Annotated in this window: 37 protein-coding genes and 1 pseudogene; 20 read left to right on the top strand and 18 right to left on the bottom strand. The window is 68.1% G+C overall.

What is annotated here, in order from left to right:
* The 3 genes from IEY95_RS48935 to IEY95_RS14315 all read left to right on the top strand — a co-directional run.
* A partial coding sequence (locus IEY95_RS48935; protein ID WP_229702920.1) for a xanthine dehydrogenase family protein molybdopterin-binding subunit occupies positions 1-1,036 on the top strand: 1,036 nt, incomplete at its 5' end.
* A 467-nt stretch (positions 1,037-1,503) separates the two neighbouring features.
* A complete protein-coding gene (locus IEY95_RS14310) occupies positions 1,504-2,685 on the top strand; it encodes an XdhC family protein (RefSeq protein WP_189186354.1) in 1,182 nt (393 codons plus the stop codon).
* A 237-nt stretch (positions 2,686-2,922) separates the two neighbouring features.
* The gene (locus IEY95_RS14315) at positions 2,923-3,393 is read left to right on the top strand and encodes a Dps family protein (RefSeq protein WP_189186355.1); all 471 of its coding nucleotides are present in this window, start codon (positions 2,923-2,925) and stop codon (positions 3,391-3,393) included.
* 96 nt (positions 3,394-3,489) lie between these two features.
* Here the strand turns inward: IEY95_RS14315 and IEY95_RS14320 are convergent, their stop codons facing one another.
* The gene (locus tag IEY95_RS14320) at positions 3,490-3,981 is read right to left on the bottom strand and encodes a MarR family winged helix-turn-helix transcriptional regulator (RefSeq protein WP_189186356.1); all 492 of its coding nucleotides are present in this window, start codon (positions 3,979-3,981) and stop codon (positions 3,490-3,492) included.
* Between the two features lie 559 nt (positions 3,982-4,540).
* Between IEY95_RS14320 and IEY95_RS14325 the strand changes: the two genes are divergently transcribed.
* Positions 4,541-5,206 carry a hemerythrin domain-containing protein gene (locus IEY95_RS14325; RefSeq protein ID WP_189186357.1) on the top strand — a complete coding sequence of 222 codons (666 nt, stop codon included), beginning with the start codon at positions 4,541-4,543 and terminating at the stop codon, positions 5,204-5,206.
* A 37-nt stretch (positions 5,207-5,243) separates the two neighbouring features.
* Here the strand turns inward: IEY95_RS14325 and IEY95_RS14330 are convergent, their stop codons facing one another.
* The 4 genes from IEY95_RS14330 to IEY95_RS14345 all read right to left on the bottom strand — a co-directional run bounded on the left by IEY95_RS14330 (position 5,244) and on the right by IEY95_RS14345 (position 8,739).
* Positions 5,244-5,651: an integrase core domain-containing protein gene (locus IEY95_RS14330; RefSeq protein WP_189186358.1), complete on the bottom strand. Its 408-nt coding sequence runs from the start codon at positions 5,649-5,651 to the stop codon at positions 5,244-5,246.
* Between the two features lie 802 nt (positions 5,652-6,453).
* Positions 6,454-6,936: a nuclear transport factor 2 family protein gene (locus tag IEY95_RS14335; protein ID WP_189186359.1), complete on the bottom strand. Its 483-nt coding sequence runs from the start codon at positions 6,934-6,936 to the stop codon at positions 6,454-6,456.
* A gap of 301 nt (positions 6,937-7,237) precedes the next feature.
* Positions 7,238-7,831: a cupin domain-containing protein gene (locus tag IEY95_RS14340; protein WP_189186360.1), complete on the bottom strand. Its 594-nt coding sequence runs from the start codon at positions 7,829-7,831 to the stop codon at positions 7,238-7,240.
* Between the two features lie 209 nt (positions 7,832-8,040).
* The gene (locus tag IEY95_RS14345) at positions 8,041-8,739 is read right to left on the bottom strand and encodes an SDR family oxidoreductase (RefSeq protein WP_189186361.1); all 699 of its coding nucleotides are present in this window, start codon (positions 8,737-8,739) and stop codon (positions 8,041-8,043) included.
* 97 nt (positions 8,740-8,836) lie between these two features.
* Here IEY95_RS14345 and IEY95_RS14350 point away from each other — a divergent pair, with 97 nt between their 5' ends.
* The gene (locus IEY95_RS14350) at positions 8,837-9,160 is read left to right on the top strand and encodes a hypothetical protein (RefSeq protein ID WP_189186362.1); all 324 of its coding nucleotides are present in this window, start codon (positions 8,837-8,839) and stop codon (positions 9,158-9,160) included.
* 151 nt (positions 9,161-9,311) lie between these two features.
* Here the strand turns inward: IEY95_RS14350 and IEY95_RS14355 are convergent, their stop codons facing one another.
* Positions 9,312-9,785 carry a MarR family winged helix-turn-helix transcriptional regulator gene (locus IEY95_RS14355; protein WP_189186363.1) on the bottom strand — a complete coding sequence of 158 codons (474 nt, stop codon included), beginning with the start codon at positions 9,783-9,785 and terminating at the stop codon, positions 9,312-9,314.
* Between the two features lie 824 nt (positions 9,786-10,609).
* Between IEY95_RS14355 and wrbA the strand changes: the two genes are divergently transcribed.
* The gene (gene wrbA / locus IEY95_RS14360) at positions 10,610-11,230 is read left to right on the top strand and encodes an NAD(P)H:quinone oxidoreductase (protein ID WP_189186364.1); all 621 of its coding nucleotides are present in this window, start codon (positions 10,610-10,612) and stop codon (positions 11,228-11,230) included.
* An 86-nt stretch (positions 11,231-11,316) separates the two neighbouring features.
* On the opposite strand, the pseudogene IEY95_RS50625 reads toward wrbA, so the two are convergent.
* A pseudogene (locus tag IEY95_RS50625) lies at positions 11,317-11,565 on the bottom strand (ISAzo13 family transposase); the annotation flags it as partial.
* A 40-nt stretch (positions 11,566-11,605) separates the two neighbouring features.
* Between IEY95_RS50625 and IEY95_RS14370 the strand changes: the two are divergent.
* From IEY95_RS14370 to IEY95_RS14395, 6 genes are all read left to right on the top strand, one after another.
* On the top strand, positions 11,606-12,439 hold the full coding sequence (locus IEY95_RS14370; protein ID WP_189186365.1) for an oxidoreductase: 834 nt from the start codon (positions 11,606-11,608) through the stop codon (positions 12,437-12,439).
* 204 nt (positions 12,440-12,643) lie between these two features.
* A complete protein-coding gene (locus IEY95_RS14375; protein ID WP_189186366.1) occupies positions 12,644-13,471 on the top strand; it encodes an SDR family NAD(P)-dependent oxidoreductase in 828 nt (275 codons plus the stop codon).
* Between the two features lie 717 nt (positions 13,472-14,188).
* Positions 14,189-15,610, top strand: coding sequence for an aldehyde dehydrogenase family protein (locus tag IEY95_RS14380; protein ID WP_189186367.1), 1,422 nt, complete (start codon positions 14,189-14,191; stop codon positions 15,608-15,610).
* Between the two features lie 37 nt (positions 15,611-15,647).
* Complete coding sequence (locus IEY95_RS14385) at positions 15,648-16,925, top strand: MFS transporter (protein ID WP_189186368.1); 1,278 nt, start codon at positions 15,648-15,650, stop codon at positions 16,923-16,925.
* 82 nt (positions 16,926-17,007) lie between these two features.
* Positions 17,008-17,856: an oxidoreductase gene (locus tag IEY95_RS14390; RefSeq protein ID WP_189186369.1), complete on the top strand. Its 849-nt coding sequence runs from the start codon at positions 17,008-17,010 to the stop codon at positions 17,854-17,856.
* A gap of 43 nt (positions 17,857-17,899) precedes the next feature.
* Positions 17,900-18,820 (top strand): helix-turn-helix domain-containing protein, encoded by a 921-nt coding sequence (locus tag IEY95_RS14395; protein ID WP_229702922.1) that lies wholly within the window; start codon positions 17,900-17,902, stop codon positions 18,818-18,820.
* Positions 18,821-18,959: 139 nt separating this feature from the next.
* On the opposite strand, the gene IEY95_RS14400 is transcribed toward IEY95_RS14395, so the two are convergent.
* The 5 genes from IEY95_RS14400 to IEY95_RS14420 all read right to left on the bottom strand — a co-directional run bounded on the left by IEY95_RS14400 (position 18,960) and on the right by IEY95_RS14420 (position 24,440).
* Complete coding sequence (locus IEY95_RS14400) at positions 18,960-20,141, bottom strand: amidohydrolase family protein (protein ID WP_229702925.1); 1,182 nt, start codon at positions 20,139-20,141, stop codon at positions 18,960-18,962.
* 386 nt (positions 20,142-20,527) lie between these two features.
* On the bottom strand, positions 20,528-21,745 hold the full coding sequence (locus IEY95_RS14405; protein ID WP_189186371.1) for an acyl-CoA dehydrogenase family protein: 1,218 nt from the start codon (positions 21,743-21,745) through the stop codon (positions 20,528-20,530).
* A 209-nt stretch (positions 21,746-21,954) separates the two neighbouring features.
* Positions 21,955-22,602: an alpha/beta hydrolase gene (locus IEY95_RS14410; protein WP_189186372.1), complete on the bottom strand. Its 648-nt coding sequence runs from the start codon at positions 22,600-22,602 to the stop codon at positions 21,955-21,957.
* A 173-nt stretch (positions 22,603-22,775) separates the two neighbouring features.
* Positions 22,776-23,183 (bottom strand): RNA polymerase sigma factor, encoded by a 408-nt coding sequence (locus IEY95_RS50630; protein WP_189186517.1) that lies wholly within the window; start codon positions 23,181-23,183, stop codon positions 22,776-22,778.
* 150 nt (positions 23,184-23,333) lie between these two features.
* Positions 23,334-24,440: a low temperature requirement protein A gene (locus tag IEY95_RS14420; protein WP_189186373.1), complete on the bottom strand. Its 1,107-nt coding sequence runs from the start codon at positions 24,438-24,440 to the stop codon at positions 23,334-23,336.
* Positions 24,441-25,326: 886 nt separating this feature from the next.
* Between IEY95_RS14420 and IEY95_RS14425 the strand changes: the two genes are divergently transcribed.
* The 3 genes from IEY95_RS14425 to IEY95_RS14435 are packed head-to-tail and all read left to right on the top strand — an operon-like array spanning position 25,327 to position 29,044.
* Entirely contained in the window at positions 25,327-25,845 is a 519-nt protein-coding gene (locus IEY95_RS14425) for a (2Fe-2S)-binding protein (protein ID WP_189186374.1), read from the top strand.
* 2 nt (positions 25,846-25,847) lie between these two features.
* Positions 25,848-26,837 (top strand): FAD binding domain-containing protein, encoded by a 990-nt coding sequence (locus IEY95_RS14430; RefSeq protein ID WP_189186375.1) that lies wholly within the window; start codon positions 25,848-25,850, stop codon positions 26,835-26,837.
* A complete protein-coding gene (locus tag IEY95_RS14435; RefSeq protein WP_189186376.1) occupies positions 26,834-29,044 on the top strand; it encodes a xanthine dehydrogenase family protein molybdopterin-binding subunit in 2,211 nt (736 codons plus the stop codon). Before IEY95_RS14430 ends, IEY95_RS14435 begins: the two co-directional genes overlap by 4 nt.
* A gap of 32 nt (positions 29,045-29,076) precedes the next feature.
* On the opposite strand, the gene IEY95_RS14440 is transcribed toward IEY95_RS14435, so the two are convergent.
* On the bottom strand, positions 29,077-30,030 hold the full coding sequence (locus IEY95_RS14440; protein ID WP_189186377.1) for an AraC family transcriptional regulator: 954 nt from the start codon (positions 30,028-30,030) through the stop codon (positions 29,077-29,079).
* 162 nt (positions 30,031-30,192) lie between these two features.
* On the opposite strand from IEY95_RS14440, the gene IEY95_RS14445 reads away from it, so the two are divergent.
* Positions 30,193-31,146 carry an SDR family NAD(P)-dependent oxidoreductase gene (locus IEY95_RS14445; RefSeq protein ID WP_229702927.1) on the top strand — a complete coding sequence of 318 codons (954 nt, stop codon included), beginning with the start codon at positions 30,193-30,195 and terminating at the stop codon, positions 31,144-31,146.
* Positions 31,147-31,163: 17 nt separating this feature from the next.
* Here the strand turns inward: IEY95_RS14445 and IEY95_RS14450 are convergent, their stop codons facing one another.
* From IEY95_RS14450 to IEY95_RS14460, 3 genes are all read right to left on the bottom strand, one after another.
* A complete protein-coding gene (locus IEY95_RS14450) occupies positions 31,164-31,802 on the bottom strand; it encodes a TetR/AcrR family transcriptional regulator (protein ID WP_189186378.1) in 639 nt (212 codons plus the stop codon).
* Between the two features lie 362 nt (positions 31,803-32,164).
* On the bottom strand, positions 32,165-33,871 hold the full coding sequence (locus IEY95_RS14455) for an IclR family transcriptional regulator domain-containing protein (protein ID WP_189186379.1): 1,707 nt from the start codon (positions 33,869-33,871) through the stop codon (positions 32,165-32,167).
* A 137-nt stretch (positions 33,872-34,008) separates the two neighbouring features.
* Positions 34,009-35,286, bottom strand: coding sequence for a M6 family metalloprotease domain-containing protein (locus IEY95_RS14460; protein ID WP_189186380.1), 1,278 nt, complete (start codon positions 35,284-35,286; stop codon positions 34,009-34,011).
* A 327-nt stretch (positions 35,287-35,613) separates the two neighbouring features.
* Here IEY95_RS14460 and IEY95_RS14465 point away from each other — a divergent pair, with 327 nt between their 5' ends.
* Positions 35,614-36,258, top strand: a complete 645-nt coding sequence (locus IEY95_RS14465) for a TetR/AcrR family transcriptional regulator (RefSeq protein ID WP_189186381.1) — start codon at positions 35,614-35,616, stop codon at positions 36,256-36,258.
* A gap of 142 nt (positions 36,259-36,400) precedes the next feature.
* Positions 36,401-37,948, top strand: coding sequence for an MFS transporter (locus IEY95_RS14470; RefSeq protein ID WP_189186382.1), 1,548 nt, complete (start codon positions 36,401-36,403; stop codon positions 37,946-37,948).
* A 371-nt stretch (positions 37,949-38,319) separates the two neighbouring features.
* On the opposite strand, the gene IEY95_RS14475 is transcribed toward IEY95_RS14470, so the two are convergent.
* Positions 38,320-38,823, bottom strand: a complete 504-nt coding sequence (locus IEY95_RS14475; RefSeq protein ID WP_189186383.1) for a MarR family winged helix-turn-helix transcriptional regulator — start codon at positions 38,821-38,823, stop codon at positions 38,320-38,322.
* 157 nt (positions 38,824-38,980) lie between these two features.
* Between IEY95_RS14475 and IEY95_RS14480 the strand changes: the two genes are divergently transcribed.
* Positions 38,981-39,748: a dioxygenase family protein gene (locus IEY95_RS14480; protein WP_189186519.1), complete on the top strand. Its 768-nt coding sequence runs from the start codon at positions 38,981-38,983 to the stop codon at positions 39,746-39,748.
* 44 nt (positions 39,749-39,792) lie between these two features.
* Here IEY95_RS14480 and IEY95_RS14485 read toward each other — a convergent pair whose 3' ends face one another.
* Positions 39,793-40,320: a GNAT family N-acetyltransferase gene (locus IEY95_RS14485; protein ID WP_189186384.1), complete on the bottom strand. Its 528-nt coding sequence runs from the start codon at positions 40,318-40,320 to the stop codon at positions 39,793-39,795.
* Between the two features lie 169 nt (positions 40,321-40,489).
* On the opposite strand from IEY95_RS14485, the gene IEY95_RS14490 reads away from it, so the two are divergent.
* Complete coding sequence (locus tag IEY95_RS14490; RefSeq protein ID WP_189186385.1) at positions 40,490-41,488, top strand: sigma-70 family RNA polymerase sigma factor; 999 nt, start codon at positions 40,490-40,492, stop codon at positions 41,486-41,488.
* Positions 41,489-41,614 lie beyond the last annotated feature (126 nt).

A 41,614-nucleotide genomic window follows, 5' to 3' on the forward strand; every position in this document is an offset into this window, starting at 1 on the left:
CAAGGCGCTGAGAGAGTGCTACGTCCGGGGCGCCGAGCGCTTCGGATGGTCGCGGCGCACGCCGGAGCCGGGCTCGATGCGGGACGGCCGCTGGCTCGTCGGCTACGGCCTGGCCGGTGTCTCCTACCCCTTCTACCAGGTGCCGTGCCAGGCCCGCGCCTCCATGCGGCGTGACGGTTCCGCCTATGTGCGCAGCGCCGCCACGGACATCGGTACCGGCACCTACACCGTCATGACGCAGTTGGCGGCCGAGCTCCTCGGCCTGGATGTCGCCCAGGTGCGTTTCGACCTCGGCGACTCCGACATGCCGTACTCGCCGCAGGCCGGCGGATCCGGCTTGACCGGCGCCCTGGCCAACGCCGTCCACACCGCCTGCCGCCGCCTGGTGCAGGAGTTCCTGGACGTGGTGGCCAACGACGCCGAGTCACCGTTGCGCGGGGCCATGCTCGATGACGTGACCGTCACCGACGGCCGCATCCACCGCATCGGCGACGTGCGGCAGGGCGAGTCGTACGCGGACGTTCTGAGCCGGCACGGCCTGGAGGAACTCAGCGCCGACGGCCGCAGCACGCCCCCGGAGTCGGGCGAGTTGGGGATGGCCACGGCGGGCGCCTTCGGCGCGAAGTTCGTCGAGGTACGCATCGACCCCGATCTGGGACTGCTGAGGGTGGCCCGGGTGGTGTCCGCGATCGACGGCGGGCGGATCCTCAACGAGAAGACCGCCACCAGCCAGATCATCGGCGGCACGGTGGGCGGCATCAGCCAGGCGATGTTCGAGGAGACCGCCACCGACCAGGTCACCGGGCGGATCGCCAACGCCACCTTCGGCGACTACCTCATGCCGGTCAACGCGGACGTGCCTGACATGGAGGTGCTCTTCGTCGGCGGTCCCGACCGGGCAACCGCCGTCGGAACGAAGGGAGTCGGAGAGGTCGGGCTGGTCGGCCTCGCCGCGGCCATCGGCAACGCCGTTCACCACGCCACCGGACGGCGTATCCGTTCGCTGCCGATCACCATCGATCAGCTCATGCTCTGAGCGACGTCATCCTCTGAGTGACGGGGAACCGCCGCACAGGGGGGAGCGGCAGTCGAGCCGTTCCCCCCGGGGCACGCAGGACCCGCGTGCTGCGTGCCCTGCACCGTTCGACACCGCATGACGACCCACCCTGAGCCCAGCGTCGTCACCACACTGACCGGAGACCCTGGTGAGCGCGCGCGTGATGACGGTTGTGCTGATGGCGCCCAGCGGAATCGGGCAGACCGCCGCCGACCTGCTGGCCCCGCTTGTCAGCCGCCTACAGCCCCACGATCACGTATGCGCGGGCCGAGCCCGCCCGGTGGCGCACGCTCGGTGGCTGTTTCGAGCCGGCGTCCCTGCGGCAGCCACGGGACAACGGCAGCCCGGCCTGCGCCAGTTGGCATCCGGGAGTCACCAGCAACCGGTCTGCTGCGCGTCAGGGTCGACATCGACGGCAGCGGCGCGACAGTTTGAAGGAGAAAGACATGCTGGATATTGCTGGAGACCTCCACCGGTGGGTCGAGCAAGGGCACGACTTCGCCGTGGCCACGGTCGTCTCCGTCAGCGGGAGCGCACCCCGGGGACCCGGCGCCGCTCTGGCCGTGAACGGTGAGGGAACAGCCGTGGGCTCGGTCTCCGGTGGTTGCGTGGAGGGCGCCGTGTACGAGCTGTGCCGGCAGGCTCTGACAGATGGCCGGCCGGTACTGGAACGCTTCGGCTACAGCGACGAGACGGCCTTCGCCGTCGGTCTGACCTGCGGAGGCATCATCGACATCCTCGTCACGCCGGTGCGTGCCGGTGATCGGGCACGGGACCTGTTCACCGCTGCCGTGTCCGCCGCCCTGGGCGGCGAGACGGTCGCTCTGGCCCGCGTCGTCGACGGACCTGCCGAGCTGACGAGCCAGGCCCTGGTGGTCAGGTCCGACGGATCTTTCGAGGGAGTCCTGGGCGACGACACCCGGCTCACCCGCACGGCGGCCGCGCAGACGCGAGCCATGCTCGACGTCGGGCGTACCGGCACACTGGTGGTGGGCCGGGACGGGGGCGCCTGCCACCAGCCGGTCACCCTGCTGGTGGAGTCCAGCGCCCCGCCGCCGCGGCTGATCGTCTTCGGCGCGATCGACTTCGCGGCGGCCCTGGTACGGCTGGGCAAGTTCCTCGGCTATCACGTCACCGTGTGCGACGCGCGACCTGTGTTCGCCACCCAGGCTCGCTTCCCGGAAGCGGACGACGTGGTCGTCGACTGGCCGCACCGCTATCTGGAAGCCACCGAGGTCGATCAACGCACGGTGCTGTGCGTGCTCACACATGACGCCAAGTTCGACGTACCGCTGCTGGAGCGCGCGCTGAAGCTACCGGTCGCCTACGTGGGGGCCATGGGGTCCCGGCGGACGAACGAGGAGCGTCTGACGCGGCTGCGCGAAGCCGGTATGACCGAAGGCGAACTCGCCCGACTGCGTGCACCGATCGGTCTGAACCTGGGCGCGCACACTCCGGAGGAGACCGCCGTCTCGATCGCGGCGGAGTTCATCGCGGAGTGCCACGGCGGTACAGGCCTGCCGTTGACAGGGACCCGAACCCCCATTCACCACAACACCGTACGCGCCTCGTGGTCGCCGACTGGCCGGCAGCCGGTAGCCGCCGGCAGCGTCCGCCGGTCGGCTTGATCACGCGGCGGCAACACCGCCGGCGCTGAGATTCGCCCGCGTGAGGCCGAACCCGCGTTCGTGGCCGATGAACTCGCGCAGTGGCGATCGCCGGCGTTGTCCAACGGTTTCCATGCACCCGCCTTCAGGAGCCCTGTCCCACGCCGGGGCCGGAGTCCCGGAAGGCGGCAGGAACGTACCGCCCGTGTCCGCTCCCTCATCCCACCCACGCCTGATCCAGGCGGCATAGGAGTAATCGTGTCTGTCATCAAAAGCCCGCTGCCAGAAGCCGACCGCAAGGTCGTCGCAGATGCCCTTCAGGGTGCCTTGGTGGACCTGATCGATGTGTCGATGACGGCCAAGCAGGCTCACTGGAGCTTGTACGGTCCCCGCTTCCGCTCCATCCATCTTCAGCTTGACGAGATGGTCAGCGGCGCGCGGGCGTTCTCCGACGCGGTTGCCGAGCGGGCCGCGGCACTCGGTATCACCCCCGACGGCCGGGCAGCAACCGTAGCCACCAGCAGCAGCATTCCCGCCTACCCGGCCGGCTGGGTGAAGGACAGTGATGCGGTGGCTGCCGTCGTGGAGTCATTGGCGCTGGTCATCGCCAGGATGCGTGAGCGGGTCACCAGCACCGCCGATGCCGATCCGGTCACCCAGGACCTCATCATCGGCATCACCGCTGACCTGGAGAAGCAGCACTGGATGTTCCAGGCGGAGAACAACTGACACCCCGACCGCCGCGCCGTGCCAGGTCGACCGACATGGCGCGGCGGGCTGCGAAGAAGAAGGCAGGCTGCGAAGAAGAAGGAGGAGGGGGCACTGTCACCGCGACGGCCAGCCCATCGAGATGAGCTTCGGCATGTCGGCGATGCCAGTGGCGAGTGCCTCGCTGATTTCCTGCAGGGCGGTTCGCTGATCGAGGGTGAGTCGGTCGAGCAGCAGTGACCGAACCTGCTCGACGTGATCGTGAGCGGCTTGTCGGACCTTCTCCATGCCCTCGTCGGTGAGCTCCGCCAGCTGGCCCCGGGTGTCTGAAGGGCACGGCACCCGGCGGACCCAGCCATCGCGCACCAGGCGGTCGATCGCGTGGCTCAGCCTGCTGCGATCGAAGACACACGCGGCCGCGAGGTCGGCCATCCGCATCGTGCGCCCGGGCGCTTCCGAGAGGCGGGTGAGGATCTCGTAGTAGGCGAAGGAGATGTCTGCGTCCTGCTTCAGTTGCCGCTCCACCCGCTCGAACAGCAGCCGGCTGGCCAGCAGGAAGCTGCGCCAGGTCCGCTGTTCCTCGTCGTTCAGCCACCGGGTCTCCGCCATCGCAACCTCTCAGCAGGTAGTTGAAATTTCAGCAGCTAATGCTACCGTAGGGCCCGGTGGTGAAGCTTCGCCGCATCACGCCGGCGATGTCCACGCAAGGCGTCGGGAACTCTGTGACTGCGACCGGCAGCCGGAGCGCCCGAAAGGCCCGGCTATGTCGCCGACCGTGTCCAGGGGTGGTGAGTATCTCCGTCACGTATTGCTGCGCGGCCGGAGTCGTGACCGGGGAGCCGATTGCCTACATGCGGCGGCTGAGCGATATACCTAGGAAGTTTTTTGACAACCCGTTGATGTTCTGACGAATCACCTGGGCAAGTAAAAGGTCGGCGAGCTCCTTTTCGAGGCCGACACCAATCTGGCCTGTTCGAAAGGCGCTATTGCGTTCCGTCTGTACCAGTAAGGGTCGGCGAGCCCAGCTGATTCATGGTCGCTTACTCCTGCGGCACGCCGACTCAGTGCGAACACTGAGTGGCTTCGCCGGAATCCTTATGCACTGTGTGACAAACCCCGCGTGCAAACTCCACATGTTCCCTCCTTCTCATCCTGAAAGTAGTTGGTTATGCGCCACACCTCCGTCGACCGTGCGGACGTCCGAGATATGCTGGTTGTTCACGAAGCCTTCCGGCAGAGTTACAGCCGCATACCTGCGTTGGTGAGGGAGGTCTCACCGGGCGACGTGCGGCGGGCTGAGGTCATCGCCGATCATGCGCAGCTGATCGAGGAGTTCCTTCACCTGCACCACAAGGGCGAGGATGAGCTTCTGTGGCCCAAGCTCCTTGAGCGCGCGGGTGATCGGCTCGGCACTGCGGTCACTCTGCTGGAGAGCCAGCACGAGGAGATCGCGGCGCTGCTCACCGAATCATCCCTACGGCTGGCCGCCTGGCGCGCACAGCCTTCGAAGGCATCCGGCGAAGAACTCGCCAACTCCCTGGAACGACTGGACGCACTGCTCACCGAGCATCTCGCCATCGAGGAGAAGGACGTCCTTCCGATCGTCCCGGAATACGTGACTGCCAAGGAATGGCACCAGCTCGGGGATCATGCAATCAACGGCCTTCCCAAGAGCAAGCTGCCCATCGTGTTCGGCATGCTCGCCTCGCTCGCCGATCCTGACGTCGTCAAGCTGATGCTTTCGACGGCGCCTCTCGTTCCCCGGCTGATCATGCCTGTCCTCGGCCCGAAGGCCTACGCCCGCCACGCTCGGCGGGTCTACGGATCAGCTTGAGCTGCTCCGAGTTTCGTAGAGTCCGTTTTTGATTGGTTCAGGCGGACTGCAGGGCCGGCTCCTGGCTTCGCCAGAAGTTTCGTTCGTACTCGGCAGGCGGTACGTAGTCGAGCGCGGAGTGGAGCCGTTCCTCGTTGTGCCACGTGACCCACTGGAAGATCGCCCGTTCGACCTGGTCAACGTCCTTCCAGGGGCCCTGCATTTCGATCAGTTCGGCCTTGAAGGTGTCGTTCAATGCCTCGGCCATGGCGTCGTCATACGAGTCCGTGACGGAGCCGACGGACGCGGAGGCACCGATGTCGGTGAGCCGGTCGGTGTACCGGATGTGCCGAACGCCCGCAGCCGGCGACCCCGAAGCCGCCAAGCGCGTGTGGACGATGTCCGAGGAACTCACCGGCACCCCGTTCCCGCCGGCGCTGACGCACTCCCCGTCGTCCTGAGGCACCCAACTCAGGCGATGCGGCCCCCATTCGTACTTCGAGAGCCAAGCCGCCGTCCACGGAACGACTGGACGGTGGCCTGCCCGCGCCGCACCGTGGGGACGGGAGCGGCGCACCCGGCCGGGTGGGGTTCCCCTTGAGCGGAGGGTCATCCCGCCCGGCCGGATTCACCTCCTGCTCAGCACATCAGAGCCCGCGCGTGATGTGCCGGCCCAACACTGCACTGCGCAGCCGGAGTCCGGCGCATCCAGACGCGAATGAGGCACGAGTTGGAGGACGCGGACGGCGGTCTGCTGGTCGTGCAAGTTCGCCACGAAACCTGCCCTCGCTCGCCGCATGGTCGAACGTGCTCTGGCGGCCAGAGATTCCGTTCGGCTGGGTGACCGCCGACGCGGTCGATCAATGCCCTGACGGTGGCAGGGCATGACCTCTATGAGGCGGCTCCGGTTGTCCGCTCGGACTCGGACACCAGGGAGAGTTGATGGGTCACGTCGGACGAAGCGATGTCAGGACGTGGGACAGCAAACGAACGCTCACCGGCATCCGATCCACAGGCCACGGACACATTGGCTTACGCACCGGCCCGGAACCGAAACAGCGTCCGCGTCAGCCGAAGCCGACTCGGACGCTGCATAGCAGGCCAGAGGGATTTCGTCCGTAGGTCCTGCGGACTTGAACTCACAAGCAGTGGACAAAAGTTAATGGTCTTGTTGACGTACTTGTCCAGAGGGAGCCGACCGCGTTTACGGAATCGGGGCCCCGGGGGAGCATAGCGCCAGGAGTCTGTGATGAGGCATCAGCTTTGCGTCACGGGAGGGGCGGCAGCGTGAGCCCGACAGCCATGCCGTTATCGGGGCCGGTGGTGAATACGTAGCCCTCGCTGCTGACGTATTCGAGAACAGAACCGGAGATCTTCCAGCCATCGGATTCCTTGACGTATGTCTCGTGATAATAGGCCCGCCCACGGAACTCGCTGCCGTTGCCCGGATGAGAGAGGTGATCTCGCAGCCACCAGACGCCGCTGGCGGCGGTCGCGCTGGCGAACTCGACCTTGAACTGGTGCAGTTGATGCGAGGTGATCAAGGGCTGAAGGTTCCGGGAGACGAAGGCGACGAACTCGTCGAGCGGAAGTCTGTTCCCTGCAACCTCGAAGACGAAGTCAGACGAGAAGCACCGCTTCCACTCGTCCCACTGCTTGTGGTCCAGGAACCAGGTGTAGTCGGCTTTCAGCCGCCTGAGCGCCTCGATGTCCTCAAGTTTCTGGACGCGCGCTTCGATGGTCTCATTCATCACTTTCCTCGCTTCTCGATCATGCGAACATATTCTCCAACCTAATCGGAGGATTTTTCCGGCTGGTCTCTGGCTCCATACGTGCCGTGCGCGAGCCGCTCGGCGCCGGTCGTGGCGCGTCCCCCGCGCCGTTCCTGCCGGACCCGTCCTTCCCGGGCTGACGTCACCGGCCGGGCTCCAGGCCGGGCCGCCCCTGCCCAATCGCCGTTCCGGTACGCACCGTCAAAAGACGCTCTGTGATCACCATTGCCGAGTGGTGACAGGCGGTGTCACACGTCATGGAAGTCGGTGGCGCGGGCGCTCAGGCCCAGTCGTCCTCGCGCGGGAGGAGAGTCATGTTCATGCCGGAAATTGCCTTCTGGAGCGCGGTGTCGTTCCTCAGCCGGTTCGCCCAGTCCTGCGGATCATAATTGTCCTCGCGCATGCCGTGATCCACGAAGAATTGCTCCGATCCGGCCGGGGTGTAGAACACCATCATCTTCGAGGGCACGTCGAGGATGTTCTTGAAGCCGTGACGCGTGCCGCGGGGGATGTACACGAAGTCGCCCGCACTCGCCTCGAAGGTCTGGTCCCCGTTGATGAACCGGAACTGGCCTGACAGGATGAGGAAGGCCTCATCCTCCTGGTTGTGCGTATGCGGCACGTTGCCGAACTGCGGTGCGACGATGCCCTCCATGACGCCGAGGTTGCCATTGGTCTGAGCTCCCGTCACCTTCACGGAGAACCGTTCCTCGCCGGTCAGACGGATGATCCCCTCGTCGCTACGCACAACGAAGCCGTCGGCGGAGGTCCACACCGGGTCGTTCTTGTCCGGTACGGCTAAATTGAACGTCATGATGCAAAGCTCCAATTCCTGATGGAAACGAATAGGCCCTCGGGCGGATTTCGTCCGCACGACATCCACCATGGCGGTGGACGGCCTCGGCGGCAGGGCCGCTGCCTGGGATCGTCCTGCGACCCCCAGCTGACCTTGGCAAGGGGCGGCGTCGGCCAGCAGTCTCGCGACCCGGCACTCAGTAGCACGTAGTAGGTAGCGGCGGACGTGCAGTCGTGCAGAGGGCTCACGTTGCCGCTTGTATAGACGCCCGCGGCGCGCATAGGCGCTCAAGGTGGGGAGTGACCATCGGATTCCCCTGAATCGACGAGAAACACCACCGCGTTGGCGATGTCCGCTCGGTCTGCGACAGCGTTGAGCATCTGGGAGTTCAGCACCATCAGCGTCGGCCCCGCCTCTTTCAGGCGATGCGACTCGCTGGGTGCTCCCGTTGCGGCCGGCGGCGGTATCAGACCGGGAACGATTGCGTTGCTGCGCATCCCGAGATATCCGAACTCGGTGGCAATGGGCTTCGTCAGTTTTCGACCGCCGCCTTGCTCGTGCCGAAGGCGACCAGTGCGAGGTCGCCGCCTGCAGCCCGTATCGACGACGTGTTGCTGATCGATCCGCCGCTGTATTTGGCCATCACGGGGACGGCGTACTTGCTTCCGAGGAAGTCGCTGCCCCTGAAGGATCCAGTCGGCCCACACCAACACGGCATTGTTCCACAGCACGTCGGGCTTTCCGTAGGTGTCCTTGGCCGGCGTTACGACACCTGCCATGTCCTTCTCGACAGTGGCGTCACTGAGAAACGGCATGACGTCGAAGCCGTCGTCCGCCAGTTGTTCAGCCTTGTCGTAGACAGTCGGTGACAGGTCCATCATCACGACACCCGCACCGTCGGCCGCCGTGACCCTCTCTCCTGCCCGTCCTAAGCCGCTGGCCGCACCTGTAGTGATCACCACCTTGCCTCGCAGGCGAGCAGGCAAGATCGTCCCCCTCTGAGATGGTTGAAATTTCAGCGCCGGTCTCAACGTACCATGTTGTGCTGAAAGTTCAACTATTCCGCGCGGGCAGCATGGACGCGTGTCTTCGGCCGCAGCAGGTCGAGTCACGCAATCGACCGCGAAGTGCGCGACGGTCGGGTTCGCCGGGTTCAGTGCCCCTTGGCTCGATGGGCCAACTCGCGGAACAGCGAACAACAACGACGGTCAGGACGAGACGGGCGCGCCGTCCAGGGACGGGATCAGGGCCGAACTCGTCGGCCGGCCCACCACCCTGCCGCTGCTGCGGGACCAGGCGGCGCGCGCCAAGTCGGGCCGAGTCCTGCCGATGGAGGTCGTCGAGGCCCTGGCCGACGCGGGCGTCAGCCCGACCCGCTCGACGGGTTCATTGCGGAGACCGGACTGACCATGACGCCGTCAAGGCGTCACCCCGAGCCGAAAGCTTCAGCAACCGATGCAATCGGTCGACCGAGCTGTCTTCCGCCGCGCGTGGGGACAACGCCGACTGTCTCACCTCGCCGTTGACGCGTCGATGACAAGCCGTCACAGACGCTGCTTCAGTCCTCTGCGGGCTCGTTTTCCTCGATGCTCTCCAGCACAGCTTCGGACAGGGCTGCGAGTGTGTCCAGCTGCCGAGGGCTGACAGCGTCGAGGAACGTGCGGCGCACATCGGCGATATGCAGTGGGGCTGCCTTGTCGATGACAGCGCGCCCTTCCTCGGTCAGGGTGACGTGGCTGCCGCGGTTGTCCTCAGCACAAGGGCGCCGTTCGAGCAGCCCTCGCGAGATCATCCTTGAGATCTGATGGGTGAGGCGCGTCTTCTCCCAGCGCAAGAGCTCACGCAGCTCGAAGATCCGAAGAGAGCCGTCCGGCTGATTTGACAGGCCGCTCAGCACGGAAAAGTCCGCCAGCGAAAGGCCAGAGTCTCGAAGCAGCTGCCGGTTCAGATGGCGGCGGAGGTCTTCCTGCATGCCGAGGAAGCCGTACCAGGCACGGCGCTCACGCTCGCTCAACGCGTCGAATGCAGTCATGTCTGCAGTTTACTCATTTGGATGATGTGCCTCCCAAATTCGATAGCCGCGTGATCTTACTTCAGGCGGTGAAGACCATCCGTTGAGACACCGCCTTCGCTGGTGCCGTCAGGAGCGGAAGCACCCTTCGTGGCCCATAGGTGTGCGCATAGTGTGCCAGTTCACTCCGGGTGCGTAGCGAGAGCCGGCGACAGTTCTGTCCTGCCGCGAGCTACCCGTTGCTGCTTCCCTGACGATCGGGTGTGCGTGGGGCTGGGTGACATCTCATCCCAGCCAGGTGTCTTCACCGTCCGTCTCGGCGTGATGATGGCGTTCGTCAAGGTCTCTTGGCGGCAATCCAGCGCTCAACATCGCCTCGCAGGAGAGGACTCCGTGGCTTCGAGCCCTCGGACGCGTGCCAGTACTGCTTCGGACAGGGCTGCCAGCGCGTCGAGGTGGTGCGGAGCGATCGCGTCGGGAAAAGTGCGACGCGCCTCGAAGAGTGATGTATCACCTTGATGGGCGAGTCATGTCCGCGTGACGGACCCCTTGGGCGCCGTATGCGCTGATGTGTCACCCTCTGGTGAGGGTGGCCCCGTAGGACGTGTAGATGATGCAGTCACCGTGCTGCATTGACGGCAGATGAGCATCTTCCCAGGTCACGACAGGGTCATCATCGTGCTGGATCCCACAAGTCCCGGGCATCTGATCGCTTCAACAACGCGTTGGCTGCTCCGAAAGTGCACCTTTGCTTTTTCTAGATGGGTGACGCATCATTCATGATGTATCACCCCGGGCAGCCGCAAGCCCAACTCACCATCACCTTCAACAGTCGGAGTGCAACTGTGTCCACCCCCGTCAAGGTCGCGGTCATCTATTACTCCTCCACCGGCTTCTCCGCTGAGATCGCCAAGGAAATCGGCGAAGCCGCGCAGAAGGCGGGTGCCGAGGTCCGCCTGCTCAAGGTCGCCGAACTCGCCCCCGAGGCCGCTATCGCCTCCAATGAGGCCTGGGCCGCCCACGCCGCCGCCAGCGCCGGTATCCCGGTGGCCACCCCCGCCGACGTTGAGTGGGCGGACGCCGTGATCTTCGGCTCCCCGACCCGCTTCGGCAACGTCTCCTCGCAGCTCAAGCAGTTCATCGACATGCTCGGCGGCCTCTGGGCACAGGGCAAGTTGGCCAACAAGGTCTATAGCGGCTTCACCAGCGCTACCACTGCCCACGGCGGCCTGGAGTCCACCCTCCTTGCCCTGTACAACTCGATCCACCACTTCGGCGGCCTGATCGTCTCTCCGGGTTATACCGACCCGGGCGTCAAGTTCGTCGACGGCAACCCCTACGGCACCTCCCACGTGAGCGCGCAGGGCGAGAACCCCATCGGCGAGGCGACCCGCAACTCCGCTCGTCACCAGGCGGAGCGGGTGGTCCAGATCGCGGCCACTCTGAAGGCCGGCTTCGCCGCCTGACCGGCTCACCACGCTGTCCCCGATGATGACGTCGCGGACAGCGTGGTGCCCTGCACCACTCGCGTGTCTGGGCTCCTGTCCAGCGGACCCGTTTTCGGCTCGCCCGGACGCCGCACCCGCCCCAAAGACTCCTCACCGGCTTCGAGTTCGAACACGCCTTTGCGGACCGTCGTCTCGCTGACCGCAGCGGCCTGTGCCACGGCTCGGACACCGCCGTGCCCCAGGCTCCGGGCCTCCGCAGCCATCAACAGCCGTCGCTGCCGCTCGTCCAGATGCGGAAGCAACACCGCGAACTTCACGGCGAGTTGGTCACGCGTCTCATCCGGGATGCGCACACCACGCCACCCCTTCAATTGTTGAGAGAGGACCATCGTCATGGGACGAATCTGGTTGGTCACCGGGGCGGCTTCCGGCCTTGGCCGTGAGATCTCGCGGGCGGCCCTGGGCGCCGGTGACACGGTGGTGCTGGCCGTTCGCCGCACGGAGGGTGCCGGGGAACTCGTTTCCGCTTACCCGGAGCGCGCACAGGCGGTGGAGCTGGACGTGACGGACCCGGTGCGCATCAGCGCCGTGGTCGACGACGTGGTGAAGCAGCACGGGCGCATCGACGTGCTCGTCAATGCCGCGGGACGGGGTCATTTCGGTGCCGTCGAGGAGACGACTGAGGCCGAACTACGGTCGCTCATGGAGCTCCACTTCTTCGGCCCGGCCGCGCTGACCCGGGCAGTGCTGCCGCACCTGCGCAAACAGCGCAGCGGCGCAATCGTCCAGGTCAGCAGCCTCGCTGGGCAGACCTCGGTGCCGGGCATGTCGGCCTACTCGGCCGGCAAGTTCGGCTTGGAGGGCTTCTCGATCGCCCTCGCCCAGGAGGTGGCCCCGCTGGGCATCAAGGTGCTCATCGCCCAGCCGGGGGGCACGCGAACCAACTTCGCCGGGGCATCCCTCACCGAGTCCACCCGCATTGCCGACTACGAGGCCACAGTCGGCGCACTGTGGGCACACGTGAAGGAGTTCGACGGCAGGCAGCCCGGCAACCCCGTGAAGATCGCCTCCGCGATCCTCACCGCCCTGGCGGACGAGAAGACCCCGCTGCGGCTGCCGTTCGGCAACGACACCCTGGACCGCCTCGACGCAGATGCCCGCCAGATGCAGGCCGAGCGTGACGCCTGGGAGAAGCTCAGCCGGAGCACCGACTTCAGCGATGCATGAGGGCCCTGGGCCACGGATACGCACAGCACGACGACTGAGACGGTGGCAGGGCAGCCGGCCCTTGTCACACGGTTCGCCGAAGCGGACATGGCCGCCGCGGAACGACCGGGCGGCACCCGGCGCACAGCGCACAGCACACAAGGCGCCATGCAGGTCTCCACATCGTGATGAAATCCCGACAACCTCATATGAGGGGAGTGCTCAATGAAGCGCATGCAAGGCAAGGTGGCGATCACTACCGGTGCGGCCGGCGTCCTGGGGCTTGCAGGAGTGCGAGCCATGGCGGCCGAAGGCGCGCGCGTGGTGATGATGGACCTGTCTCCAACGGTCCACGAGCGGGCGAAGGAGCTCACGGAGCAGGGCTTCGACGTCACGCCGTACGTCGGTGACGTCAGTGTCGAGAAGGACATGGCAGGTGTCGTGGAACTCGCCAAGGACACCTACGGAAGACTCGACGTGCTGTGGAACAACGCCGGGCTTGTCAGCGCCGACTGGATACTCCAGGACACTGACGTGCTTGGCATCAGCCGCGACTACCTGATGCGGACCTTCGAGGTGGACGCGGTCAGCGTCGTACTCGGCAGCAAGTACGCCATCCCCGTGATGACCGAATCCGGCGGTGGATCGATCATCAACAGCTCATCGGTCGAGGCTGCCGGCGGAGACCTCGCGCTGTTCGCCTACGGCACGAGCAAGGCGGCGATCGAGTACATGACCAAATCGATCGCCACTTCTTTCGGACACCTCGGAATCCGCAGTAACGCTATCGCTCCGGGGCTGATACCGCCGCCTGCCCGACCGGGAGCGCCCGCCGACTCGCACCGACTGGAGGAGGCGGCACCGACAAACATGGTCCGTGATTCCCAGATGCTCAACACTGTCGTCGGAGATCCAGCTGACGTCGCCAGCGCGGTCGTGTTTCTCGCATCGGATGAGTCCAAGTTCATCACAGGTCAGGTGCTGCACGTCGACGGAGGAGTGACGGGTCACCTCCCGACACTCTCTGATCGCCGCAAGCTGACCGGGGCCTGAGCGCGCACGGACAGAGGCAGCTTCTTCGGGGCGTACTTGGGCACCGGCGGGACTCCTTCCGGACGTCGCAATCACCGACGGAAACCGCCGTCCTTGAGTTCTCGTGGTCGTTGCAACACCCCAGCTCAACGGGTGCGATGAACGTCAAGATCCGCGAGAACCGGAAGCCGCACGAGCCGTGGTGATCACTGAGCGTAGAGAACTCCGTGATCACCACGGCTCGTGCCCGCTTTCACCCGGGGGGCCTTCCCACTGCCAGTGCATGCCTACTGCCGGGCGTTCCAAGCTGCGGTTCACCGGGCGTTCCACAAGGCGGGAACGCGAGGAGGGAAGCACTGCCGCTCTCGCGGGCCAGGTCAGTGACGTGACGAGCATCCCGAAGTTCGTGAGCTGACCCGGCAAGTGCCCCTGCTTTTCGTCGAGGCACGGCACGGTCGGGGCACTGTCCCGTCGGGACTCACCGGCACGGTTCGCGACCGGTCGTTCGGGCCCTCATCGAGCCACATCGTCGGCCCTGCTCTCGATGGTTCGTCCAGCCTGCTCGGCGTGCCTGGTACTGGCTTTCCCAGGGACCGATGCCCAGGAAAAGGCCTCCCTGTATGCCAGGGCTCTCTGTCAGCACGATGGATTCCACAAGGCGCCTTCGCACACGAAAGGCCGCCCCCGCCACATGACTGCCCTTGTGGCGACGAATTGCACATCTGACGGAGACACACCATGCGTGACTACACCAAGCTGTACATCGACGGCGTCTGGCGCGAGCCCCTCGATGGCGGAGTCACCGATCTGACGGACCCTGCCACTGGCGAGGTGTCGGGCCGGGTGGCGCTCGGCGGCAGGGCCGACGTCGAGCTGGCGGTCGCCGCGGCCGGCCGGGCGTTCCCCTCGTGGTCCCGGACCACCCGCGAGGAGCGTATCGAGCTGCTGGAGCGGATCGCCGACGAGTACGAGCGGCGCGGCGAGGACATGGCCCGGGCGGTCACCGCCGAGCTGGGCTGTCCGCTGCCGCTGTCCCGAGCCATGCACGTTGCCGCCGGGCTGATCCAGTTCCGGGCCGCCGCCCAGGTGCTCAAGACGTTCGCGTTCACCGAAGACCGTGGCACCACCCACATCCGCAAGGAAGCCATCGGCGTGGCGGCTCTGATCACTCCGTGGAACTTCCCCGCCCTCCAGCCGGCCGGCAAGACCGCCTCGGCGCTGGCGGCCGGCTGCACCGTCGTCCTCAAGCCGGCCCAGCTGGCTTCGTACTCGGCTGTCGTCCTGGCCGAGATCCTGGAGGCCGCCGGGGTCCCCGCCGGTGTCTTCAACCTCGTCACCGGCCGCGGCTCGGTGATCGGAAACGCGCTTGCCTCGCACCCCGACGTCGCCGTCGTGTCCTTCACCGGCTCGGGTGAGGCCGCGCTCCAGGTGAACGCCGCCGCGGCCAAGAATGCCAAGCGCGTCGCCACCGAGCTCGGCGGCAAGTCGCCGCAGGTGATCATGCAGGATGCGGACCTGGACGTCGCGGTCGACACGGTGCTCACCTGGCTGATGGGCAACACCGGCCAGATCTGCAGCGCGCCGAGCCGGACCCTGGTGCCGCGCGAGCGGCTGGAGGAGTTCCTGTCGGTGCTGCTCCCGCGGGTGGAGGCGCTCAGGATCGGCGACCCGCGCGCGGAGGGCACCGACATGGGCCCGCTGATCTCCGGCGAGCAGTGGCGGACCGTCCAGGGCTATATCCAGTCCGGCCTGGACGAGGGGGCCCGGCTGGTCACCGGAGGCCTGGGCAAGCCGGATGGCCTGGAGAACGGGCACTTCGTCAAGCCGACGGTGTTCACCGGGGTCACCAACGACATGGCCATTGCGCAGGAGGAGATCTTCGGCCCGGTGATGTCGATCATCACCTACGACACGGTGGACGAGGCTGTCGAGATCGCCAACGACACCCGGTACGGCCTCGCCGGTTACGTCACCGGCAGGGATCTCGCGGACGCCGCAGAGGTCGCATCCCGCATCGAAGCGGGCTACGTGATCATCAACGACGCGGAGTTCGACTGGACCGCTCCCTGGGGTGGCTACAAGGAGTCGGGCAACGGTCGCGAATGGGGCCCCGACGGCATGCAGGAATACCTGGAGACCAAGGTCGTCCTCGGCCGCTGACGGCCGACGCTGGATTCCCACCGGAGATGGCAAGAACATGAACGTCGGCAAGTCGGCCGCCCTCGAGACCCGAGGGCGCCGGCACACCACCCAGCACCACCGGTCGCACCGCCCCTGGCACTTTCGAACCGTGGTCGGCGTCGTCTTCGTGGTCATGGCCGCCAGCAGCGCACCGTCTCCGCTGTATGGGCTCTACCAGCAGCAATGGCACTTCGGCACGGCCACGTCGACGATCATCTACGCCTGCTACGCCCTCGGCGCGGTCCTGACCCTCCTTCTCGCCGGAGGCCTGGCCGAGCACCTGGGCACCCAACGGACGATCGTGGTGGCACTGGCCACCATCGTCGTCAGCTTCCTCGCATTCCTCCTGGCCACGGGAGCCTGGGCGCTGTGCCTGGCTCGCCTGATCCAGGGCGTCGCGGTCGGGTTGCTCACCAGCAGCGCGGGCTCGGCACTGGCCGACCTTCACCGGGACCGCAGTCACCGGGCCGCGGCGGCGTCCAACAGCGCGGCGACCTCGACAGGCATCGCGCTGGGTGCGGTGTTCTCCGGCCTCGCCGTCCAGTTCGCTCCCGCGCCGCTGGTCACCCCGTTCGTCGTGCTGACCGTCCTGTCCCTCGGCGGTCTCGCCCTGGTGCGGGCCATTCCCGCCTGGCAGATCGTGCCGGAACGGCTAAGGCCCTGGCGCCCCCGGGGGCTGCGGATGGGTGCCGAGCCACGCGGGATCCTGCTCCGGGTGGCCCCCATGGTGATAGCCGGCTGGGCGGTCGTGGGCATGTACCTGGCACTGGGGGTCGACCTGGTCGCCGGCCTGCTGCACACCAGTGACAGGGCGATGTCCTCGCTGGTCATCCTTGTGGTGCAGGGGTGCGGCGGCATCGCTCCGATGCTGCTGCGAAGGCTGGGCGACCGGGCAGCGTCGGTGACGGGGTGCGCGCTCCTGGTGGCCGGGGTCGGGGTGTCCGTGGTCGGGTTCGACACGGCTCACGCCCTGCTGTTCTTCTCCGGTGCGGCGATCACCGGCGCGGGCTTCGGCCTGTCGTTCATGGGCTCCACAAGCACCGTGACGGCGGCGGTGATCGCCGGGGGCCACCCCCAGCTCCTGCCGGGGTTCTTCGCCCTGGCCTACCTGGCGGTGAGTGTGCCGGTGGTCGCCCTGGGCGCCGCCGCTTCCCGGTTCGGCGTCGCCGCCGCCTTCTCGGGGTTCGGGCTGCTGGTGGCTCTGCTCGCCATGGTGGCGGGCGCCAGCGCTGTCCGCCGGGGTCGGCCCGCATCCCAGCCGGGAAGGGCCGTTGCCGGCCACAGAGAGCAGTAAGTGCTGCTCCATCGCAGCGCATACGAAAATTCGCTGCATCTGGCCTGATTTTTCTAACATCGAACAAATGAGAGGTAGTGGCATGACCACTTGGTTCATCACTGGTGCGTCCCGCGGTTTCGGCCTGGAGATCGCACGCCAGGCACTGGAGCGGGGCGACAAGGTCGTGGCGACGGCCCGCAAGCCTGAGCAGGTACGGGACGCGCTCTCCCCGTACGAGGACAGCCTGCTCGCTGTCGCCCTCGACGTCACCGACGAGGCGCAGGCCCGCGAAGCCGTAGAGGCGGCCGTCGAGAAGTTCGGGACGATCGACGTCCTGGTCAACAACGCGGGCCGCGGCGTGCTGGGGGCGGTGGAGGAGACCTCCGACGCGGCGTTCCGCTCGGTCTACGACACCAACGTCTTCGGTCTGGCCAACGTCACCCGCGCCGTGCTGCCGGTCATGCGCCGGCAGCGGTCGGGCCACGTTCTCAACCTGAGCTCCATCGGAGGCTTCGCGAGCGCGGCGGGCTTCGGCGTCTACTGCTCCACCAAGTTCGCCGTGGAGGGCCTCTCCGAGGCCATGCGCACCGAACTGGCGCCGCTGGGGATCCACGTCACGATCGTGGAGCCGGGATACTTCCGCACCGACTTCCTCGACGCCACCAGCCTGCACACGGAGGGCCGGCTCATCTCCGACTACGCCGACACCGCCGGCGCCGTGCGTCAGGCCGTCCCCGGACTCAACCGTGCCCAGCCCGGTGACCCCGTCAAGGGAGCCACGGCCATCCTCGCCCTCGCCGACGCCGCCAACCCGCCGCTGCGCGCCCAGCTCGGCAGCGACTGCGCCGCGGCCATGGATCGTAAGATCGCTCAGCTTCGCGAGGAGACCGACACCTGGCGGGAACTGGCCCTGTCCACCGATCACGACGACGTGACGGTCAGCATCTGACCCGCCGTATGACGCGCAGGGGTCGAACGAGAAGGAGACTGCCGTGACAGAACTCGGTGAATTCCTGCGCGCATGCCGCGCCCGGGTCACTGCGGAGCAGATGGGGCTGCCCACGAGCGGGCACCGCCGAGTGCCAGGACTGCGGCGTGAGGAACTCGCGTCGCTGGCGGGCGTCAGCGTGGACTACATCGTGAGGCTGGAACAAGGCCGCGTGAAGTCGGCTTCGCCCGCCATCCTCACGGCCCTGGCCAGGGCGCTTGAGCTGCGCCCCGACGAGGAGGAGTACCTGCTGCGGTGCGCGGCGGAGGCGGGCATCTCCGGCCCGGCGAAGCCGGCCGCACCGAGAAACCAGCAGGTCTCGCAGGCGACACAGGTCCTTCTGGACAGCATGGTGAACGTCCCGGCGCTCGTGCTCGGCCGTCGCATGGACATCCTGGCGTGGAACAGCCTGAGCGCCGCGCTGTTCACCGACTACTCCAGGCTGCCGGCCAAGCGGCGCAACCACATATGGCTCACCTTCCTCGACCCCGAGGTCCGTGGGCTGTATGCGAACTGGGAGAGAGTCGCCCAGGAGTGTGTGGCCTATCTCCGTATGGATGCCGGCCGCTACCCGAACGATCCCGAGCTCGCGCGGCTCGTCGGGGAACTCTCCTTGAAGGACCCCGACTTCCGCCGATGGTGGTCCGACCACAGAGTGCGGTCCCAGCGGCCTGGCCGCAAGGAGTTCGTCCACGCGGTCGCCGGGGAACTGAGCCTGGACTTCCAGGTGCTGGATGTGCGGGGCTCCGCGGACCAGAGCCTGCTCGTCTACACGGCGGAACCGCACTCGCCGAGCGCACAGGCCCTGACCTTCCTGGCGGGCTGGGCTGCCACCGAACTCCCCGCCCGGTCGACGGAGCCGGCAGGACCGCCCCGCCGTCCTGAGGAAGCACCTGCGGCGAGAGAATCCAAGGACGGGGCGTAGCGCATCAGCGGGGGGACCCTGGGCCCGCACCTGGTCGGGGAGCAGAGAGTGCGACTCTCTGCTCCCCGACCTTCGTATGGGTGCAACCCGCATCACAGGGGGGCGAAGAGCAGTGCGGCGAGGGGGCCAACTCCTTTCCCTACGGCTCGACCTGCAGCATGTGAACCGCCGCCGCGGCCACCGCCCGCTGGGCGGCGACGCGGTCGACGCGCAGGGGCTCCCCGTCGGCGACCACCTGTTCGCCGGCGACCCAGACGTCGCGCACTGCTCGGGAACCTGCGGCCCACACCAGATTGGCGAGCAACTGCTCGTCGGGGACATCGAGTCCCGCGGCGAAATGCGGTCCGTCCACGCCGATGTGAATCATGTCGGCCCACGTGCCGGGGCTGAGCGTGCCGATGTCCTGGCGCCCCACCGCGGCGGCTCCGCCGCGAGTCGCCATCAGCAGCGCGTCCTTGGCGGTCAGGGCGAAGGGATCCCCGGTCGTCGCGCGGGCCAGCATCATGGCGAGCCGCATTTCCTCCCACAGGTCGAGGTCGTCGTTGCTTGCCGGACCGTCCGTGCCCAGGCCCACTGCGACGGAGCCCGCCCGCAGGGCGGTGAGCCCGGCGATGCCTGAGGCGAGCTTGGCGTTGGATCCGGGGCAGTGGGCGACTCCGGCACCGTGGTCGGCGAGAAGCCGGACGTCGTGGTCGGAGAGATGGACGGCGTGAGCCGCCAGCAGGCGCCCGTCCAGGAGTCCGACCTCAGCGAGCAGTTGGGGGACGGATCCGTGTGCGGCGCGCTGGTTCTGGTCCTCCGCCGGGGACTCGGCGACGTGGATGTGTACGAGGGCTCCCCGGGCGGCGGCCGACTCGGCCGTGGCCCGCAGGGCCTCCGCAGGGAGGGTGTAGGCGGAGTGCGGGCCGTAGCACAACTCGACACGGCCGCCGGGACCGAACCTCAGGCCGTCCTCGTCTATCCACTTGTCGATCGCGGTCAGGGCACTTTGCCATCCTGCACCGGGCAGATCGAAATAGGCGGGGGCGAGGAGTATGCGGCTGCCTGCGGTGAGTGCCGCGTTCACCACCGACTCGCCGTGCAGGTACATCTCGGCACTGGTCGTGATTCCGTGCTGAAGCATCTCGACACAGCCGAGCAGCATGCCCGCGTAGGCGTCCGCCGGACGCATGCGGGCTTCCGCGGGCCAGATGACGTCGTTCAGCCAGGACAGCAGCGGGAGGTCTCCGCCCGCGCCGCGCAGGGGTGTCATGGCGCTGTGCGCGTGTGCGTTGACGAGGCCGGGCATCAGTATTCCGGAGAGCCGAGTCACGGGCGTCATGTCGGCCGGGGGTGCGTCGGCACGAGGCCCGCAATACGTGATGTGCCCGTCGTCCTGTAAGTCGACGACACCGTCTCGGACTACCGAGCATCGCGCATCCGCGGGCAGAACGACGGGGGCATGGAAACGGCGTGCGCGTTGCATGATCACTCCACTGGATCTGGTCCGCCCCGTCTGCACAGCTGGGCTTGGTGGAGGAGACGGGGGCGTTCGAGGCACGCCCGAGCACCGGCAGGGATCGTCACTTCCAGTGGGGCCCGCAGGTCGGCCGGGCGGGAAGGTCGTCGGGTGGTGGATGCCGTACAGGCATCCCGAAGAACCGAACGGAAGGGGCACACCGTACGGAGTGCTGCGAGGTCGCCGTACGGTGTGCCCGCGGTTCGGGTTCAGAGCATCAGGCTCACGCGCTCGCTGATGCCGAGGAGGGCCTTGCCGTAGACCTCAAGGCCGACCGCCGGGACCAGGCCGGCGTGGCGCGCCGCGACGTTGGCGTCACGCCAGATGCGCTGGAGAGGGGCGGCGTCGGCGAACGAGGACGCGCCGTGCACGTTCAGGAGCGTGCTGATCGCGTCGAGTACCTGCTGTGCGGCGAAGCCGGCCCGGGCCCTGACGTGCGTACGCGCGGCATAGTCCAGGGGACCGCCGGAGGCGGCGGCCTGATCGACCTCGTCGACGGCTCGGTAGGTGTGCAGGCGGGCCGTCTCCAGCTTCAGCGCAGCCTCGGCCAGCTGTATCTGGACGCCCACCGAGTCGGCCTGCCGGCTGTGGACGGTGAACGACAACGGCTTCTGCCCGGCTCCCTTCACCACCACGTCCAGTGCCGCCTTCCCCAGTCCGAGCAGGGGTCCGACCAGGCACAGCAGCAGCATCGGCCCGAATGTCGAGGCGTACAGCGCCTCGTCCCGGGACGCGCGGGGGTAGGCCCCCTCCGCGGCCGCGGGAACCGACAGCACACGGTGCTCGGGAACGAACACGTCCTGCCCGATCAGGGTGTTGCTGGCGGTCGCTTTCATGCCCGCGGTGTGCCACGTGTCCTCGACGGTCAGCTCGGAGGCGGGGACCAGGACGAGTGCCTGGTCCACCACTGCTCCGCTGTCGTCCTTAAGCAGTGCACCGACCGCGGCCCAAGTCGCATAGGGCGCACCGGAGTTGTACGACCATTTGCCGCTGACGCGCCAGCCGCCCGGCACCCGCTCCCCCATGCCCATCGGCGCCGCTACACCGGTCACGCGCGCATCCGGATCGGCACCGAAGACCTCCTCCTGGGCCTTGTCCGGGAAGAGGCACGCCAGCCAGTTGGTCACCGCGATGATCGACCCGACCCAGGCCGCCGAACCGTCGCCTTCCCCGAGGGCCTCGGATACTTCGGTCAAGGTCCGCAGGTCGGTCTCACAACCGCCGTACCGCCGGGGGGTCAGCAGCCGGAAGACGCCCGCCTCGGCCAGGGCGTCGACGACCTCCACCGGCACGACGCGATCCGACTCGCCGCGCGCCGCCTGGTCCCGCAGCAGCGGCTGCAGAGCGACGGCCCGCGCCACCAGCTCGGCCCTGATGCCTTCCCTGGACAACGCACCGGCGTCGTCCTGGCGGCTGTTGGTGTTCACGGATGTTCTCCTTTTGTGTGGTTATCTGCTGGGCAGGGCCGCCCTTCCTTGCACGCCTGTCCAGGGCATGCGCGGACGCGACAGCCGGACGCTGCCCGGTGATCAAACTGGGGTGGTGCTGGTGTGAGGCCGAGGCCGAGGCCGAGGTCGAGGCCGGTCTCAGGCCAGGTCGAGGCCGGGCTCAGGCCGGGTCGAGGTCGAGGCCGGGCTCAGCCCAGGTCGAGTGCGACCTTCGCCAGGAGAGCCGCGAGTTCCGCCGGCTTCGACAGGAACGGCGAGTGGTCGCCCGCGATCCGGTGGACCGCGCCGGACCTTTCCGCCAGTACTTGCTGGGCTTGTGCAGGCAGTGCCTGGTCGCCCTCGCAGATGATGTACGTCGACGGGACGGTGTGCCACGCCGCCTTGGTCAGGACGTCCCAGAAGGACTTCGTGCTCTGCGGCACCAGCCGCTTGGCGGCCTCCTCGGCCTCGGACCGAGGCGCGTCACCGTAGAACATCGCGATCGGATCGTTCGGCATGGGCTCGAAATCGCCCGGCTCCGGCGGAACAGGCGCGCCGGCGAAGCCCAGGAGGCTCTCACCGACATCGAGTTGAAATGCCGTCAGATAGACGATGCGCGACACGTTCCCCGCCTCGGCGGCAGCCTGGCTGACCGGTATGCCTCCGTAGGAATGGGCGACAACCACCACTGGGCCGTCGATGAGCTCCAGCTCCCCGAGTACCGCCTGCGCGTCGTCATGCATGCCGGCCCGCCCGCCGGCGCTCGGCAGATCGATCGCCCGAGTCCGCCACCCGTCGGCCTCCAGCACCGCCGTCAGTTTCTCCCAGCACCACGCGCCGTGCCATGCCCCATGCACCAGGAGCAGAGTCGGACGGGAAACCCCACCAGTCACGAAAAGTCCACTTTCAAATCGGTCAGAAGAGCCAGGCGCTCAGCGGCCCTCATGGAAGACCCTAAAGGCGATCGGACATACTGTCCAACGTGATGTGCATATCGAGTTCGCCGAACTGCCAGGACGAGCGCTGACTACTACGCGCGCCTGCAACAGGGGCAGTTGGGCAGCCTTCTGCCACCAGGTGGCCGCGTCACCTGGCCGAGCTCGCCACACCGGCCGCGGGCTCTGCTCCTCCGATTACGCCGAGCGACATGAACTCGTCGTCGTGGAGTGGACCGCAGGAGGCCCGTCTCCGGAGCGGTTCCGAAAGCGGGCCGGGTGGTCGGCTTTGTCATCTGCTCGGGATCTCGCCTCGACCCGGCTGTCGGCATGCTTGCCCGACCTGTTCCGGCAGAGGAGGCGCGGCGCGCGAGCTCCTCCTCGGCCAGGCCTCGCAACTGCCGAGCCCGTGACAGCCGGGAACGTACGGTGCTCACCGGCACGCCCAGGGCCTCGGCCGCGTCCGCACAGGTCAGCCCTGACCAGACGCCGGCACGTGGCATCCCTGTGCCGTCGGTCACAACAACCCGTGTGGTGCCGACGGCTTGCCTTCACGCCGTCCGCTCTCGCGCGAGGCCACTTCGGCCCGCCCGTGAGCACATCCCGTCGCGGCGCTCCTGACGGTGAAGCCTGTCGTCGACGCAGTCGATGTGTCAGCCGGATTCAGAGTGCTCAAGAAGACTCGGTCCCCTTGACGCCAGGCGGTGGTCCACTGTGGCGATGGCCGTCAGGACGACCGCAACCATCGTCATGCCGATCCAGCCGGTGATGGACGCTGTCGCCCCCAGCGGCACCGCGCACATCGCCCCGATCAGGCGGTCGGCGATACGTCCGCTTCCGAGCAGGCCTCGGTAGATCGCGTGGCCCACGAGGAACACCGCTGTGCCGCAGCCCAGCCACCACCGGTTTGCGTGCCCGTCGAAGTGGTGGATGGCGTCGCTGATCCCGGCCGCGACCAGGATGATGCCGGTGAGCATCACCAGGTGCGCGCTGGTGAACGCGTAGTAGGCGAGTGTTTGGCGACGGTCCTCGGTGGCCTTCTCGAACTCCTCGTCGGCTCGCTCTTCGTCCCCGTCGAAGTACACCCACCACAGGCCCGAGGCCACGGCGATCCCCAGCGCCACGCCCAGCGCCAAGGGGGCATTCACCGCGTGGGTGGTCGATCCCTGGGCGCCGATTCCGATGGCGACCACCGACTCTCCCAGTACGACCAGCAGGAGCAGCGCATGCCGCTCCACGAAGTGATGTGGTTCGAGGACGAAGCCGCGAATGCGACCCAGCAAGGGCGAGAGGTAGAGGACCGGCACAGCGGTGGCCCAGCACACCCAGCCCCATGCTTCCGGAAGGTGCGGGGCGACGAGTATGAGGACGCCGGCAGCGGCGTTGAACGGCATGTTGCGACGAATGGCCTGCCGCGCCGACGGGGCATCGGTCGTCAGATAGACCAGACCATGGATGGCAACGACGGCCAGATACGCCGAGGGGAAGGCCCAGCCCTCGGGCGTGAAGGCGTACGGCACGTCCAGCCCCATGATGAAGAAGCCCGTCATCGCAAGCGTCAGCAGCAGGCGCACCTGCACCGCGTCAGGCCTCACCGCGTTGGTGAGCCATCCGAACCCGCTGAACATCCACCACACGATGACCATCGGGAACAGCCCCTTGAGGAGGCCCACCCACCCAGGATGGGTTCCCACCGTGTGGGTGACCTGAGTGACGAAGAAGACGAACACCAAGTCGAAGAAGAGTTCGGCCGACGTCACACGGCCCTGGGTTCTCTCTGAAATCCACAGCTGTCTGGGAACGAGAGAGATCCGGTTCCGTTCGGTTCGTCTCACGAGCGGTTCGCTTTCCCTCATCGGTACGAGCGGACAGCCGTCCGCCGAGGCACTCGGTGGCGGATCCTGCGATCGAAGGGGGTTGCAGAACGCCACAGCGCGCCTGACCCTGCTCGCCGTGGCTGAGGTCGGGGCTCCTGGCAGTTGGCGGCCCCAGATTAACGGATCGTTTCTGCGTGGGACCGGTGTGCCGACCGGTGCCCCGAACGGCGGACCGGCGACCCGGCAGCACGAGGCGTCTGAGTCACCGTCCCAGCCCCGCTCCCGGCCGAGTCGGCAGCGCCGGAGGGCGTCCACTGATCGTCGGCGGTGAGGCCGTCGGAGCGGTCGGTATCCCCGAAGGATCGGTGGCGTGCCGGCGGGTGTGGAGCGGATACTCAAGGAGAGCGAGGCGGCGGCGTGGATACGCACGGTGTGGCGGCGGCCAGAGGTCGTCGATCATCGGCCTTGCCTCGCGCTGATGAGGATGTGGTGGGAATGCGTTCGGCATGCACGACAGCGTCCTGCCGCCCGTACGCACTCGCATCCATGGTGTCCCTGACGGGATGCCCCTGATACGGGGCGCTGCATCCGCTGTCGGTCTCGGCCGGTCCCGACGGGTACTGGATTTTCTTGTACGCCGAGCGAGGAAATAGCGAAACGGGTTTCACGTGCATGGATGCACAGCAACCATTTTCCCGCAACGACATACTTGCCACAGCAAGGCGGATCGCAACTATTCCTGAGACGCGACATCTGATGCAGGGCCGGAATTGAAGAATTTCCCTTGTCCAGGCAGGAGCCCCTCCGGAGAAATCAGAATTGAGGCGCCATGAAGCATGTGGAATCCGAGGCACGGCCGGCCGGACAGGCGCGACCGGAAGTACCCCAGGTCGATGTCACCCTCAACGTGAACGGCACGCTCCACCGACTCCGGCTCGATACGCGGGTCACGCTGCTCGACGCGCTGCGTGACCATCTGGGCCTGACCGGGGCGAAGAAGGGGTGTGACCAGGGCGCGTGCGGGGCCTGCACGGTCATGGTCGACGGCAGGCGCGTGGTGTCGTGTCTCGCGCTGGCCGCCCAGTACGAGGGGCACGAGATCACCACCGTGGAGTCCCTGTCGGTCGACGGCGAGTTGCATCCCGTACAGGCAGCCTTCGCCCGGCATGACGCCTTCCAGTGCGGTTACTGCACGCCAGGGCAGATCATGTCCGCGATCTGTCTCATCGCCGAGGGACGTGCGAACTCGGAGGAAGAGATCCGCGAGTTCATGAGCGGCAACATCTGCCGCTGCGGCGCCTACCCGAACATTCGCGCGGCAATTCGCGAAGTGACAGCGGAAGGCTGACCATGCACCCCTTCGAGTATGCCCGGGCCACCGACGCCGACCAGGCCGTGGCCGTGGTCACCGCTGATCCGCACGCGTCGTTCCTCGCCGGCGGCACCACGCAGCTGGACCTCATGAAGGACGGGGTTCTCCACCCCGAACGGCTCATCGACATCACCCGCCTGCCCCTCGGCGGCATCACGCACACCGACTCGGCGATCCAGGTCGGCGCGCTCACGACCATGGAGGAGCTCGCCGCCGATCCGGTCGTCGGAGAGCGGCTGCCGTTCGTCCGGGAGGCCCTTCTGCTCGGTGCCTCGACCCAGCTGCGCAACATGGCCACCATCGGCGGCAACCTGCTGCAGCGAGCCCGGTGCCGCTACTTCAGAGACCCCACCGTCCCCGCCTGCAACAAGCGCAACCCCGGCTCGGGGTGCGCCGCCATCACGGGAATCCAGCGGATGCATGCCATCCTCGGCACCAGCGACCACTGCATCGCCCTGCACGCCTCGGACGTCGCGGTACCGCTGACAGCACTCGACGCGATCGTCCACATCCAGAGCATGGATGGTTCACGGCCGATTCCCCTGACCCAGTTCTACCTGCCGCCGGGCGACACGCCCCACATCGAGAATGTGCTGCGGCACGGTGAGTTGATCACCGCGGTCGAGATCCCGCTGCTTCCGGAAGGAGCACGGTCCCACTACCTCAAGGTCCGTGACCGTGTCTCGTACGAGTTCGCGCTGACCTCGGCCGGCGTGGCTCTCGTGATCGAAGAGGGCGTCATTCAGGAGGCGCGCGTGGCGCTGGGCGGGGTGGGCACCATCCCTTGGCGCGCCTGGGACGCGGAGGACATCCTGCAGGGGGCACACGCGAACTCCGACTCCTTCCGCAGCGCGGCGGAGGCGGCCGTCGAGGGCGCCAGGCCGCTGCCCGGAACCGCGTTCAAGGTGGAGCTGGCCAAGCGCACTCTGGTGCGCACTCTCGAGACCGTTGCAGGAGCGCTGTCATGACGACTCTCGAAGCCGGCAAGATCGTCGGTGCGGGCCTTGACCGCGTGGACGCTCCGCTGAAGGTGACCGGAACGGCCCAGTACCCCAACGACTTCTCCTTCCCCGGTATGGCGCACGCCGCCCTGGTGCGCAGCACCATCGCCGCCGGACGCATCCACAGCATCGATGTCACCGAGGCCCTGGCAGCGCCCGGTGTGCTGACCGTCATCACACATCTGACCGCGCCCAAGCTGGAACGTGGCCCGATGACCCTGCTGGGCGGATCGCCTGCGGCTCCGCTGCAGGACGATCGCATCCTGCACTACGGTCAGCACGTCGCGGTCGTGGTGGCCGAGAGCGCGGAGGAGGCCCGGCACGCCGCGAGTCTGGTACGCGTCCAGTACGAAGCGGCCGAGGCCCTGCTCGACGTGGACGATCCTCGGGCCGAGATCGTCGTCAACCCCTGGGGACTGGACACCGAGCGCGGTGACGTCGCGGCCGGGTTCGCCCAGGCGGACGTTGTCGTCGAGGGGACCTTCACCACCCCCGACAACACCAACAACCCACTTGGCCTCATGTCCACCGTCGCGTACTGGCACGGCGATTCGCTCACGGTGCACGACTCCACCCAGTGGCCGCACAATGTGCGCACCTCGCTCGCCACGGTCTTCGGGATCCCGGAGAGCGGCATCCGGGTCTTGGCCCCGTTCGTCGGGGGCGGCTTCGGCGCCGGACTGCGGATGTGGCCGCACGTGATCCTCACCGTGCTGGCGGCCCGCGAGGTCAACCGCCCGGTCAAGCTGGTACTGACCCGGCCCGAGATGTTCACCTCCGTGGGGCACCGGCCCAACAGCGTCCAGCAGATCAAGATCGGCGCCACCCGCGACGGGGACCTCGTCGCCATTGAGCATCACGGCATCTCATCCGTCGCGATGGAGGACGACGACTACGAACCGGTCTCCGTCTGTTCCGCCGTCTCCTACGCCTGCCCCAACGTCCTGACCCGCGACCGGCAGGCGCGCCTGAACATCCCCTGCCCGGGCTCCATGCGCGCGCCGGCCGAAGGCCAGGGCAACTTCGCCCTGGAGTCCGCGATCGACGAAGTCGCCTACGCCGTGGGCCTGGACCCCCTCGAGTTCCGCCTGCGCAACTATGCGGAACAGCACCCGATCCTCAACCTTCCCTGGTCGAGCAAGGCACTGCGGGAGTGCTATCTCGAAGGCGCCGAGCGGTTCGGCTGGTCGCGGCGCACGCCGGAGCCGGGCTCGATGCGGGACGGCCGCGGGCTCGTCGGCTACGGCCTGGCGGGCGTCTCCTACCCCTTCTACCAGGTACCGTGCCAGGCCCGCGCCTCCGTGCGCCGCGACGGCTCGGCGTATGTGCGCAGCGCCGCCACCGACATCGGAACCGGCACCTACACGGTCATGACCCAACTGGCGGCGGAGCTTCTGGGGCTCGACGTCACCCGGGTGCGTTTCGACCTCGGCGACTCCGACATGCCGTACGCACCCCAGGCCGGCGGATCCGGCCTCACCGGGGCCCTCGGCAACGCGGTCCACACCGCCTGCCGGCGCCTGGTGCGGGAATTCCTCGACGTGGTGCGCGACGACGCGCAATCCCCGCTGCGCGGAGCCGCCGACGATGATGTGACGGTCACCGACGGACGCATCCACCGCGTCGGTGATCCGGTGCAGGGAGAGTCCTACGTCGACATCCTGGCCCGCCACGGCCTGGAAGAACTCAGCGCCGACGGCAGAAGTACGCCGCCTCGGAGCGATGACCTGGGGATGGCCATGGCGGGCGCCTTCGGTGCGAAGTTCGTCGAAGTGCGCATCGATCCCGATCTGGGTCTGCTGCGGGTGGCACGCGTGGTCTCCGCCATCGACGGCGGCCGCATCCTCAACGAGAAGACGGCCACCAGCCAGATCGTCGGCGGCACGGTCGGCGGTATCAGCCAGGCGATGTTCGAGGAGACGGCCACCGACCAGGGCACCGGGCGCATCGCCAACGCCACCTTCGGCGACTACCTCATGCCGGTGAACGCCGACGTTCGCGACATGGACGTGATCTTTGTCGGCGGACCCGACCGGGCAACCGCCGTCGGAACGAAGGGAGTCGGCGAAATCGGGCTGGTCGGCCTGGCCGCGGCCATCGGCAACGCCGTCCACCACGCCACAGGACGCCGCATCCGCTCCCTGCCCATCACCATCGACCAGCTCATGCTCTGACATCCGGCGCTGGGTGACTTTCGCAGCGCGGATCACTCTGTTCGGTTGTGGTCGGGGGGTACGGCTGTGGCAGACGATTCCCGGCTTTGTTTGCGGTAGTGGTGGGGCGACACCTCCATGACCCGCTTGAACGCCGTACTGAGGGCGCTTTCGGAGCCGTATCCGACGTCACGGGCGATGGACGCCACCGTGGCGCTGCCCTCACGCAGCTGTTTGGACGCGAGCTCCAGCCGCCATGCGGTGAGGTACTCCAGCGGTCCCTGACCGACCGCGCTCTTGAAGCGTGCGGCAAGCGTGGAACGGGAAACGGCTCCGGACCGTGCCAGCTCCGCCACGGTCCAGGGACGTGCCGGCTCCTCGTGCATGCGCGCCAGGGCCGCCGCCACCACGGGATCGGCCAGGCCCGCCAGCCAGCCCGAAACGGTGCGAGCCTCGCGTACCAGATGCAGTCGCAGTATGTGGACGAGCATGACGACCGCGAGGTGCTCGGCCACGAGCGTCGATCCCATCCGCCGGTGCAGCAGCTCCTGGTCGATCGCCGTGAGCGCCCACCGCACGGTCTCCGCCTGCCCGGTTGCGGCAGGGACGAGGACGACCGGGGGAAGCGCGTCGAGCAGCAGCTCCTGGGCCCGGAGGCCGAAGGAGAAGCGGCCGCCCATCAGGAACACGTCCTCGCCACAGCCCACCCGTGCGACTCCGTCCTCGGCCTTCGCGAAAACGGGACCCGCGTCGACCGGGACCACCCCTGGGCCGCTGCGCAGAGTGAAGCCGCGCGGCCGGGTGAGGAGGTAGCAGTCACCTTCCGACAGCGTGACGGGCTCATCCACGCCGTCGACCTCCAGCAGGCAGCTGCCGCGCCGGACGGCGTTGAACTTCACGCCCGACGGCGCCGCGAACCGCACGGCCCACTCTCCTCCTGCCAGCAGCCTCGTGGACAGATGGCTCCGGGTCTCCAGCAAGGCCAGTACGTCCTCCAGGGGATCCACGAGCCCTCCCTTTCGGACAGTGGTCGGCTCACCGCTCCGGCTTGGACGATGAATAAAGAATGATGGACTCTCAATTATAGGTCGTCCGGAATTCCGACTCTAGAGTCGGCCTACGCAGCGCCCTCTCGACCGGAAAGGCCCTTGGTGAACACCGGCTCCCGTTTGATCACTCCTTACGACTTCGACGCCACCGCCACGGAGGTGATCGACGGCGTAGACCTCACAGGCCGCCGCGTCGTCGTCACAGGGGGCTCCGGCCTCGGTGCCGAGACCGTCAGGGCCCTGGCCGCCGCCGGCGCCGAGGTCACGGTCGCCACGCGCCGCCCTGAACTCGCCGAGCCGCTCGTCCGTGAACTCGCCGACGTCCCCGCCGCGGGCCTCGTGCGGGCCGCAGCGCTGGACCTGGCGGACCTGTCGTCGGTGGACGCTTTCGCGCGGGCCTGGCGCGGGCCGCTCGACATCCTCGTGGCCAACGCGGGGATCATGGCGCTTCCGGAGCGGACCGTCACCGACGCGGGCTGGGAGATGCAGCTCGCCACGAACTTCCTCGGGCACTTCGCCCTGGCCGGCGCCCTGCATGGCGCGCTGCATGAGGCGGGCTCGGCCCGCATCGTGGTCGTCAGCTCCGGCGCCCACCGCTGGGCGTCCTTCGACTTCGACGACCCGCACTTCGAGCGACGTCCCTACGACCCGTGGGCCGCCTACGGGCAGTCCAAGACCGCCGACGTCCTGTTCGCCGTGGGCGCCCGCCGCTGGGCGGTCGACGGCATCACCGCCAATGCGCTCAGCCCCGGGTTCATCCTCACCAACATCCAGCGCCATCTCGACGACGACACATTGCGCGCGTTCGGCGTGATGGACGAGGACGGGAACCTCACCCCGCTGCCGCACTACAAGACTCCTGCGCAGGGTGCCGCGACGTCCGTGCTGCTCGCCGCGTCGCCGCTGCTGGATGGCGTGACCGGACGGTACTTCGAGGACAACCAGGAGGCGGAGGTCGCACGGGCAGACGCGGAAGGAGGCGGCGTCGCAGCCCATGCTCTCGACCTGGCAGCGGCGGACAGACTCTGGGAGTACGCCGAAGACACCGTCCGTGCCTGGTCGAAGGCACAGTAGACGCCCTCCGATCCCGGCTAGCCGGCACTCGCTCCGGGGGAGCGGCGGTACACGCCGTACCAGTAGCCCGTTGCCAGCTCGCGCGCGACCGCGGCGTCGTCCCTGTCGCTGCCGGAGAGCTGCTGGGCGATGACCTGACCGCCTCCCTGGACGATGATCCTCGCGGCGAGCTCGGCGTCGATGTCCGCGGGTGTACGGCCGGCCCGCTGCTCCTCCTTCAGCACCGCGACCGTGTTGCAGATGAAACGGTCTTGATCCGCCGTCCATGACTCCCGGACCGCCGGGTCGTACGTGGCGACTTCGTTGATCGCCGAGAGCAGAGACGCGTGCTTGCGGTAATGCTCCAGGATGAGCTCGTAGGTACGGGCCAGGCCGTCGAGCCCCCCGTCGGGGCCGTAGGGCCGCCAGGCCTGCGCTATCACGAAGCCCTCCGTTTTGAGGGAGCCGCTCAGCCGCAGCAGCACATCCACCTTGTCGCGGAAGTACAGGTAGAAGGTGGAACGCGAGATGCCCGCGGCGTGGGCGATCTGCTCCACGCTCAGCTCGGTGTAGCTCGCACCATCGCGCAGCAGCTCCTCGATCACGGACAGGATCCGCTTTTCGAGTGCGGACCGTCGGCCTGCCGCGCTGGAGGGTCGTCGAGTGGTGGAAGCCATGGGGGCATTTTAGAGAACCGGCAAAACGCCGAAGGGCCGGGATCCCCGCGCGGGGCCGGTCCGGCAGGACTCAGACCGGTTTGGCGCGCGGCCGTGTCCGCCTGCGGCACATGCACTGCAGGATGACGACTTCGTTGACGGGGCGCCTCGCTGGTGGCCGTGGCGATGACGTGGGCGACCAGGGGTGAGGCCGCCTGGTCGACCTCGGCGGTCGGGAGGCCCGCTGCACCGGCACGCCCCCGCCCCTGAATGAAGGGGCGGTCTCAGGGCTTCCAGGCCCTCGGAGGCCACGAGTCGGAGGACCTTCGCCGGGGCGGTAGGGCGTTCAGCCGGGCGCTGCCCATCAGCCGATGGGTACGTCGTCAGCTGACGGGTACGCGCCTGAAGCGGCCCGCGACCCGCAGATCGGCCTCGATGCGGCCGGCCGCGGCATGGAGTTCGGGCAGCACGTCGCTGACGCACTCCTCGGGGGTGCGGCGGCTGCTGTGCATGGCGACGTTCACCGCGGCGACGACGCGCCCGCCGCGCTCGCGCACCGGTACGGCGACGGACCGCAGCCCCTCCTCCAACTCCTCGTCGACCAGGGCGTATCCGGTATCTCGTACGCGGTCCAGTTCGGCTCTGAGCCGCTCCGGGGCGGTGATGGTGCGCGGGGTCCGCGGGAGCAGTTCGGGCAGCCGGGCCTCCGGCAGGCCGGCCAGCAGCACGCGGCCCAGCGAGGTCGCGTACGCGGGCAGCCGTGAGCCGACGGCGATGTTGACGCTCATGATGCGGCTGGTGGAGACACGGGCCGTGTACTGGATCTCGTCGCCGGTCAGGATCGCGAGCGACACCGATTCGTGCAGCCGCTGTGAGAGTTCGGTGAGGTGCGGGGCCGCGATCTCGGAGAGCGAGGTCCGCGACAGCGGAGGGAAGCCGAGGCCCAGGACGCGCGGTGTGAGCCGGAAGACGCGGTCGTGCGGGGTGACGTATCCGAGGTGTTCCAGGGTGATCAGGGCGCGGCGCGCCGTCGCGCGCGCGAGCCCGGTGGCCTGGGCGACCTCCGTGAGGGTCAGTTCGGCGCGGCCCTCGCCGAAGGCGGTGATCACGGTCAGCCCGCGGGCCAGCGACTCGACGAACTCCCGCCCCAGCTCCTGCTTGGAGGCGCCGGTCCAGGTGGCGAGCCCGGACGCGGCATCCGGTGCGGCGGGCGGCGCCTGCCGCAACTCCCGCTCCATCGCCGCCACGGCCGTCCTCAGCCGCGGGAGCAGGGTGTCCCGCAGGTCGGCCGCGGTGTGCCGGCTGGTGTGACTCACCACGCTCACCACACACGCGACCCGCCCCGCCTCCCGTACGGGCAGGGCCACGGCGACGAGCCCCGGCTCGATCAACTGGTCGTCCAGCGCCCACCCGGACTCCCGGGCCTCGGCTGCACGCTGCTCGAAGTCGTCCCCGACGGTGGGGAGTCGGGCAGGTGCGGCGTCTGCCGCGTCCTCGGCTTCGTACGGCCGACTGCGAGCCGGTACGGCGGGAAAGCCGCGGTCCTCCGGGTCGGCCGCCCGGCGTTCGCGCCAGCGCGTCCACTCCTCTTCGCCCCATTCGGCGGCGAACAGCGGTCCCGGCGCGGTGCGTTCGGCGGGCAGCAGGTCGCCGATGCGGAAGCTCAGGGACATGGCGCGGCGCCGGGTCGCCTGGTGGATGAAGCGGATCCCGTCCCGGTCGCCGACGGCCAGGGACACCGACTCGTCCAGTTCGTCGGCGAGCGCGTCGGCGTGCGCGTCCAGGAGGCGGGGGAGCCGCAGGGCCGCGAGGTAGGCGTTGCCGAGTTCCATCAGACGGGGGGCCAGTACGGCGTCCCGGCCGTCGAGGCGTACGTACCCCATGCGCGCGAGGGTCGCCGTGATCCGGTCGACGGTGGAACGCGCGAGCCCGGTCGCCCGTTCGAGTCCGCTCAGGCTGGACACCCCGTCGGCCTCGGTCAGCCGCCGCAGTACGGCGATACCGCGGACGAGCGGGGTGACGGCCTCGGCGGGCACCGCGGTCCCGGGTCCGGTCCCAGCCCCGGGGGCCGGCACGACATTCGATGGCATGGGCTCTCCGTTGCGGCTCTCAGAAGAGACACCGTAGTGCGTGCCCGGCACCCGTGCCCGGCCACTCCAGCAGGTCAGCGGCGGTCGGCAGCGGTTGGTGGAGGCCGGCGGCGGTCGGCGGACACACCCGCGGGCCCTCAGCGCCGCGTCACGGACACCCGGTAGTTCCCCGCGTGGTCCACCTCGGCGACATGGACCGTGACGCCCGTCTTGGGGTCCTTGAAGGTCTCGCCCGCCTCGAAGGGCGCGTCGGAGAGTTCCGCGTGCACGTTGGGGGAGCGGGTGCAGCCGCCGCTGTCCTGCTGGGAGTCGTACACGGTGATGGGGCCGTTCCCGGTGTCGACATCCGCGTCGACCTTGTAGATGAGGATGCCGGGACGGCAGACCGCCTCGTCGTTGCCCCCGCGGGTGCGCAGTTCGAGGGCGTACCCGGTCTTGGTGCTGGTGGGAACGAAGACGAGCTTGTTGCCGCCGGGCCGGGCCAGCGGGGTGAGCGTGTACTCGGTGGTGCCGGGGGCGGCGGCGCAGCGGACCTGGGAGTCGTCGAGCCAGCCGAGCTTCCACTTGTGCCAGCCCAGCAGATCGTTGCCGGCCCCCCAGTCCTCGCTCATGATGTCCCAGTGGCCGACCGCGCCCCCGCCGTCCTGGGTGTAGAGGTCGGGCAGGCCGAAGGTGTGACTGTTCTCGTGCGGGAGCACCCGGTAGCCGGTGTCGGCGTAGGAGCCGGAGCCGTCGTCCTGGCGGCTGTAGACGAAGGACGCGTTGGAGACCGGGACGCCGTCGGCGACCGGCGCCTCCGTGTTGCCGGCGAAGGTCACGGACAGCACGGTGTCCAGCGCGGAGGGCCCGGCGTTCGGCGTCACCAGGACGTTCAGGATGTCGTACGCGTGGAAGTCCACGGTGGGGTCGGCCGCGGCCACTATGTCCTGCACCAGATCGCGGTAGCCGGGGTCGAAGGGCGCGCCGCGCTGTATGTCGTAGGCCTTGAAGGGCTTGGGCATCCGCAGCCAGTGCTTGATGGGTGTCGCGGGGCGGTAGTCGAGGCGGCCGTACGACGCTGTGCGGAACCATCGCTGGGTCTTCGGGAAGAACTCGTCGTAGCGGTCGAGCGCGCTGCCCTTTCCGGGCGCGTCGGAGAAGTCGACCATCAGGGTGAGGGCACGGACGATGCCGGTGGAACGGGAGTAGCCGGCCCCGGTGGGGATGCCTTCCCCCATCTGTACGCCCATGGAGCCACTGATCATGCAGGGGCCGAGCGCCGTGGAATGCGCCAGCGCGATGGAGCCCGCCGCCGTGGAGCCCGCCGTGAGGTGCCCGGTGCCGGCGGAGGTGGAGACCGCCAGCGTCAGAACGGTCACCGTGGCGAGCGCTGCCACGCGGCGCGGGCGTATCCGACGGCGGCTGGTCGGCTGCATGCGGGGGTCCTTCGCTCCACGGCAGCCACCGATCTCCGGCTGCACCCTTGCGATCACCCTGTGTCGACGGCGGGGCGGGCGCGCGCTGGAGGAGCCCGATCGTGGGTTTCTCGGCGGGAGGGCCCGTTGGAGGCCCTCCGGAGGACCGGACGGACATGTGATGCGGGTCACAGGAAAGAATCCGGTGGGTGGGAAATAACCGGGGATCGTTTCCCCGTTTAGCCATACGTCCGCGCGAAACGGGGAGCGAATCCCCGGATCGCATCACAGCCTTCGAGCACCGGCCTCACAGCCGTCACGCATCGCAGGGAAGACGAGGAGTACGCCGTGGAAACCGCCACCCCCGTGCAGCGTCGAGTGGTACGGCCGCGCGCCGATGCCCTGCGCAACCGGGAGCGGATCGTCGCCGCGGCCCGCGAGATGTTCGTCGAGTTCGGCCCCGAGGTGCCGTTCGACGAGATCGCCCGCCGGGCCGGGGTCGGCAACGCCACGGTGTACCGCAACTTCCCTGACCGTGACGCGTTGGCGCGGGAGGTCGTCTGCTCGGTCATGGACCGCACGTCGGAGTGGGCCGAGGAGGCGATCGCCGGGGGTGGCGACGCCTTCGAGGCGCTGGGCGGCTTTGTGCACTTCTCCGCCGACGAGCGGATCGGCGCCCTGTGCCCGATGCTCTCCGAGGCCTTCGACCAGAACCACCCCGATCTGGTGGCCGCGCGCGACCGGATCACCGACCTGGTCGAGCAGCTGATGGCCCGCGCCCGCGAGGCCGGACAGCTGCGCCCCGACGTCGAGTTCGGCGACCTGATAGTCGCCGTCAGCCAGCTCACCCGGCCGCTGCCCGGCACCGCGTGCCAGGGCTTCGACCGCTTCGTGCACCGTCATCTGCAGCTGTTCCTGGACGGTCTGCGGGCCCCGGCCCGTTCCGAACTGCCCGGAGTGGCCGCCACCGTGGAGGAGATGAGACGGGCGTGACCGACCACGCCGTCCACCTGACCGATTAGTTCAGCGCGCAGCACCAGTCAGAACTGGCACAAAGCTTCCGGCCGTCGACGACGACGAGCCGTCCCTCTCTCGCATCCTTTTTTCGCTACGAAGTACCGAAGTGGGTATCCCCATGTCTGAAACAGCCAAGGCCACCGCGAAAGCGGCAGAGGCCGACGCCCATTCCAACCGCTGGAAAGCGCTCACCTTCATCGCGCTGGCCCAGCTGATGGTCGTCCTCGACGCGACCATCGTGAATATCGCGCTCCCCTCCGCCCAGCAGGACCTGGGGATTTCGGACGGCAACCGCCAGTGGGTCGTCACGGCCTATGCCCTGGCCTTCGGTGGTCTGCTGCTCTTCGGCGGCCGGATCGCCGACCTGTGGGGCCGCAAGCGCACCTTTGTCGCCGGTCTGATCGGCTTCGCCGGCGCGTCCGCGATCGGCGGCGCGGCCACGAACGAGGCGATGATGTTCGGCGCCCGCGCCCTGCAGGGTGCGTTCGGCGCGCTGCTCGCGCCCGCCGCGCTCTCGCTGCTCGCCGTGATGTTCACGGAGCCCAAGGAGCGCGCCAAGGCGTTCGGCATCTACGGCGCGATCGCCGGTGGTGGCGGCGCCGTGGGCTTCATCCTCGGCGGTGTCCTCACCGAGTACCTCGACTGGCGCTGGACGTTCTTCGTGAACATCCCGTTCGCGATCATCGCGGCCGCGGGCGCGTACTTCGTCATCCGTGAGCCGGCCGGCGGCCGCAACCGCTCGCCGCTCGACATACCGGGTGTCGTCCTGTCCACCCTCGGTCTGGTCTCCCTCGTCTACGGCTTCACCCGCGCCGAGTCCGACGGCTGGGGCGACTCCGTGACGGTCGGCCTGTTCATCGCCTCGGCCGTCCTGCTCGCGGCGTTCATCCTCACCGAGTCCAAGGTCAAGGCCCCGCTGCTGCCGCTGCGCGTCATCACCGAGCGCAACCGCGGAGGCGTCTACCTCTCCCTCGGCCTCGCGATCATCGCGATGTTCGGTCTGTTCCTCTTCCTGACGTACTACCTGCAGATCGTGAAGGGCTACTCGCCGGTCAAGACCGGCTTCGCCTTCCTGCCGATGATCGGCGGCATGATGGTGGGCTCCACGCAGATCGGCACCCGCCTGATGACCCGGGTCGCTCCGCGTCTGCTCATGGCTCCGGGCTTCGTGGTCGCCGCGGTCGGCATGCTGCTCCTCACCCAGCTGGAGATCGGCTCCTCGTACGCCGGTGTGATCCTGCCGTCGATGGTGCTGCTCGGCCTCGGCATGGGTACGGCGTTCATGCCCGCCATGTCGCTGGCCACGCTGGGCGTCGAGCCGCGTGACGCCGGTGTCGCCTCCGCGATGGTGAACACCTCGCAGCAGGTGGGCGGCGCGATCGGCACGGCCCTGCTGAACACGATCGCCGCCTCGGCGACCACCTCGTACATCAAGGACCACATCGCCGGTGCCGCGTCCAAGTCCCAGCAGCAGCTGGTCCAGCTGGAGGGCCAGGTGCACGGCTACACCAACGCGATCTGGTTCGCCGTCGGCATCCTCGTGGTCGCCGCGACGGTCGCCGCGACCTTCATCAACACCGGCCGCCCGGACGTCACTTCGGCCTCCGATGCCGGTGCGGGCGACGGTATCGAGGACGAGGTGAAGGTGCCCGTGATCGCCCACTGATCACCCGTACCGCCGACACTTCGGGCACTTCGCGTACGGACGCGGGGTGGGGACGCCTCGTCCGTACGAACCCCAGGGTCCGCCCCGGCTCCGCACTCGACGGAGCCGGGGCGGACCCGCGTCCGGGTTCCCGTCCGACGGCGCTGCCGGAACTCCCCGCGCCGCCGACACGATCGGCCGCCGCCGGCATGATCGGCCGGAGGGCCCTAGGGGGTTTCTGATGGATCTCCGTGGAAGAAGGAGCGGCGTTCGGTGCGTGCTCTCGGTGTGCCGGGCGGAAGTCCTCGTAGCGGAGCTACTAGGGCTTTTGTCCGGTGCGGCGAGAGTGCGTGCCGGGCGTCGCGACGCCGCGGAGATCCATCAGAAGCCCCCTAGCGCAGCCAGGGCAGGTCCGCGCCCGCGTCCTTCGGCTGGAGTCCCTCGGCGATGACACGCATGGCCTCGCCGAAGGCCTTCTGCTGTTCCGCGGTGAGCCGGTCGAACAGGGCCTGGCGTACGGCGGCCACATGGCCCGGTGCGGTGCGGCCCAGCACCTCGTGGCCCTCCTCGGTGAGGACCGCGAACTGGCCCCGCTTGTCGGAGGGGCAGTCCTCGCGCCGCACCCATCCGTTCTTCTCCAGACGCGCGATCGCATGGGAGAGCCGGGATCGGGTGATCTTCGCGTTCATGGCCAGCTCGGTCATCCGCAGCCGTCTGCGTGGTGCTTCGGCGAGCTGGACGAGCAGACCGTAGTAGATGTGCGGCATGCCCGCGTCACGCTGGAGCTGGCGGTCGAGGTGGTCCTCCAGGAGGGTGGTGGCGTGCATGTACGCACGCCAGATGCGCTGTTCCTCGTCGGTGAGCCAGCGCGGCTCTTCAGCGGATGCCGTGTTCATGTACACCACTGTACGAGCCTCTTCTTGAATGTTAAACAAAAGCGCGCTAGGATCCACCATGGAGCTTTAGAGTTCAAGTACAAGTGCCGGGTCATCGAACCCTCCGGAGGGAGCCGCCATGTCCGCCGCCATCGAGGAGCGTGCCTCGCAGGAGCGCATGCCTGCCCTCTATCTGAGCCACGGTGCCCCGCCGCTCGCCGACGACCCGATCTGGCCCGGCCAGCTCGCCGCCTGGTCCGCGAGCCTGCCGCGCCCCAAGGCGATCCTCATGGTCTCCGCGCACTGGGAGGAGGCCCCGCTCGCCCTCGGCGCGGTGCGGACCGTGCCGCTCGTGTACGACTTCTGGGGCTTCCCCGAGCACTACTACCAGGTGACATACGAAGCTCCCGGCGCGCCCGAACTCGCAGATTCCGTAAGGAAGTTGCTGCGCGCGCCCGGTATGCCGGTGCAGGACATCCCGGACCGCGGGCTCGACCACGGCGCGTACGTCCCGCTGGTCGAGATGTTCCCCGAGGCCGACATCCCGGTCCTGCAGATCTCCATGCCGACCCTCGACCCGGTCCGCCTCTTCGAGATCGGCCGCACGCTGGCGCCGCTGCGCGACGAGGGCGTACTGATCGTCGGCTCCGGCTTCTTCACCCACAATCTCGCGGCCCTGCGCCATGCCGGCGGGGGAGTGCCGTCCTGGTCGAGCGAGTTCGACGACTGGGGCCACCGCGCCCTGGACGCCGGTGACGTGGACGCGCTGCTCGACTTCGAGCGCAAGTCCCCGGCGGGCCGTCTCGCCCACCCGCGCACCGAGCACTTCGCCCCCCTCTTCGTGACCATGGGCGCGGCGGACGCGGCCGGTGGGCCGGCCGGGCAGAAGTCCGTGATCGACGGCTTCTGGATGGGGATGGCGAAGCGGTCGGTGCAGTTCGGCTGACTCGAGCCCGGCGGGGTCGAGGGGAGTTCCTTCTCGTACGGGGTCTAGGAGAGTTCCTTCTCGTACCAGGCCACATCCCAGTAGCGGCCGAATTTGCGGCCCACCTCGCGGTACGTGCCGACGTGGCGGAACCCGAAGCGTTCGTGCAGCCGCACGGACGCTTCGTTCGTCTCGGGCTGGGCGATGCCGGCATAGGCGCGGTGCAGGTCCTCGTCGGCGAGTGCTTCGAAGAGGGCCTTGTAGAGACGGGTGCCGACACCACGGCCACCGGCGTCCGGGGCGAGATAGATGGTGACCTCCACGGAGGTGTCGTACGCGGGCTTCACACGGAAGGCGCTGGATGTGGCGTACCCAAGAATCGTCTGTGAATCCCCGTCCGTGGCAACCATCAGACGGTGCGGTCCGTCTTCAGGGTGGGAGAGCAGCCACGAGCGACGCTCTTTCGGCGTGAAGACCGCGGTATCGAAGGTGATGGGCGTCTCGCGTACGTAGTGGTTGTAGATGTCCGTGAGGGCGTCGAGATCGCTCTCGATTCCTGGCCTGACCTGCACCTCTGTACGTTCCGACGGCATCCGTCCTCCTCTGTGGCCGGACAGGGTACTGCATGATCAGAAAAATCGAGGGGCGGCTTGGGAATTCTGTCCGGATTCCAGTCGTTGTTTCCTTCGGATGCCGGGCACCCAGGGAGGGTGAGCCCGAAGTCCAGGACCACCCGCAAGCCACCATCGCAAGGGAGCACGCATGGCAACCCGTGCCGTCGCCCGTCGTCAGTCCGCCACCGGCGAGACCGCCGACGCGGCACGCAGTGTTCGCGTCGTAGGCGGCGAGATCGCCGACCGCGACCTGGTCGGCATGTACCTCGACGAGATCGCGCGTACGCCACTGCTCGACGCCGCCAAGGAAGTCGAGCTGTCCCAGATCATCGAGGCGGGTGTGTTCGCGCGGCAGATCCTCGACGGTGAGGAAGAGGCCCGGGCGGACGCGTCCCGCGAGGAGCTCGAGGCGCTGGTCGCCGAGAGCGAGCGGGCGAAGGACATCTTCATCCGCTCGAACCTGCGGCTGGTCGTGGCTGTCGCGCGGCGCTACCCGCGCAGCGGCCTGCCCCTGCTCGACCTGATCCAGGAGGGGAACGCGGGCCTGGTCCGCGCGGTCGAGAAGTTCGACTACCGCAAGGGTTTCAAGTTCTCGACGTACGCGACGTGGTGGATCCGCCAGGCCATCACCCGCTCCATCGCCGACCAGTCGCGCACGATCCGCCTCCCCGTCCACCTGGTCGAGGAGCTGGGCCGGATCCGGCGCGTGCAGCGCGAGTTCAACCGTGAGCACGGGCGCGAGCCGGAGCACGCGGAGATCGCCACCGAGCTGGGTTCGACGCCGGAGCGCGTGAGTGACGTCCTGGACTGGGCCCGCGACCCGGTCTCGCTGAACATGGCGGTGGACGACGAGGGCGAGACCCAGTTCGGCGACCTGCTGGAGGACACCTCCGCGGTATCGCCCGAGCAGTCCGTCATGACCCTCCTGCGCAGCGAGGAGCTGGACGGCCTGATCGGCCGCCTCGACCAGCGCACGGCCTCCATCATCAAGATGCGGTACGGCATCGAGGACGGCCGGGAGCGCACGCTCACGGAGGTCGGCAAGGAACACGGTCTCACCCGCGAGCGGATCCGTCAGATCGAGAAGCACGCGCTTCTGGAGCTGAAGAAGCTGGCCCGCGACACGGGGTTCGACGCGGCGGCGTAAGGCTCGTACGGGTCCGCCCCGCGCGGACCGTACGGACCCGCGGGCCACGGTGGCCACAAGTCGACCAGACATGGCCATGTAAACCCGCTTCAACCTGCTGGGCTCTGGGCACAAGACTTCAGAGCC

This window comes from Streptomyces albiflavescens, from assembly GCF_014645835.1.
Taxonomy (GTDB): Bacteria; Actinomycetota; Actinomycetes; order Streptomycetales; family Streptomycetaceae; genus Streptomyces; species Streptomyces albiflavescens.

Bases quoted from the DNA above. Each gene is read 5' to 3' on its own strand.
- IEY95_RS14385 (WP_189186368.1), top strand. From the start codon at position 15,648: ATGAACGTCGGCAAGTCGGCCGCCCTCGAGACCCGAGGGCGCCGGCAC.
- IEY95_RS14455 (WP_189186379.1), bottom strand. From the start codon at position 33,871: ATGCCATCGAATGTCGTGCCGGCCCCCGGGGCTGGGACCGGACCCGGG.
- IEY95_RS14375 (WP_189186366.1), top strand. From the start codon at position 12,644: ATGAAGCGCATGCAAGGCAAGGTGGCGATCACTACCGGTGCGGCCGGC.
- IEY95_RS14425 (WP_189186374.1), top strand. From the start codon at position 25,327: ATGAAGCATGTGGAATCCGAGGCACGGCCGGCCGGACAGGCGCGACCG.
- IEY95_RS14430 (WP_189186375.1), top strand. From the start codon at position 25,848: ATGCACCCCTTCGAGTATGCCCGGGCCACCGACGCCGACCAGGCCGTG.
- IEY95_RS14380 (WP_189186367.1), top strand. From the start codon at position 14,189: ATGCGTGACTACACCAAGCTGTACATCGACGGCGTCTGGCGCGAGCCC.
- IEY95_RS14335 (WP_189186359.1), bottom strand. From the start codon at position 6,936: ATGAATGAGACCATCGAAGCGCGCGTCCAGAAACTTGAGGACATCGAG.
- IEY95_RS14435 (WP_189186376.1), top strand. From the start codon at position 26,834: ATGACGACTCTCGAAGCCGGCAAGATCGTCGGTGCGGGCCTTGACCGC.
- IEY95_RS14490 (WP_189186385.1), top strand. From the start codon at position 40,490: ATGGCAACCCGTGCCGTCGCCCGTCGTCAGTCCGCCACCGGCGAGACC.
- IEY95_RS14480 (WP_189186519.1), top strand. From the start codon at position 38,981: ATGCCTGCCCTCTATCTGAGCCACGGTGCCCCGCCGCTCGCCGACGAC.
- IEY95_RS14320 (WP_189186356.1), bottom strand. From the start codon at position 3,981: ATGGCGGAGACCCGGTGGCTGAACGACGAGGAACAGCGGACCTGGCGC.
- IEY95_RS14475 (WP_189186383.1), bottom strand. From the start codon at position 38,823: ATGAACACGGCATCCGCTGAAGAGCCGCGCTGGCTCACCGACGAGGAA.
- IEY95_RS14470 (WP_189186382.1), top strand. From the start codon at position 36,401: ATGTCTGAAACAGCCAAGGCCACCGCGAAAGCGGCAGAGGCCGACGCC.
- IEY95_RS14310 (WP_189186354.1), top strand. From the start codon at position 1,504: ATGCTGGATATTGCTGGAGACCTCCACCGGTGGGTCGAGCAAGGGCAC.
- IEY95_RS14400 (WP_229702925.1), bottom strand. From the start codon at position 20,141: ATGACGCCCGTGACTCGGCTCTCCGGAATACTGATGCCCGGCCTCGTC.
- IEY95_RS14450 (WP_189186378.1), bottom strand. From the start codon at position 31,802: ATGGCTTCCACCACTCGACGACCCTCCAGCGCGGCAGGCCGACGGTCC.
- IEY95_RS14325 (WP_189186357.1), top strand. From the start codon at position 4,541: ATGCGCCACACCTCCGTCGACCGTGCGGACGTCCGAGATATGCTGGTT.
- IEY95_RS14355 (WP_189186363.1), bottom strand. From the start codon at position 9,785: ATGACTGCATTCGACGCGTTGAGCGAGCGTGAGCGCCGTGCCTGGTAC.
- IEY95_RS14460 (WP_189186380.1), bottom strand. From the start codon at position 35,286: ATGCAGCCGACCAGCCGCCGTCGGATACGCCCGCGCCGCGTGGCAGCG.
- IEY95_RS14485 (WP_189186384.1), bottom strand. From the start codon at position 40,320: ATGCCGTCGGAACGTACAGAGGTGCAGGTCAGGCCAGGAATCGAGAGC.
- IEY95_RS14370 (WP_189186365.1), top strand. From the start codon at position 11,606: ATGGGACGAATCTGGTTGGTCACCGGGGCGGCTTCCGGCCTTGGCCGT.
- IEY95_RS14390 (WP_189186369.1), top strand. From the start codon at position 17,008: ATGACCACTTGGTTCATCACTGGTGCGTCCCGCGGTTTCGGCCTGGAG.
- IEY95_RS50630 (WP_189186517.1), bottom strand. From the start codon at position 23,183: ATGCCACGTGCCGGCGTCTGGTCAGGGCTGACCTGTGCGGACGCGGCC.